This window comes from Geobacillus zalihae NBRC 101842 (assembly GCF_001544135.1).
Lineage (GTDB): Bacteria > Bacillota > Bacilli > Bacillales > Anoxybacillaceae > Geobacillus > Geobacillus zalihae.
In genome coordinates, this window is record NZ_BCPV01000002.1 from 1 (window position 1) to 56,011 (window position 56,011).

Annotated in this window: 58 protein-coding genes, 3 tRNA genes and 4 pseudogenes (1 of these 65 cut by a window edge); 14 read left to right on the top strand and 51 right to left on the bottom strand. The window is 52.2% G+C overall.

What is annotated here, in order from left to right; all coding sequences use genetic code 11:
- Positions 1-140 precede the first annotated feature (140 nt).
- A pseudogene (locus GZ1_RS19485) lies at positions 141-341 on the bottom strand (short chain dehydrogenase); the annotation flags it as partial.
- A 589-nt stretch (positions 342-930) separates the two neighbouring features.
- Between GZ1_RS19485 and GZ1_RS01705 the strand changes: the two are divergent.
- Both GZ1_RS01705 and GZ1_RS01710 read left to right on the top strand, forming a co-directional pair.
- The gene (locus GZ1_RS01705) at positions 931-1,851 is read left to right on the top strand and encodes an ArsB/NhaD family transporter (protein WP_306304589.1); all 921 of its coding nucleotides are present in this window, start codon (positions 931-933) and stop codon (positions 1,849-1,851) included.
- 516 nt (positions 1,852-2,367) lie between these two features.
- Positions 2,368-2,850, top strand: a complete 483-nt coding sequence (locus tag GZ1_RS01710) for a hypothetical protein (protein ID WP_020753963.1) — start codon at positions 2,368-2,370, stop codon at positions 2,848-2,850.
- A gap of 121 nt (positions 2,851-2,971) precedes the next feature.
- On the opposite strand, the gene GZ1_RS01715 is transcribed toward GZ1_RS01710, so the two are convergent.
- Positions 2,972-3,511: a hypothetical protein gene (locus GZ1_RS01715; RefSeq protein WP_255211261.1), complete on the bottom strand. Its 540-nt coding sequence runs from the start codon at positions 3,509-3,511 to the stop codon at positions 2,972-2,974.
- 103 nt (positions 3,512-3,614) lie between these two features.
- Positions 3,615-4,250 (bottom strand): BMQ_0737 family morphogenetic spore coat protein, encoded by a 636-nt coding sequence (locus GZ1_RS01720; RefSeq protein ID WP_033004781.1) that lies wholly within the window; start codon positions 4,248-4,250, stop codon positions 3,615-3,617.
- A gap of 201 nt (positions 4,251-4,451) precedes the next feature.
- Between GZ1_RS01720 and GZ1_RS01725 the strand changes: the two genes are divergently transcribed.
- A complete protein-coding gene (locus tag GZ1_RS01725) occupies positions 4,452-6,113 on the top strand; it encodes a coiled-coil domain-containing protein (protein WP_060787754.1) in 1,662 nt (553 codons plus the stop codon).
- Positions 6,114-6,151: 38 nt separating this feature from the next.
- Here GZ1_RS01725 and GZ1_RS01730 read toward each other — a convergent pair whose 3' ends face one another.
- From GZ1_RS01730 to GZ1_RS01740, 4 genes and pseudogenes are all read right to left on the bottom strand, one after another.
- Positions 6,152-7,381, bottom strand: coding sequence for a DNA polymerase IV (locus GZ1_RS01730; protein WP_060787755.1), 1,230 nt, complete (start codon positions 7,379-7,381; stop codon positions 6,152-6,154).
- Between the two features lie 173 nt (positions 7,382-7,554).
- Positions 7,555-7,626 (bottom strand): annotated as a pseudogene (locus GZ1_RS19495) (LysE/ArgO family amino acid transporter); the annotation flags it as partial.
- Positions 7,626-9,068 (bottom strand): PH domain-containing protein, encoded by a 1,443-nt coding sequence (locus GZ1_RS01735; protein WP_060787756.1) that lies wholly within the window; start codon positions 9,066-9,068, stop codon positions 7,626-7,628. The pseudogene GZ1_RS19495 and the gene GZ1_RS01735, both read right to left, overlap by 1 nt.
- A complete protein-coding gene (locus GZ1_RS01740) occupies positions 9,058-9,540 on the bottom strand; it encodes a PH domain-containing protein (RefSeq protein ID WP_060787757.1) in 483 nt (160 codons plus the stop codon). Before GZ1_RS01740 ends, GZ1_RS01735 begins: the two co-directional genes overlap by 11 nt.
- Before the next feature lie 197 nt (positions 9,541-9,737).
- Here GZ1_RS01740 and GZ1_RS01745 point away from each other — a divergent pair, with 197 nt between their 5' ends.
- Positions 9,738-11,102 carry an amino acid permease gene (locus tag GZ1_RS01745; RefSeq protein WP_015374809.1) on the top strand — a complete coding sequence of 455 codons (1,365 nt, stop codon included), beginning with the start codon at positions 9,738-9,740 and terminating at the stop codon, positions 11,100-11,102.
- 51 nt (positions 11,103-11,153) lie between these two features.
- Here the strand turns inward: GZ1_RS01745 and GZ1_RS01750 are convergent, their stop codons facing one another.
- The 3 genes from GZ1_RS01750 to GZ1_RS01760 all read right to left on the bottom strand — a co-directional run bounded on the left by GZ1_RS01750 (position 11,154) and on the right by GZ1_RS01760 (position 12,880).
- Positions 11,154-11,342: a hypothetical protein gene (locus GZ1_RS01750; RefSeq protein ID WP_255211262.1), complete on the bottom strand. Its 189-nt coding sequence runs from the start codon at positions 11,340-11,342 to the stop codon at positions 11,154-11,156.
- A 225-nt stretch (positions 11,343-11,567) separates the two neighbouring features.
- Positions 11,568-12,053: an SDR family NAD(P)-dependent oxidoreductase gene (locus tag GZ1_RS01755; protein WP_255211263.1), complete on the bottom strand. Its 486-nt coding sequence runs from the start codon at positions 12,051-12,053 to the stop codon at positions 11,568-11,570.
- A 74-nt stretch (positions 12,054-12,127) separates the two neighbouring features.
- A complete protein-coding gene (locus tag GZ1_RS01760) occupies positions 12,128-12,880 on the bottom strand; it encodes an SDR family NAD(P)-dependent oxidoreductase (protein ID WP_020753945.1) in 753 nt (250 codons plus the stop codon).
- Between the two features lie 349 nt (positions 12,881-13,229).
- On the opposite strand from GZ1_RS01760, the gene GZ1_RS01770 reads away from it, so the two are divergent.
- Both GZ1_RS01770 and GZ1_RS01775 read left to right on the top strand, forming a co-directional pair.
- Positions 13,230-13,427 carry a hypothetical protein gene (locus GZ1_RS01770; protein WP_060787759.1) on the top strand — a complete coding sequence of 66 codons (198 nt, stop codon included), beginning with the start codon at positions 13,230-13,232 and terminating at the stop codon, positions 13,425-13,427.
- A 301-nt stretch (positions 13,428-13,728) separates the two neighbouring features.
- On the top strand, positions 13,729-14,880 hold the full coding sequence (locus GZ1_RS01775) for a Ger(x)C family spore germination protein (protein WP_060787760.1): 1,152 nt from the start codon (positions 13,729-13,731) through the stop codon (positions 14,878-14,880).
- A 90-nt stretch (positions 14,881-14,970) separates the two neighbouring features.
- Here GZ1_RS01775 and GZ1_RS01780 read toward each other — a convergent pair whose 3' ends face one another.
- The 8 genes and pseudogenes from GZ1_RS01780 to chrA all read right to left on the bottom strand — a co-directional run bounded on the left by GZ1_RS01780 (position 14,971) and on the right by chrA (position 22,067).
- Positions 14,971-15,753, bottom strand: coding sequence for an ABC transporter ATP-binding protein (locus tag GZ1_RS01780; RefSeq protein ID WP_020753942.1), 783 nt, complete (start codon positions 15,751-15,753; stop codon positions 14,971-14,973).
- Positions 15,750-15,908 (bottom strand): annotated as a pseudogene (locus tag GZ1_RS19925) (nitric oxide synthase oxygenase); the annotation flags it as partial. The gene GZ1_RS01780 and the pseudogene GZ1_RS19925, both read right to left, overlap by 4 nt.
- Before the next feature lie 15 nt (positions 15,909-15,923).
- Positions 15,924-16,376 (bottom strand): annotated as a pseudogene (locus GZ1_RS01785) (nitric oxide synthase oxygenase); the annotation flags it as partial.
- Between the two features lie 119 nt (positions 16,377-16,495).
- Positions 16,496-18,613, bottom strand: a complete 2,118-nt coding sequence (locus GZ1_RS01790) for a YhgE/Pip domain-containing protein (protein ID WP_060787762.1) — start codon at positions 18,611-18,613, stop codon at positions 16,496-16,498.
- Positions 18,614-18,700: 87 nt separating this feature from the next.
- Positions 18,701-19,072, bottom strand: coding sequence for a DMT family transporter (locus GZ1_RS01795; protein ID WP_060787763.1), 372 nt, complete (start codon positions 19,070-19,072; stop codon positions 18,701-18,703).
- Between the two features lie 120 nt (positions 19,073-19,192).
- Positions 19,193-20,371, bottom strand: coding sequence for an RNA-guided endonuclease InsQ/TnpB family protein (locus GZ1_RS01800; protein WP_047818363.1), 1,179 nt, complete (start codon positions 20,369-20,371; stop codon positions 19,193-19,195).
- Positions 20,372-20,486: 115 nt separating this feature from the next.
- Positions 20,487-20,615: a DMT family transporter gene (locus GZ1_RS17920; protein ID WP_083509259.1), complete on the bottom strand. Its 129-nt coding sequence runs from the start codon at positions 20,613-20,615 to the stop codon at positions 20,487-20,489.
- A 246-nt stretch (positions 20,616-20,861) separates the two neighbouring features.
- On the bottom strand, positions 20,862-22,067 hold the full coding sequence (gene chrA / locus GZ1_RS01805; protein ID WP_060787764.1) for a chromate efflux transporter: 1,206 nt from the start codon (positions 22,065-22,067) through the stop codon (positions 20,862-20,864).
- A 72-nt stretch (positions 22,068-22,139) separates the two neighbouring features.
- Between chrA and GZ1_RS01810 the strand changes: the two genes are divergently transcribed.
- A complete protein-coding gene (locus GZ1_RS01810; protein ID WP_014195773.1) occupies positions 22,140-22,643 on the top strand; it encodes a QueT transporter family protein in 504 nt (167 codons plus the stop codon).
- Positions 22,644-22,755: 112 nt separating this feature from the next.
- On the opposite strand, the gene GZ1_RS01815 is transcribed toward GZ1_RS01810, so the two are convergent.
- From GZ1_RS01815 to GZ1_RS01890, 16 genes are all read right to left on the bottom strand, one after another.
- Positions 22,756-23,013 (bottom strand): hypothetical protein, encoded by a 258-nt coding sequence (locus GZ1_RS01815; protein ID WP_014195772.1) that lies wholly within the window; start codon positions 23,011-23,013, stop codon positions 22,756-22,758.
- Positions 23,010-24,011 carry a DMT family transporter gene (locus tag GZ1_RS01820; RefSeq protein WP_060787765.1) on the bottom strand — a complete coding sequence of 334 codons (1,002 nt, stop codon included), beginning with the start codon at positions 24,009-24,011 and terminating at the stop codon, positions 23,010-23,012. The genes GZ1_RS01815 and GZ1_RS01820 overlap by 4 nt, the downstream gene beginning before the upstream one ends.
- A gap of 483 nt (positions 24,012-24,494) precedes the next feature.
- Complete coding sequence (locus GZ1_RS01825) at positions 24,495-25,715, bottom strand: ABC transporter substrate-binding protein (protein ID WP_060787766.1); 1,221 nt, start codon at positions 25,713-25,715, stop codon at positions 24,495-24,497.
- A 126-nt stretch (positions 25,716-25,841) separates the two neighbouring features.
- Positions 25,842-26,549: an ABC transporter ATP-binding protein gene (locus tag GZ1_RS01830; protein ID WP_060787767.1), complete on the bottom strand. Its 708-nt coding sequence runs from the start codon at positions 26,547-26,549 to the stop codon at positions 25,842-25,844.
- The gene (locus tag GZ1_RS01835) at positions 26,542-27,306 is read right to left on the bottom strand and encodes an ABC transporter ATP-binding protein (RefSeq protein ID WP_060787768.1); all 765 of its coding nucleotides are present in this window, start codon (positions 27,304-27,306) and stop codon (positions 26,542-26,544) included. Before GZ1_RS01835 ends, GZ1_RS01830 begins: the two co-directional genes overlap by 8 nt.
- 2 nt (positions 27,307-27,308) lie before the next feature.
- Positions 27,309-28,349, bottom strand: a complete 1,041-nt coding sequence (locus GZ1_RS01840; RefSeq protein WP_015374788.1) for a branched-chain amino acid ABC transporter permease — start codon at positions 28,347-28,349, stop codon at positions 27,309-27,311.
- A complete protein-coding gene (locus GZ1_RS01845) occupies positions 28,349-29,212 on the bottom strand; it encodes a branched-chain amino acid ABC transporter permease (RefSeq protein WP_060787769.1) in 864 nt (287 codons plus the stop codon). The genes GZ1_RS01840 and GZ1_RS01845 overlap by 1 nt, the downstream gene beginning before the upstream one ends.
- A 59-nt stretch (positions 29,213-29,271) precedes the next feature.
- Complete coding sequence (locus tag GZ1_RS01850; protein ID WP_060787770.1) at positions 29,272-29,898, bottom strand: TetR/AcrR family transcriptional regulator; 627 nt, start codon at positions 29,896-29,898, stop codon at positions 29,272-29,274.
- A gap of 20 nt (positions 29,899-29,918) precedes the next feature.
- Positions 29,919-31,088 carry a thiolase family protein gene (locus GZ1_RS01855; protein ID WP_060787771.1) on the bottom strand — a complete coding sequence of 390 codons (1,170 nt, stop codon included), beginning with the start codon at positions 31,086-31,088 and terminating at the stop codon, positions 29,919-29,921.
- A 94-nt stretch (positions 31,089-31,182) separates the two neighbouring features.
- Entirely contained in the window at positions 31,183-31,587 is a 405-nt protein-coding gene (locus tag GZ1_RS01860) for a MaoC family dehydratase (protein WP_060787772.1), read from the bottom strand.
- On the bottom strand, positions 31,584-32,033 hold the full coding sequence (locus GZ1_RS01865; RefSeq protein WP_060787773.1) for a MaoC family dehydratase N-terminal domain-containing protein: 450 nt from the start codon (positions 32,031-32,033) through the stop codon (positions 31,584-31,586). The genes GZ1_RS01860 and GZ1_RS01865 overlap by 4 nt, the downstream gene beginning before the upstream one ends.
- A gap of 18 nt (positions 32,034-32,051) precedes the next feature.
- Complete coding sequence (locus tag GZ1_RS01870; protein WP_013523726.1) at positions 32,052-32,816, bottom strand: beta-ketoacyl-ACP reductase; 765 nt, start codon at positions 32,814-32,816, stop codon at positions 32,052-32,054.
- A gap of 36 nt (positions 32,817-32,852) precedes the next feature.
- Positions 32,853-34,031 (bottom strand): acyl-CoA dehydrogenase family protein, encoded by a 1,179-nt coding sequence (locus GZ1_RS01875; RefSeq protein WP_013145374.1) that lies wholly within the window; start codon positions 34,029-34,031, stop codon positions 32,853-32,855.
- A 179-nt stretch (positions 34,032-34,210) separates the two neighbouring features.
- Positions 34,211-34,954: an NAD-dependent protein deacylase gene (locus GZ1_RS01880; protein WP_060787774.1), complete on the bottom strand. Its 744-nt coding sequence runs from the start codon at positions 34,952-34,954 to the stop codon at positions 34,211-34,213.
- Between the two features lie 73 nt (positions 34,955-35,027).
- Positions 35,028-35,777 (bottom strand): oxygen-insensitive NADPH nitroreductase, encoded by a 750-nt coding sequence (gene nfsA / locus GZ1_RS01885; RefSeq protein WP_015374779.1) that lies wholly within the window; start codon positions 35,775-35,777, stop codon positions 35,028-35,030.
- A gap of 95 nt (positions 35,778-35,872) precedes the next feature.
- The gene (locus tag GZ1_RS01890) at positions 35,873-36,706 is read right to left on the bottom strand and encodes a pirin family protein (protein WP_015374778.1); all 834 of its coding nucleotides are present in this window, start codon (positions 36,704-36,706) and stop codon (positions 35,873-35,875) included.
- Positions 36,707-36,741: 35 nt separating this feature from the next.
- Between GZ1_RS01890 and GZ1_RS19500 the strand changes: the two genes are divergently transcribed.
- A complete protein-coding gene (locus tag GZ1_RS19500; RefSeq protein WP_255211264.1) occupies positions 36,742-37,131 on the top strand; it encodes a hypothetical protein in 390 nt (129 codons plus the stop codon).
- A 31-nt stretch (positions 37,132-37,162) separates the two neighbouring features.
- On the opposite strand, the gene GZ1_RS01895 is transcribed toward GZ1_RS19500, so the two are convergent.
- From GZ1_RS01895 to GZ1_RS01920, 6 genes are all read right to left on the bottom strand, one after another.
- Positions 37,163-37,492: a type II toxin-antitoxin system PemK/MazF family toxin gene (locus tag GZ1_RS01895; protein ID WP_011231143.1), complete on the bottom strand. Its 330-nt coding sequence runs from the start codon at positions 37,490-37,492 to the stop codon at positions 37,163-37,165.
- Complete coding sequence (locus GZ1_RS01900; protein ID WP_011231142.1) at positions 37,492-37,761, bottom strand: AbrB/MazE/SpoVT family DNA-binding domain-containing protein; 270 nt, start codon at positions 37,759-37,761, stop codon at positions 37,492-37,494. The genes GZ1_RS01895 and GZ1_RS01900 overlap by 1 nt, the downstream gene beginning before the upstream one ends.
- A gap of 238 nt (positions 37,762-37,999) precedes the next feature.
- A tRNA-Ser gene (locus GZ1_RS01905) sits at positions 38,000-38,089 on the bottom strand.
- A 9-nt stretch (positions 38,090-38,098) separates the two neighbouring features.
- Positions 38,099-38,171 (bottom strand) — tRNA-Ala (locus GZ1_RS01910).
- Between the two features lie 10 nt (positions 38,172-38,181).
- A tRNA-Pro gene (locus tag GZ1_RS01915) sits at positions 38,182-38,255 on the bottom strand.
- 330 nt (positions 38,256-38,585) lie between these two features.
- Positions 38,586-39,641 carry an RNA-guided endonuclease TnpB family protein gene (locus GZ1_RS01920; RefSeq protein WP_011231141.1) on the bottom strand — a complete coding sequence of 352 codons (1,056 nt, stop codon included), beginning with the start codon at positions 39,639-39,641 and terminating at the stop codon, positions 38,586-38,588.
- Positions 39,642-39,767: 126 nt separating this feature from the next.
- Here GZ1_RS01920 and GZ1_RS01925 point away from each other — a divergent pair, with 126 nt between their 5' ends.
- Entirely contained in the window at positions 39,768-40,277 is a 510-nt protein-coding gene (locus GZ1_RS01925; protein WP_015374777.1) for a hypothetical protein, read from the top strand.
- 68 nt (positions 40,278-40,345) lie between these two features.
- On the opposite strand, the gene GZ1_RS01930 is transcribed toward GZ1_RS01925, so the two are convergent.
- From GZ1_RS01930 to GZ1_RS01970, 9 genes are all read right to left on the bottom strand, one after another.
- The gene (locus GZ1_RS01930; protein WP_060787775.1) at positions 40,346-41,326 is read right to left on the bottom strand and encodes an ABC transporter permease; all 981 of its coding nucleotides are present in this window, start codon (positions 41,324-41,326) and stop codon (positions 40,346-40,348) included.
- Positions 41,319-42,233, bottom strand: a complete 915-nt coding sequence (locus GZ1_RS01935) for an ABC transporter ATP-binding protein (RefSeq protein WP_011231138.1) — start codon at positions 42,231-42,233, stop codon at positions 41,319-41,321. The genes GZ1_RS01930 and GZ1_RS01935 overlap by 8 nt, the downstream gene beginning before the upstream one ends.
- The gene (locus tag GZ1_RS01940; RefSeq protein ID WP_060787776.1) at positions 42,230-43,027 is read right to left on the bottom strand and encodes an SGNH/GDSL hydrolase family protein; all 798 of its coding nucleotides are present in this window, start codon (positions 43,025-43,027) and stop codon (positions 42,230-42,232) included. The genes GZ1_RS01935 and GZ1_RS01940 overlap by 4 nt, the downstream gene beginning before the upstream one ends.
- Before the next feature lie 17 nt (positions 43,028-43,044).
- Positions 43,045-43,353, bottom strand: a complete 309-nt coding sequence (locus GZ1_RS01945) for a transporter suffix domain-containing protein (protein ID WP_060787777.1) — start codon at positions 43,351-43,353, stop codon at positions 43,045-43,047.
- A 203-nt stretch (positions 43,354-43,556) separates the two neighbouring features.
- Positions 43,557-44,513, bottom strand: a complete 957-nt coding sequence (locus GZ1_RS01950; RefSeq protein ID WP_060787778.1) for an MBL fold metallo-hydrolase — start codon at positions 44,511-44,513, stop codon at positions 43,557-43,559.
- A 287-nt stretch (positions 44,514-44,800) separates the two neighbouring features.
- Complete coding sequence (locus GZ1_RS01955) at positions 44,801-45,688, bottom strand: sulfite exporter TauE/SafE family protein (protein ID WP_060787779.1); 888 nt, start codon at positions 45,686-45,688, stop codon at positions 44,801-44,803.
- A 266-nt stretch (positions 45,689-45,954) separates the two neighbouring features.
- Positions 45,955-47,313, bottom strand: coding sequence for a type I glutamate--ammonia ligase (gene glnA / locus GZ1_RS01960; RefSeq protein ID WP_020753910.1), 1,359 nt, complete (start codon positions 47,311-47,313; stop codon positions 45,955-45,957).
- 191 nt (positions 47,314-47,504) lie between these two features.
- Positions 47,505-47,894, bottom strand: a complete 390-nt coding sequence (locus GZ1_RS01965) for a gamma-glutamylcyclotransferase family protein (RefSeq protein WP_015374770.1) — start codon at positions 47,892-47,894, stop codon at positions 47,505-47,507.
- Positions 47,895-48,153: 259 nt separating this feature from the next.
- Positions 48,154-48,717, bottom strand: coding sequence for a thioredoxin family protein (locus GZ1_RS01970; RefSeq protein ID WP_033004757.1), 564 nt, complete (start codon positions 48,715-48,717; stop codon positions 48,154-48,156).
- Positions 48,718-48,853: 136 nt separating this feature from the next.
- On the opposite strand from GZ1_RS01970, the gene GZ1_RS01975 reads away from it, so the two are divergent.
- From GZ1_RS01975 to GZ1_RS01995, 5 genes are all read left to right on the top strand, one after another.
- Positions 48,854-49,828: a coiled-coil domain-containing protein gene (locus GZ1_RS01975; RefSeq protein ID WP_020753905.1), complete on the top strand. Its 975-nt coding sequence runs from the start codon at positions 48,854-48,856 to the stop codon at positions 49,826-49,828.
- Positions 49,829-49,984: 156 nt separating this feature from the next.
- Complete coding sequence (locus tag GZ1_RS01980; RefSeq protein ID WP_060787780.1) at positions 49,985-50,989, top strand: LLM class flavin-dependent oxidoreductase; 1,005 nt, start codon at positions 49,985-49,987, stop codon at positions 50,987-50,989.
- 5 nt (positions 50,990-50,994) lie between these two features.
- Positions 50,995-51,642, top strand: coding sequence for an MOSC domain-containing protein (locus tag GZ1_RS01985; RefSeq protein WP_033004756.1), 648 nt, complete (start codon positions 50,995-50,997; stop codon positions 51,640-51,642).
- A 143-nt stretch (positions 51,643-51,785) separates the two neighbouring features.
- The gene (locus tag GZ1_RS01990; protein WP_060787781.1) at positions 51,786-52,664 is read left to right on the top strand and encodes an IS982-like element ISGsp1 family transposase; all 879 of its coding nucleotides are present in this window, start codon (positions 51,786-51,788) and stop codon (positions 52,662-52,664) included.
- A 205-nt stretch (positions 52,665-52,869) separates the two neighbouring features.
- Entirely contained in the window at positions 52,870-53,988 is a 1,119-nt protein-coding gene (locus GZ1_RS01995) for an RNA-guided endonuclease InsQ/TnpB family protein (RefSeq protein ID WP_060787782.1), read from the top strand.
- A 218-nt stretch (positions 53,989-54,206) separates the two neighbouring features.
- On the opposite strand, the gene GZ1_RS02000 is transcribed toward GZ1_RS01995, so the two are convergent.
- Together GZ1_RS02000 and GZ1_RS02005 are read right to left on the bottom strand one after the other, a co-directional pair.
- Complete coding sequence (locus tag GZ1_RS02000; protein ID WP_060787783.1) at positions 54,207-56,009, bottom strand: ABC transporter ATP-binding protein; 1,803 nt, start codon at positions 56,007-56,009, stop codon at positions 54,207-54,209.
- Positions 55,993-56,011, bottom strand: the final stretch of a protein-coding gene (locus GZ1_RS02005; RefSeq protein WP_060787784.1) for an ABC transporter ATP-binding protein. 1,718 nt of this gene lie beyond the right edge of the window; the window shows 19 of its 1,737 coding nt (coding positions 1,719-1,737); the start codon falls outside the window, past its right edge; its stop codon occupies positions 55,993-55,995. Before GZ1_RS02005 ends, GZ1_RS02000 begins: the two co-directional genes overlap by 17 nt.

Consider the following 56,011-nt stretch of genomic DNA (forward strand, 5'->3'; position numbering starts at 1 on the left):
AGGATATACAACTGCTATGACAGCAACCAGTCCATCCATCCATGGGTTCGCTTTTGCGAAACCGCTTTATTCAAACGATTATGACGGCCGGGTTATTCATTCAAATCGACATTTGGATTCGCAACTTTGCGATTTTATTCATTCGGTCCATAAAAATCAGGAAAATGGCAAATAAGAGTTGGCACTCCTCTCTGATGCGCTTCTATAAGCATCCTATTCAGCTGCAAGCGAATTTTTCCTTTCTTGGTATGGGGGTTTTTCGGCGTATCCTCTGTTACCTTTCTCCCTGGGCTGCGCCCATAAACATAAATGTTGTCGACGAACACAACCTTTGCCCCATTCCCTTCCAAATGCGGCACGAGATCAGCCTGCCGCCTTTTTTTGTTAAAGCGCTCTTTTCAGGTTAGAATCAACGACCATCACTTTTTATTTACATATAACACGGGCTTTGTACTCTAACATCTGACGGAGTTGATGGAAAGATCATGCCACTGTTTCATATCGGTCATGGATGCGCACACGTCCCGTTTTTTCACGCCTTTTTTGGTTCAGACGAAGCTTCGATGCGTCCTTCTTAACGTATGGACAGAAAACATGAACAGGCATATGACCTGCCGAGACATTTGCCTCTCGTTTTACTGTACTTTGCCTTTGTCAGCTTTTATTCACGCAAGCTCTATTGCTTGGCTGAGAAACGTTTGTTCATCCCATGCTTGAAATAATGCTGCTGTCTTTCTCCTGTACGTCCACTTTCCTTGGACTATCAACTTTGGCGAACAAATGCGGATTTTGCAGAAATTGCACGAATAGCACAGGACAAGATGATTTTAGGACACATATATATACAGTACAAACAAGCTATATAGACATATATAGACAATGGAAAGAGATGAACGGAACAAAAGAAATCGGAAAAACGCGAAAGGAGTGATGTCTATTACACCAGCTATGGTCCTCTTTGCCTTTTTCTTTACGATCATGCTCATTTACTGGCGCCCTAAAGGAATGAATGAGGCCATTCCCGCAACCATCGGTGCGCTAATCGTCATCGCCAGCGGAGCGGTGAACGCGTCTCATCTCATGGATATTAGCATCAAAGTAAGCGGGGCGGCCATGACCATCATTTCAACTCTTGTCATGGCACTTGTGCTCGAAAGCATCGGTTTTTTTCATTGGATCGCTTCTCTTCTTGCCCAGCGTTCCAATGGGTCAGGGATCCGGTTATTTTGGTACACCAACGCTCTTTGTTTTCTGATGACGCTTTTTTTTAACAATGACGGCAGCATCATGATCACGACGCCGATTTTACTGTTGCTTTTAAACAGCTTTCAGCTAAAAAAACATCAGAAATTACCGTATCTCATCAGCGGAGCGTTGATTGCCACCGCCTCGAGCGCCCCGATCGGCGTAAGCAACATGGTCAATTTAATTTCATTAAAAATCATCGATATGAACTTATACATGCAGACAGCGATGATGTTTGTTCCCTCAGTGCTTGGGCTGTTGTTTTTGCTGGGGTTGTTGTTTCTCGTTTTTTATCACGATATCCCGAAAACATTGCCACCAATGGCGGTTCCTATTACTCCCCTCTCGTTTTTTCATCATCCTTTGCAGAACCGTTCCGCCTACGATGAGATGAAAGTATCGGAAAACAAAATGAAGATGATTCTTCTGTTCGTGCTAACCATCCGGTTGAGCCTGTTTGCCGCTTCATACATGCATATTCCCATTGAAGTGGTCGCGCTCACAGGATCATGGGTTGGCCAAATCGGAAACAGAAGGGATCGAATTCTGTTTGGCGTTTTCGGTGATGCTTTGAACATGGTGCAGTGCATAATAAATGACGGATGACCTGTCCATAAGAGAAAGATAGTCGGATTGGACATCAAGCAATTTACCGGTTTTGGATTCCGGACCTCCACGATAAATAGTGACGGTCTTCCCAATTAACGGCGCCAATTCATCGTTGGAGCGCGAAGGGATGGAATGGTCATTCATGCCATATAACGTCATATCTCAATAACGCCTCCCTGTTTTTTTATCCATAAGGGGTGTTCATACTGTATATATACGTATCCTGTAAACATTATGCATAGGTCCATCGCCTAATATGAAAAAATAAGAACCTAACATCACTCTCCGGAAATCGGTCTTGATCATGCATCCAAGCTAAAAGTAATTAACCTGATTTCTTTTAAAGCGTGGTGCCAAAAGGCTGACGTCCCGTTGCTCGTCATACCCACCCTCTTACATCATGGATGATTACACCATTTTATAGAAAAATAGTTATTAATCTTAATCATTTTTTTAAACATTATCATTTAATACAGTAGTACCAAATCTAAACTAGGAAAGGATGATAGACGAATGGTTTGTGTGTGCAATGGTGGATTGTTTCCCCAATTGTTCTTTACGCAGTCTTCAACGGATTTGCCCATTACCATTCCTCTGACCGGAACTGCCGTCACGGAAGTGCTTCGTTTGCAGCCGATTACGACCCTCAGCGGCGACCGCGTCAAGCTCGATTCGATGGTTGAGTTGGAACTGGCTGTTTTAGCCCTTCTATCCGGCGCTACTTTGACAGGGATCACCTATAGGCTGGAACGGTCAACAAACGGAGGAGCTTTTGTCCCAATTGCGTCACTTGATGTCGAATCCCTTCTACCCGTACTCTCACTCGCTGCGAATACAACACTTTTCCCGAACTTGACATGGGTCGACGCACCGGGCGTAGGGACGCATGTCTATCGCATTGTCATTGAAACGAACGGTGGGATTTTATCCACCTTGCTAAGCGGCATCACAGCAGAAACTCGCGCCTTGAACGCTCTTGTTGTTCGCAGCGTATAACCCAGCAAAACCGGCTCAGCGAAAGGCGATTGCCCTCTGAGCCGGTTGTTTTTGCTTTATGGCGCGTAGGTCTTCAGGCTGTCAAGCATGGACGACAATATGGTTCAATGCTCGCACTCCATTAGGCAGCTGTTGGCAGAAAAAAAAATCCGTCCGCTTTGTAAGTGGTCGAGATTTCACGCTTACCGACTTGAAATTGGAAATTAGAAAAAGAGAGCGTTTGCCCTGGCTCAATGCGTGACACATGAACCGGCTTTAGCCAAAATTCTCCCTTCTCTTCCGCGATGTTCTCTGCCTCCTCATTCATATATTGCCAAGCTTCCATGACAAGCGGATTGAGACGGCGATCGTATTGAATGCCGCCTCCTAACTTTGCCGATAACGCCACGTGTTCTTTTGGGGAAACCCGCAGGCAAATGTAAGGATGCTCTAAAGGAGAAGATCCCAGATTGCGAATCACGAAGTTCCCCGCAACCATCCCGTTCTGCCCCTCTGCCTTTGGAAGCAATAAGGAATACGTGAAATAGCAAACGACACAAATTTCATCAGACAACACCTGTTGAGGCAAACGCTTGATTTCCGCAACAGCTTGCTTCACCATGCGAAGCTCTTTCTCAATCGATTGTATTTTCTGTTCCAACTCGAGAATCGAATCCATCATCTTTCCCCCTCTTATGACGTCACTTTTCCATTTCTTAAATGTATATGTATGAAAAAAAGAGGAGAACATCTCCTCTTTTTTTCCGCAACTAGAGACGTGTTTTTTACATTGCAGGAAACACAGCGGGGCATTGCGGCGGAAAGACATCCACCGGGCATTCTTCTTCGCAGATGATTTCCGGGCGGGGTTGGCAGAACCGTGCAGCGACTTCCAAAATAACTTCAAAGGTCACGACAATGCTTTGGCAAATGCGGATCGAAATATTCGCCGTAATGCTGTTTCCGCTTTGCGTAAACGCCCCGACCCGGCAACTATTAAAGGTGTTTTGTACAGCGTTGCAGCACACCGTTGTGCCTTCTGGAGCGCAAAGGATGACTTCCTCGCTGGTTGTGATTAACGCGGGGTTGCTGACGACGGTCACTTGAGCGCCCGTTGCGTTCGTTCCCGTTACCTCCAACACGACTTGAATCGTTTTGCTTAAGGTGACGGCTTGCAGCGTCACAATTTGATTGCCGACCGTGCACTCAATATCCCGGCGAGGGGCGTCTTCCCCACACTCCAACAATGTGACCGAACAGCTGACTTGGGAAACCGTGACTCCATCCAACGAACCGCTTGGGAATGTGAATGTGATGTCTTGCGCCAGCTGTACAACGTGTGTCGTCCAGTCATAGACTTTGCACACTTGAATGCACTCTGGATCAAATTGCTGAGCAAATTGCTCTAAATTGATAGGCATAGAACCAATCCTTTCTTTCATGAATTTTTGTCAGGCTACTCTATAGTATGATGGGGAGAAATACAAGTTATAGTAAAAACAACTATTTTTATTCATTTTTGAAAACAAAAATGATATGGTTCATGCATGAGCAAGCAGGGCACCCGTTTTTCAATATCTGCATATAATGGCTACCATGACATGCGGAAAAAGGTGATGGACATGAGCAAGGAGCAAAAAACCACCCAATTGCAGCAAAAAATCATCCACCTGAAATCAGAATTGGACAAATACAAAGCACTGCTCGCTTCATTAGGCTCTCAAGAAGAATGGGAGCGTCTTCACATGGAAAAGGATGAACTCCAGGCGAAGCATGATGAACTCATCGGACAATGCCGCCGTTATGAAGAGCTGCTGTCCGAGCAAAAGAATGAGATCGAGCGCTTATCGGAAGCATTGAAAACAATGGAGGAAGAAAAAGAATGGCTGCGGCAGGAGATGGAGCAATGGAAAACAACATGCGCCTACTGGCAAGAACAAGCGGAAGCCAATCAAAAACACATCCAGTCTTTAGAAGCGACACTGAAGGCGTTTCAACAAAAGGAAATGGAATGGAATGAAGAACGAACAAAAACAAAAGAAAAAAATCGACTGCGAAAGGACGGGACTCTTTCTTTTATGAACGAATCAATCGACTCATGGACATCTTGGTCAGAGAGAATGGAAAACGATTATAAGGTGATGAAGGAACAAATAGAGAAAATCGCAAAGGAGTTTCCAAAACTGCAAAACGCTTTAAGCAACAGTGCCAAAACACACGAACTAGAAAAAGATGTAGACGTTTTAACCAAGAAAATTCAAGAAACAGAAGAAAAACTGTCAAAAATGGATTTAGAAAGACAAAAAGACTCATTGATGCTGCAAAAACATATGTTCACCCAACAAATGGAGTTGGAGTTGATGATGGAAAAGGTCACAAGTCTTGCCAGTGAAATCAAGCATCTCTCGAACCAAATCGCCGATTTAACCCGATCGCGGAATGACCCACCCAAGGATTCGCCAAATGACGATACAATGGAATTGAAGGAGATGCTGTCCCGACTCATGGAGCGGTTAACGGCATCCTCTGATGAGAAATCGAAAGAACCGGCAACATCACCGATCCAATCAGCTAATCCCTTTTCAACAAACATGCAAACGGAAAAGGCGCCGCCACCCCCTAACAGTTTTTTAAAATTACAGGAGTTTATGGATGGAACCAACCAACCCATTGTTGTCTCACCTGTGAAACGCAAAGAAACTCATGCATCCCATCTATATTCACAAAAATCGATCCCAATCAAACGCGTCCGAATGGAACATCCGTCTTCCCATCAACGCCTCCCATTTCAGCATTCATCACCACCTGCAGAGGATGAGGACAATCGATTGAATATCAGCGTTCAGAACGATCATACTGATCCAAATCCAGGAAAACGCTCAGACGCTTCAAGGCTGGAACAGAAAAAGGACCACCAATTGTTTACACAGACAGATGAAGTAAGGTTTGAAAGCACTCATAAAGCAGCGGACCCGTTAAAAAACGAGGATGAACGACCTAACAAAACAGACCCAAACATGGAAATCAAAGAGAAGCAGGAATCTCTAGTTTCTCCCGGCAGCCAAGAGGCGGTGACGCAAGATCCAACATCGGCATCCGACATTTCAGCCGACGGGCAGCAATCAGATTCCGAAACCTATGAAGCGACGGCATTCCTTCCTTCCGCCTCCGTTTTGATCCAAGATGACGCCATCATTCATGGAGAAGACTCTTTTATGGGGGAAGGGAAACCGTCAAAATGGGGATTATGGTCTCTATTCAAAAAGACGAAAACCTCTCAATAGCGAAGAGGCGGGAACACTCCCGCCTCTTCGCTTTGGATTCAAACATCACTGTTTTCCCGCACGGAATGGACACTGCTCATCAGCTCAGCGCCTGTTCGAAGGACGCGATCGCCGAATTTGGTCCGCAGCTGTTCGATGGTCTTCCAAAGTTCTTCCATTTTCGCTTCCTCTTCATAATGAAACAAATCGAGCTGTTTTCCTTCTTCCCGTTCGTCAAACACATGAAGTGCGGCAACGCCAAGAAGCCGCACTGGGCGTCCGTCCCAATGCTTTTTCAACAGCCGCGCCGCCGTCAAAAAGAGGTCGTCCGCCGTTTGCAACGGCGCCGCCTCGGTTTGGCTGCGGGTGATTGTATGAAAATCGTGGTAGCGGATCGTCAACTGGACAGTCCGCGAGACAACCCGCTTTTGTTTCATCCGCGCGCTGACAGATTCGGCCAGCTTGCGCAAAACGGCCCGTAGTTCTTGTTCGTCGTCTACATCGCGCGGCAGCGTCGTTGAGTTCCCGACTGATTTCCATTTCTCCGCCGCTGCTGGATCAACCGGGCGCGGGTCGATGCCATTCGCCCGCTCGTAAAGACGCAGGCCATAGACGCCAAACGCCTGCTCAAGAAGCGCCCGGTCGGCGTTCGCGATATCGCCGATCGTACGCATGCCTAGAGCCTGCAGTTTCTTGGCGGTTTTGTCACCAACACCATGCATCTGTTCAACCGGAAGCGGCCAAAGGACGTGCGGAGCGTCGCGTTTGCGCAGCACAGTGATGCCGAGCGGCTTTTTCATCTCGCTTGCCATTTTGGCCAAAAACTTATTCGGGGCGATTCCGATGCTCACCGGAATGGACAGCTGCCTCAACAGCCCATGCTGGATCTGACGGGCCACAACCAGCGGATGAGCGGTTGACGCCCAGCCCGTCATGTCCAAATAGCCTTCATCGATCGAGGCGCGCTCCAATACAGGAGAGAAACGCTTGAGCCATTGGAATAAGCGGTGGCTCATCTCGCGATAAAAGGCAAAATCCGGCGGGCGCACAACGAGCGACGGACAGCGCTTCTTCGCTTCCGTAAGCGGCATCGTCGTATAGATGCCAAACTGTTGTTTCGCCGCATAACTGGCCGCCAGCACGATCCCCCTCCGCTCTTTTGGATCCCCCGCCACAACGACCGGCCTTCCCCGAAGCGACGGAGCGCGGGCAATCTCGCAGCTGGCGAAAAACGAGTTGCAGTCGATATGAAAAATGATCCGTCCGCGGGATTCACGCCCTGTTGACATGCCCTTTCCCTTTCTTTTCTCTATTTTCTTCTTCATTGTACCAGATCATTCGTTCGTGAAAAACAGCCCATTCTCCTACATTCAGAAAGTCTTTTGATGTCTCACGGGGTCGGTTTAGAGAGCTTTAACGAGAATACTGCGGCATCACGGAATGTTCGCAGATTTCATCTGTCGAACACGTTTTGCACCCCCAGCGGCAAAATGAGCCCAAACGCAAGGATGATCCCATGAAAAGAGGCTCTCATCATGTTTGCTTCCTCCTTTCCCCTTGCAGCCAGCGGTAGACCGAAGCCGCATCCGCTTCATCCACATCGACGACGCGGACGCGGGTGCCAAGCGGCATGACGGCAACGGAAATGGTCGCCAGCCGTTTTCGCTTTTGCCACCACGTCGCTGATGTTTCAAGCGATTGAACGTGACGTTTCAAGATATACGTCGTCGTTTGCCGAAACCATCCGCTTCGAAGCGCCAGCTGCTTCGACGAAAGCGACCATCCCGCGATTTGAAAGCGACGGATGCCGATCCATGCCCCGAGCGGCAACACCACCAACACAGCCGCCCCCCATGGGCGTTCTATATATGCCGCCAAGATGGCGGGAATCACGAGCCAAACAAGCGGACGAAGCATGTAACGGCGTTTCGCGCGCTTGGGCAATGGAGAAAAGGAAACGCCGAGGTCGTACTCGGGCAAACAAGCTTGCATGATCGACGCAACTCTCCTCTTTTCCACAAGCGGACAAAGAACAACATCCCCTGCTCCGCCGCCATCGAGCCTCCCCCCAGCATGAATCAAGGACACAGAGGCGTAGCCAAACAAACGGCGCAGCCAATTCTCATGAATCACGACACCTTGGACGCGGGCAACTGGGACGGACACCGCTTTTCGTTCCAGCCATCCGCGGGCAATGACAATCGTGTCTTCTTGTTTCCGCACGACAAACGAAGCGTACCGGATCATGTTTTGTACGATAGCTACTCCATAAGCGGCCAAGAGAAGCGACAGGATGAATAGGGCAATAAGCAATCGTCCATGTCCGTTCCATGTCGACTGAAGATCGCGGATGAGCGACTCATATGGAATGAAGTCGCCTAATTGCGACAAAAACCCACACAAAGCGGCAACCACGCCAAGCGCTCCACCGCTTGTCAACGAAGCCATCCATACTTCTTTCATCGATAAGGTAAACAGAGCAGGATGTGGGCGGTTCGCGGATGGTTCTGGATGGGCGGCGGCTCCCACCTTGTGTTTCGCCTGTTCCACGCATCGTTGCAGGCAGCGGGCTTCTTCCTTTGATATGGCCCGAAGCGTCACTTCTGCTTCACCGAGGGCATCACCCGCCGCCTCAACATGTACTTGAACCACTCCCGCCATCCGTTGCCATATCCCCTCTGTCACTGAAATCCCATGGATGCGCTCGAACGGAATCGAACGTCTTTTGCGGACAAACACGCCTTCCTCCACGAGCAAGCGGTCTTCATCCCAAGCGTAGGTAAAGCGGAGCCAAGACAGAACCCCCATCACCACCGTGTATACGACAGCCGCCAGCGGCACGATGAAATCCCGCCAAGAGAAGCGGTTCAGACTGCCCGCCACCATGATCACAAGGAGCGGAACGACCATATTTTTCAGTTCTTTTCCGACTCCCGCCATAATCGCAACGGGATGAAGGCGGCGTCTAGGCGTCATCTTCATCCACCACCTTCGCCCACTCGGCAATCAAGCGGCAAAGCTGCTCCGCTTCTTCCATCGGAAGAGCGGGAATTTCATGAGCGGCCGCCGCTGTGAACACCGCAATGGAAGCCAACCCGTACCGCTTGAGAAGCGGACCTTGCCGCACATCGACGTACTGAACGCGAGCCATCGGGATCAAAGTCCGTCTCGTGGACCAGACTCCTCGCTGAATATCAATCTCTTCTTCGCGAATGCCATAGCGCCAACGTCTTTGGCGCAACGGCGGGAGCCAGACGACCCATACAATGGCTTGCACCACCCAAACGCCGACCAACACTATCAATAGCCAAGGAGGAGCATGGAACTGCGAGAGCAGCCATATGATTCCCCCGATCGCCACACCGGAAGCCAATGCCACAAGCGCCCCCGTGAGACGCCACACGGTGACCGCTTTTGATGAAATGGGTTTGCCTCTATGAGGAAGCATTCTCTTAATCTCCTTTTTGCACATCATTTCTGTTTCCAGTATAACAAAACATTTCCATGTTGGCGATGCCTTTTTTCGACAATCGTTGACAGAACGACCAAACTATTATATTCTGAAACTATCTTTTTTGCTTAACCGCATAAAAGCAAAAAAGCACATCTATGAATCAACATCAGAACAGAAAGGTTGTTGTCAACATGGAACAATCCCGTCCCCAGCTGCAAAAAGGACTATTGCCCCGCCACGTTCAGCTGATCGCGTTAGGGGGGATGATCGGCACCGGCATTTTTAAAGGAAGCGCCGAGGCCATTCATATCGCTGGACCAAGCGTCGTGCTCACGTACTTGATCGGCGGCGTGCTGTTGTTTTGGATTATGGCTGCACTGGCCGAGATGGCGATCGCGTATCCGGGTTCGAACGTTCAACATTTGATCCGCCGGGCGTTTGGCTTTCGCCTGTCATGGATCGTCGGCTGGCTGTATTGGATCAATTGGACGTTGGTCACTGTTGTCGAACTGCTGGCTGCCGGCAGTTTCCTGAGCTATTGGTTTCCGTCTGCGCCGTTATGGCTGCTTGCCCTCCTGTGCGCGTGTCTGATCATGGGGTTGAATCTTTTCCCTGTGAAGTATTACGGGGAAGCGGAATTTTGGCTGGCCGGCCTGAAAGTGGCGGCGCTAGTGGTGTTTATCGTGCTCGGGGCGGGCGTATGGGCTGGCGTGATCCCAAGCGGCATAAGCGGCTCGTTTCCGTCTGCCGGCGACGGCGGATGGTTTCCGCACGGGTTTGCCGGAACGCTCAGCGCCTTGCTTATCGTGATGTTTTCCTATGGCGGAGCGGAGCTGATCGGGGTGGCGGTGACGGAGATGAAAGACGCCGAGCAGGTGCTGCCGCGCGTCATTCGCACCACAATCTGGCGGGTTGTCGGCTTTTATCTTTTGCCAATGGCCATCATTTGCGGCATTATGCCATGGAACACCGTTTCGGAAACGAACAGCCCCTTTGTCCAAGTGTTGGAAGCGATCGGGTTGCCCGGCGCGGCCCATGTCATGAACGCGGTGTTGCTCATTGCCGTCTTATCGGCGGCCAATACAGGCGTCTATGCGACTTCTCGGTTGCTGTACACCATGGCTGAACAAGGAGAAGCAAGCCGCCGCTTGCAGCGGACGACGAAACACGGGGTTCCGCTGTACGGGATGGGCATGGTCGCCATCTGCATCGCCGCTGGCGTGATCGGCGCCTACTTGGCGCCCGGGCGGATCATCGGGGAATTGATGACGATTCCTGGGTTTACGGTGCTCATCGTTTGGATGATGATCGGCGCCGCTCAGCTGAAGCTGCGGCCGCACTACAAAACGAAGCCGTTTTTCCGAACGAAAGGGTTTCCGTACACAACGATGGCGGCGGTCGGGGCGCTCGGGGCGATTTGGCTTGGCTTTTTGCTTCAAAGAGAGCATCGAATCGGTTCGCTTCTCTGCGTGGCCGTCTTGGTTCTCTTATTCATCTATTCCACTGTCAAAGAAAAGCAGCATCAAGCAACAAAAGCGCCCGGGCGAACGGCGTAACCAAACCGCCTCTTTTCGCTCGGGCGACAGCTAGAGACGGGCGTCCTTTCATCATAGACGGCGCCCGTCTTCCTTTTTTCGTGTCCAACCGTTCCCACGATATTCGTCCCATGCCCGCCAGGCCATGATCGCCATGCCGAGCGCGAGAATCAACGCCTGTCCGTCCATCCGGTGTTCCGTCCATAACTGATACCCTGCCGCTCCGATGCCGTAAAGCACCCAAACCACTGAAAACCACATAACTCCCAACCAAAATCTCCGCATCGTTTCTCCCTTTCTTTCTCCCGTTTTCCCGATCGATCCGTAAGACAGCAGACGAAGCCGCCTGTATCTATTTTTGAAAAAATAGGGTATTTTTGTATAATTATACCACAATTTTCACAAATGAGCCAAAAAAAACAAGCCATTCCCCTATGCTCCAAGGGAAATGGCTGCGCGTTTTGCGGAAACACCGATGATGATTCGTTAGTTGGCCGGCGACAGCTCGTCTTCGGTCACCCATTTGTGGTTGGCTACGTTCACAATCGCCCGATTGGCGCGCTCGCGTTTTGCCCCTTCGATCATCAGCGAAGCGAACGCCTGCGACACAAGAAACACACTTTTGATGTTGATGCGTTGGACGTCATCCCACTCTTGTTCCGTCAACTCCAGCCATCTCGCATGAGTGGAGATGCCGGCGTTATTGACAAGCACATGCAAGTCGCCGTACCGCTGTCGGACATACTCGGCCAATGCTTGCACTTGTTCGCGGTCGGTGACATCCGCCGCAAACCGGTCAACGCCCCCCGGCGTCCCGAGACGTGCGATTTCTTCTGCAGCCTCCTCCAGTTTCGCTGCTGTACGGCCGACAAGCACGACTGTGGCGCCTTCTTTCGCCAAACGGAGAGCCGCCGCCTTGCCGATTCCGCTGCCTCCTCCGGTGACCACGGCCACGGTATTCAAAAAACGCATCGTTTTCCTCTCCCCTCATTTCTGTTGCTAGCCTAGCGGTTAGGGCGTGCCCTTCTCTTTTCAAACTTCGGCCGCTAAAACGTCAGCCCGCCGCCGTCGACCGACAATATCGCGCCGGTGATAAAGGACGCTTCATCGGACGCCAAAAACATCACCGCGTTCGCCACTTCCTCTGGCGTCCCGATGCGGCCGAGGGCGTTCGCCTTCGAGATGATCGGCCATTTGCGCTCATCTTGTTTCCACGGAGTAATGATGTTCGTATCAATGACCCCCGGCGCAATGGCGTTGACGCGAATATTGAACTTGCCGTATTCAAGCGCTGCGTTTTTCGTTAATAAAATGACCCCGGCTTTGGAAGCGTTGTAAGCCGATTCGTATTTTTTTCCTTTAATCCCCAGCAAACTCGATGTATTGACAATCGCCCCACCCCCGGATGCTTTCAGTGCCGGCACCGCGTATTTGATGCCAAGAAACACGCCCTTTAAGTTGACATTAATGACCCGGTCCCACTCCTCCTCGGACAAGTCGGTGCTCCGCACTTCCGAATGGCCGATGCCGGCATTGTTAAAGAGAATATGTAGGCCGCCAAAGGCATCAACCGCCGTTTGGACAAGGCGGCTCACTTGCTTGGAATCGGCGACATCCGTCTGGACAAAAATCGCCTCCCCTCCTTTTTCCCGAATCAGGCGGACCGTTTCTTCCCCTCCTTCCTCATTAATGTCGCTCACCGCCACTTTGGCGCCTTCTTCCGCAAAGCGGATCGCCGTCGCCCGGCCGATGCCGCTCGCGCCGCCGGTGACAATCGCCGCTTTTCCTTGTAGCCTCATGATTTTCCCTCCTTTCGATCGGATTCTGAATCCGTTTTCAAAAGATGATATACCAACCGGTTAGTATGTTGTTTCTTTTATTATACATCACATTTAGAATATTTTAAACATTTTTATTATCTCTCGCCGAGAAGACCCTGACATCCACGCGTGAACGTAAGTGGAGGATGAGTGGCCAAGCTTTATGAGAAAATCACGAACTGTCGGAACGATTTCCTGCACAAACGGTCCGCCCGTCTCATCCGCGAAAACCAAGTGGTGTGCGTGAAGAAGTGGACAGAAAAGGATGTAATTTCCATTTATACAGTCTCCATCAATGGCCATACTAAAAACATGGAGGTGTTGACCCATGAGAGAGCCTTGGGAAGAACCCGGCGCCTCTTCCAGTGTGCCGCGCTATACCCCAGGGATTGGCGTTCCCGATGAAATGAGCCCGATTCGCGACATCGCCCGCGGTTTTGAAAACGGTCGGCCGCCGGTTATCGAAGTGACGCCAGCTGACAGCCGCCAAGAGGCGGATGGCATCCATCTTCCGCCTGTTAACTGAGCCTTTTGAGCCGCTAGGAAATGAAACGCTCTCCCATCTAATACAAAGGCGTAAAGGTGGAAGAGTGTTGGATACACTTGCCCCACGACTATTTGCCAGCCTAGCCATCCCCATGCGTTCTACGGTTAGGCTGTTTTACTCTCAAAGACAGCAAATCCAGCCTTTCCTAACAGGATATTCTAGGCGGGGGCTCATCCCGATCATCTTTCTCCCACTTACGCTCATTCATGGAAGTTGGGGACCTTCTTGGTTCAAAATGATAAAATGGATCAATGTGAAAATGGGAGGAGGACCATTTCCTATGTACCTCCGTCTTGTTGCCGTGGGGCTGATGACATTGCTGCTCAGCGGCTGTTGGGGAAACCGGAATATTGATCAAATCGTCTATATTCACTCAATCGGCATTGACTATGATCATCGCCAATTCGTCTTGTACGTACAGCTCATCAACTTCAGCGGATTGGCAAAAGCAGAGTATGGCGGAGGAAGGCAGACCGAAGCCGTGGCCATTGGCCGGTCGGCAGGAGAAACACCCGAAATCGCCGCGCATGAACTTTACACGTCCATCCAGCAAATGGTCTCGTGGGGACACGTTAAGAGTATTGTGTTTACGAAACGGGCGCTGAAAAAGGAAGTGGTGCGAGGAGTCATCGATTTATTAACGAGGTATCATGAGATCCGCCACACCATTTGGGTTTACGCGACCGACGCTCCTTTGAGCGATTTGCTTAAAGCGACTCCATTATTGCATGCTTCTTCGTATTTGTCTATGCTAACGAATCCGGAAGAAATTTTCAAGCAAAGCTCCTTTATTCGCCCGCTTCGATTTAACCGTCTGATTGCGATCAGTGATGAACGTAGCGCAACGCTTCGAATTCCGTATATGACTCTTGACCCTGCTAGTTGGACAGAAGATACGAAAAAAAAGAAAATGCTGTCCCTTAGCGGTGTGTGCTTTTTGCATGATTACGAACTACAACAATGCACGGACCGTGAGAAGCTGTTAGGCGTTCGTTGGACAGAACGGGATGTGATCCGAACGCCCATTTACGTGAAAGAAGGACGGCAAACGGTTGCCTCTCTTGTCGTTCGTCATCCAAAAGCGAAATGGTCGGTCCTTTCGACCAAAGATGGTCCTGCGTTTCAGTTGACCATCCAAGCTCAAGGAAGTCTGATCGAGCTGCGCCGGCCGCTGTCAAGAGAACAGCTGGCTAAGCTGACGGCGCAAACGGTGAAACAGGAAATCCAACAAGCCTATGAATGGGGAGTCAATCGAAACATTGACGTGCTGAATGTATCAGACCAATTATACCGCAGCAACGTTCATAAATGGAGACAATGGGAACAAAACGGCATCATCCCATTGAAAACGAATACCATTCGAAACATTTCCGTCCATCTTTCCATCGGCTCTTCTGGCAAGGAAAAACTGGATTATCGTGCAGGCGGCTAGATGGTTGTGACATGCTTTTGCGCATTTTTACGGTTGGAAGGGCTCCCGGTATGGTTTTCGCACCTTAGGGAGCCGGTAGTCCATCCGTCTTCAACGTCCAATCGACACCCACGGCCGGCCGTCTTCCCAATGAACGCGGATCGGAAGGCGAAACGCTTCTGAAAGCCGCTCGTCGGTTAACACTTCCTCTTTTTGGCCAGCCGCAAGGATGCGCCCGTCTTGCAAAAGCAAGACATGGGTAATGGAGTCGACGATTTCTTCGATATAATGGGTGACGTATAAGAGATGGCACGGCTGAGTGACGATCTGTCCGATCAATGCTAAAATTTCTTCGCGGGCCAATAAGTCAAGGCCGACCGTCGGCTCGTCCAAAATGAGCAGCTTCGGATTCGCCATCAGCGCCCGGGCGATCAACGTTTTCCGTTTTTCCCCCTGCGACAGCGTCGCGTATCGCTTCCCTTTCACCGCTTGCAGGCGGAACGATTCCATCAATGCCTCCGCTTGATCCCGGTCCTCGCGGGTTACCGCATCATACAGGCCAATCGTCGCAAACTTGCCGCTTACGATCACATCTTCAACCGTCTCGGTTTGCAGCGTGTCGTGAAACTGATCGAGCGCGTTGCTGACAAATCCGATGTGCCGGCGCATCTCCGGCAAACTCGCTTGCCCAAACCGATACCCCAACACCTCGACCTCGCCGCGCGTCGGGTACTGATAGCCGGTGACGATATTGAGAAGCGATGTTTTCCCGGAGCCGTTTAGGCCAAGAATCGCCCATTGCTCGCCTTCTTTCACCTCCCAGTTGATATCACGCAAAATCATGCGCCCTCCTCTTGCCCATGACACATCGCGCATGCGGATGATGACGGTCATTGTTCCTCTCCCCTTTGTCGTTCGTATGGACGGTCCTGATAGAAAAAGTTGGGCAGCATCATCGCGTTGTCATACGACCGATGAAAAATGTGGGTTGTCGCCGGAGAAAGAGGCGGAATCAGCCATGTCCAATCGCCGGTGACATGGCGGCCGGCTACGGTAACCGCCTCTCTCGCATCAATGGCATAGAGCGATTGCCAAAACAAGCGGCCGATGCAACGGTTGCTGTGGCGCCAAGCCATCTTCGCCCCATAGCTTAACTCTTCGTACGTATGGCGGTACGTGCCGGTTTGTTCCACTTCCCAACGGATTTCGTTCAACCGCCGCCTCATTTCTTGCTCACTTTTTCCAAGCTCCCGATAGCTGGCCATGATAAACTGTTTCGCTTTTGTCATCAACTGCTCATCTTGCTGTCTGAGCTTATCGCTCTCGATCGTTACCATATATGCTTCTTTTTCCTCCACTTCGCCGTCATTCCAATTCCAATCAAGAGGCAAATGCCCCCGACCCACCACATTTGCTCGATAAACATCGAAATCGCCAAAAAAATGAGCGCAAAACCAAGCAGTCGACGGATCGACATGATTCTCTCCCCTTTTCCCCGCCATCGAGCGCTCTCCCATCGCGCAAAAGCAGCAGTGAACAATGCTTGGGAGACGTCTATCCTACGGGGCAATTGAGAATGAAGCAACGCTCTCGTCCCTATTGTAACAGATGCTTCCATAAAGAGAACAGACAATTTTCAATGAAACAAACCACTTTGAACAGCTTTTTCCTTCAGCACGCGCATCCACGTGCTTAACGGGCCTTTCAACACAAGCCCAGCCAAAAGGGCGGCAACGGCAAACAAGAGAAGCCGCTTGACGTCATGCTCAACATTTTCCCATACGATCCCGCCGACTGCCTCGCGCATGACATCAATGGCGTAGGTGAACGGCAGCCAAGGGTTTAATTGCTGAAAGAACGGAGGGATCAGCTCAATCGGATACGTGCCTCCCGCTCCGGCAATTTGCAAGACAAGCAGCACAATCGCCATCGCTTTTCCGACATTGCCGAACAAAGAAACAAGCGAAAAAACCACTGCCATAAAGACAAAGCTGCACAAAAGGCCGAACGTCATGAACCATCCCGGCTCACGGACGAAAATATTCGGCAAGATGAAAGCCGCTCCAGCCGTCACGACCATCGCCTGCAAAGCATTCAGCGTCCAAAAGGTCAACAACCGTCCGACATATTGTTCCCGCTCATTCGCTTCCGAAAACGAAGAAGGATCGGTCGACAAGACGGAAACAAGCAACAAACATCCTACCCATATGGCCAGCACCGTGTAAAATGGATTCATGCCCGAACCATAGTTCGGCAGCGGGAAAAGGCGGAACGTTTTGACGTCAACCGGGTGAGCTAAAAACGCCCCTTTCGCCTGTGGATCTTGTTTCAACAAGCGAATCAGTTCGTCGATGTCGGTTTCTCTTTTGATTTTCGATAGGAAGGCGGCCAGCTCGCGAACCTGGCGGGCAAGAAAGGGATATTGCGCCAGCGCGGTCTTTAGCGATTGTTGCGCAGCCGCTAAATCACGGTCTGTGTTTGACAACCATTGCTCTGCCTCATTTAACGCTTGATCCATGCGAAGAAGCGTTTGTTTCGCTTGTCGCACCTGTTCCCCTGTTTGATTCCATTTTGCCCGCAGCATAGGCAGCAGCCGTTGGCGATATGCTTGATCAAGTTGCTTCGCCTGTGCGTCCAATAAGGCCATTTGTTCACGCAGGTGAGTGATCTTCCCTTCGACGCCTGTTGGATGTTGTTTCACTAGCGCCGCTGTTTCTTGAATAGACGCTAGCGTCTGCTCGATACGGCTGATGGTGCGCTGCACAGCTTGAAGCGAAGAGGAATCAATCGTCCCCTCCCATGTTCTCAACGTTCGGCGCAATTGCTGAACCAATGGGCTCGCGTCTGTTGCAGCCTGTTGGATGAGAGTCGCCCAACGCGCTTGCTTTTCCGGTGTATCGAGAGACTCTGGCGTCTGCTCTGCAAAGGAATAGAGCGCATGAACCACCATTTCCACCGGCTTTTCCCATAAGTGCGATGAAGCATTGACTTGCATGAACAACTTCTCAACGCGGCCTGTCCATTCTAAACCGCGCCGCACCGTTGCTCTGGCAGCCGGCAGAAGCTCGCGGCCTGTACGAACTAGTGATCTTGCCTCTCCCACATCGCGATCTAGGGCTTTCAATTGTCGTTGAATCGTTGGCAATTCGTTTTCCAAACGAAACACGAACGCTTCAACGCGGCGAATGGTGGGAAGCTGCTGTTCGAGCGTCACTCCCGCTTGGTGGAACAAGGAAAACAATGCGGTATTGACCACCCTCACAAACTCATCGCTGACTCGCGCTGACAATGTACTTGCTCCGCGCTCCGTGATTTTGGGAGCGATGGCGTTCCGTTTGTCGTTTTCATAATAGTAAATAACCGCCCTTTTCGGACGTTTCTGCACTACAGTGGCTAATTTAGCCGAGAAATCAGCCGGAATGACGATCGTCGCAAAGTAGTCTCCCCTCCGAACGCCTTCCATTCCTTTTTTCCGCGTGACAAATCGCCATCCCAACTGGTGGTTGTTTTTTAAGGTCTTGACGATCTCATCGCCGGCGCGAAACCGGTGACCGGCGAGCTCCGCCCCTCGGTCTTCGTTCACGACGCCGACCGGTAAATCCTCTGTATGGGCATAAGGGTCAATCGAAGCCTCTACATTGATCCAAGCGTAAAGCGATGGAAGAACGATCAGACCGAGAGCCAATATGGATGCGGCCCAGTTGGTCGTGAGATGTTTCAAATCGCTCATATAAATGCGCCATGCCTGTTTCACTTTGATCCGCTTCCTTTCAAGTCGATCATGCTGTTGTTAGTATGAGCGGTTCACGGAAAACTAAACCAACTTGGCCGGTCCTGTAGTTCATTTGCGAAAAAAAAGCCAAAGCGCCAAAAACAAACAGGCTATAGCAGCGAGGCGCGTCATGTCAAACGGAATGCGCTGTCCCCCAAATAATCCGAAGTGATCAATGATCGAGCTCATGACGAGCTGGCCGGCGATCACCGCCGCCAATGAATTGGCAACGCCGACTTTCAGAACGATCAGCACCATGACAAACACATAAAAAGCGCCGAGAATGCCGCCCGTCAGCTGCCATTTCGGCACAGAAAACATGGCCAGCAATTCTCCTTTTCCGAAAAACAACTGCACTAAAAATAAGACGATCGTTCCGAATGAACCTCCCCCACTTATCGAAGTGGGGGTTTCCTGTTTCCCCTTCGGAGGTGGATGCATGATAGGCTGGTTGGCAGCCTATCTGCAGGCAACACCTGGCACCCGTCCCGTTGGGAGCCACAGGCAACATGAGTATCCATGATACTCAAGGGCGGGAACTCGCCATCTACGACTTCATACCTAAGCAATCCGTCGATACGTAAACGGTTTGACCGTAAATTCCAACGGGCGAATTTCGCCATAATATACTTTGGCAAATAAATTCATTGCCCCATGGATATCACGGTGTTGTTTGTATCCGCATTGACATGTATAATTTCTAGAAGAAGATGTATTCTTCTTCCCGCAAACAGGGCATGTTTGCGATGTGTAACTTTCATCTTTTTTCTCTATTTCAATGCCTTCGGCATTCAATTTGTATTTGAGATAATCAAATAGTTTTCCAAACGACCAATTGGATAATTTCTGATTGGTCTTTTTGTTTCGTTTCTTTTTCGTGTTCCGTTGCACTCCTTCGACATCCCCAATGACCACTTCTTTCACTTGGTTTTCCAAACACCAACGAACAAATTGTCTCGTGGTTTTATGCAACGCATCTTTGAGTTGCACTTCACTCTTACTTAATACGTATTGTTTCGCCCGATTGTACTTTTTCCATTGTTTGGAGCCTTTTTTGCAACGGGACATCAACTTTTGAAGTTCTTTTAATTTTTTGTTTCTCAACCGATGAATGCTTCTTATTTTTCGTCCTGTGATAATGAGGCTTTCCCCATTTTCACAAACGGCTGCGATGGTGTGAATTTCCCCTGAGTCAATAGCGACACGGTTTTGATTTTTATTCTCTTTTGGTTCTTTTCCATCTTCATACGATAAACAAAGCCACAAACCACGGTCATAGACCAACTCGATTTCTTTCACTTGACCCTTTGGAATTTGTTCTTTATCCATTTTCACCACCAAAGGAGATTGTCTTTTTCGATTCCAAATTCCTAGCGACAGTTCCAACGTTCCGTCTTCACGCAAAACAAATCCATCTTTTGCCCATTTCGTGTTGAAGTGTTTTTTCTTTTTGTATGGATATTTGATTTTTTCCCCTTTTTTCCGTGCTTCTTTTGCCCCATCACGGGCAAAGATATATTTATGCACAACGGCTTGGATGCTTTGGCTGTGGATAGGAAAACGACCTTTTGTTGCTTTTTGCAGTTCCGTTTTGGTTATCCATTTTCCTGTTTTCAAATGATGTTCTTTTGCCAAACGAATGCATTCGTTCCAAACTTCTGCGGAGATGCGATTGCATTCAAATAGTTTTTGGATAACTTCTTTCTTTGCCCGAAAACGGGTTTTCAGCGTTCGATACATGGTTTCACCTCCTATGTTTATTGTATTCTATTGCCATCCAAAGAAGAAAGAGAAAAACAGAAAAACCGAACGCCATTCATCCCCCACCTGTAGAGGTGGGGGACTTCTGGCTGATTTATGTTAAAAACGACACGAACGCCCCTTCCAACATACCAATCCGCTTGCTAAGGCCGCCGTTCACTCCTGCCTGTACGGAGACAGCCATCCCGGCCGTTAGAGCGAGCAGCATCCATACCCACTTCATCGGCTCCCCCTCCTTTTGCCTATATACGCCTGCGGATCAGGCGGCGAGCTTTCCTTTCAGCGCACAGCCCTACGCCCTGCCGGCGCTCTTTTGTTTCTGCCGCCTCGGTATCGCTTTCACGCAAACGAAAACCATTTGATCAAGCCATCTATTTGCATCTGCCGGCTATTGCAACGGCAAAGCCAAACACGGCGTTGTCCATTTTCGGACGATCATGAAAAGCCGCCATCATGGTGCTTAGGGCGATCAGCCGAGCCAAGCGCGCAGCCATCCGCCGACGAAAGAAACAAGAACAACCGCCCACGCCGGCCACTTCCAAACGGCAAGCAAAAGAAAGGCGACGAGGACAAACGCGAAATCGGCCAGCTCGTTCACCGCTTTTGTCCAAATCGGATCATACAGCGCCGCGAGCAAAATCCCGACGACAGCGGCGTTAATGCCGGCAAGCGCCGCTTGGAAGCGTGGATGACGGCGAAGCCAGTGCCAAAACGGAAACGCGCCAAGAACGAGCAAAAAGGATGGAAGAAAAATGGCTGTGGTAGCCACTAGCGCTCCCTTCCAGCCCAACGCCGCCATTCCAATATACGAGGCAAACGTAAACAGCGGCCCAGGGACGGCTTGGGCGGCGCTGTAGCCGGCTAAAAACTGATTGGCGGTGACCCACCCTTGCGGCACCACTTCCGCCTCCAAGAGCGGCAGCACGACATGCCCGCCGCCAAACACGAGCGCCCCGGCGCGGTAAAAGCTGTCAAACAGCGCCCAAAGTGGTGAATGGATCCAAGTGCGAATGAGCGGCAGCGCAACAAGCAACACGGCAAACAATGAAAGCAACGCCAAACCGGTGGAACGACGAATGGAAGGCGGGATGCCTGCCGCAGACGAAGAAGGTGCGACGTTTTTTCGCAATCCAACAGCGCCAATGCCCCCCGCTGCGGCGATGACGGCGACTTGGCTCCACGCGCCCGGCGCAAGAAGCACGGCGGCCGCCGCTATGATGGCGACCGTTGCCTCGAGGCGGCTAGAGGCGAATTTGCGCGCCATCTCCCATACGGCTTGTGCCACGACCGCCACGGCCGCCAACAGCAAGCCGTGCATCCAGCCGGCGTCACCCCAAGAATGGTGTTGCAGCCAAACAGCAACCAGGCTGAGGGCGACCGCCGACGGCAACGTAAACCCAAGCCACGCTGCCAACGCCCCCCAGACGCCGGCGCGCATCAGTCCGATGCCGATGCCGACCTGGCTGCTTGCCGGACCAGGGAGAAATTGGCATAAAGCGACCAAATCGGCATACGTTTTCTCGTCAATCCATTTCTTTCGTTTGACGTATTCTTCGTAAAAATAGCCAAGATGGGCCACCGGTCCGCCAAATGACGTCAAGCCGAGGCGAAGCGCCGTAATTGCGACCTCCCAGACGGAACCATATCGGTCTGCTGCTTGTTTCTTTGCAGCCATGGATCCCGCTCCTTTCGTTCACGAGAGTGTCATGCTACAATCATATCATCATGCACGAGAGGAGAGAATACCATGAACGTTCGAACGATGGCGACAAACGGTTTGATCGCCGCCGTGTATATCGCCGTGACGGCGTTCATCCAGCCGTTTGGCTTTACGAACATTCAGTTTCGCGTCTCAGAAATGTTAAACCACCTAGTCGTATTCCGCCGAACATACGCCGTGGGCATCGTGCTCGGCGTCTTTTTGGCCAATTTGTTTTTCTCGCCGATTGTCGCGTATGATCTTGTATTCGGCGTCGGCCAGTCGGTGCTGGCGCTTCTCATCACGATTGTTTCCATGCGTTATGTCGAGAACATTTGGGCGCGTATGGCGATCAATACGTTGTCGTTTACCGTGACCATGGCCATCATCGCCTTTGAACTAAAGCTCGCGCTCGGCTTTCCGTTTTGGCTCACATGGCTGACGACGGCCATTGGCGAGTTTGTTGTCATGGCGATCGGCGCACCGATCATGTATGCGGTTGGCCGCCGCTTGGCGCCGAAGATGTTCGATTCCGCCCATCGAAGCCGTTAGCAGCCCTCTTTCGCCTTAGGCAAGGGGTTCGCTTCATTCTAAAGGCGCATTCCCCGTACGCCCACACGGGAAGTTCTTGATCAATCGTACGGGTTTTCAACATCTATTTTGACTACGGCATCGAACAAACCGCCCATTCAATGATCAGCGACATCACAGCAAGCAAGATGACTCCCGCCGTCGTCATCTTCAGCGCCCTCCGCCATCTTGGCGATAGGTACCGCCCCGTCCGAAGAACAACAAGGCCGACTGCGATTCCGCCCACCCACATGCAAAGACCCACCGGGGTGACAAGCTGACGCCAATCGCTGATCCAATAGTAGATGACGAACGTCTGGCAGGCAAGCAGGATGCACACGATGATTCTCATCGTTCCCCCCCTATGCGTTTGAGGCGCCGATCTGTGGAAATGGGCAGCGATGAGTGTTTCACTGTTCTTGTCGATTCGAAGCTATGCCAGCAAATCCCGATGATGATGACGGCCAAGCCAACGAATGCCCATCCGTTCGGAAGCGGAGCGGACAAGAACAGCACTTCGCCGATAACGGCAAAAATCACTTCCCCGGATTGCGTCGCTTCCACAGCGGCGAGTTTCCGTTCGTTCCCTTTTGCCCGATCGGTCGCGATAAAAAACAACGTCGTTGCGATGACCCCGGAACTAATGGCCACGATGAACGACTGCATCATTTGCCCCGCGGACGGCGCACCTGCTGTCAGCCAGCCAATCAACGCGACAATCAGCCAAAACGGCAGGCTGGCCATCGTCATTCCCCATACGCGTTGAAACGCATCAAGGCGCCCGGCGCAATGTTCGATCATTTTCCGGTTGCCAAGCGGGTACGCAAACGCGGCCATCAGCACGGGAAAGATCCCCAACCCGATTTCTTTCCAAGTGAGGTGGCTTGCTTGCTGGAACTGGATAAGCACGACGCCGGACAAAATCAACATGGAAATCAAGAGCGCCCGCTTTTCAATCGGACGACGCACCAATACCGTTCCGTTTTTCGTTTCTCTTCGTTCTGTAAAGAGCGGGCTAAGCAGAACGCCGGCCACAATCGTGCACTGCCATGTCCCGGCCACCAGCCATCCGGGTCCGTAGGCGGCCGCGTAGGTGAGCGGCGCGTAAAACAAGCCGAACCCGACCGTCCCCCAGGTGATCCATGTCCACGGATGGCATTTCATGTCATGCCAAACCGGACCGAGGCTGCGGCGTGCCAAAAGAATGGCAAACAACAGCGGAACCATAAAGAAAAAACGAAGCGACGAACTCCACGCCCAGCTTCCACCCGCCAGCTCCATTGAGCGGTTCAATATGAATGTAACAGCAAAGAAGAATGAGGCGGCAAGGCCGAGGGCCATCTCGCGCATTTTTCCTTCTCCCTTCTCAATGATGTAGAGCAGTTTTATTTTATCTCATTATTTAAAATTTTTCTATTTGTTCCTTTGATTATTTAGAACATAGTTTTATAAAAATATGTATACACCGAAACAGCAGCGCCAAAGAGGCGATCTTATCACGATGTAAGCCTCTTTTGCCTATCATTGTTCACTTGCCAAATGCCAGCGATCGGCCTGGATCTTTGAACATTCACGGCGATATGGACTTCCCTTCTGATCCCCATCCGGAATGAACATGTCGAACGCCCACTCTTGATAAAAGGCACCCTAACAGGCGCAGCTGTCATCCGTATAATCAAAAAATATCAGAATGTGAAAAGGCTGTCTGGAAAAAGTCGAGCGATGACTTTTTCCGACAGCCTGTCGAGGGTGTTGTCTCCTTCGAGACGCTATGCATGGCAAACGTGCTGATGAAAGGGCTTCTTCGTTTGTCGGTCTTGCATGGCGGACGGATTATTTGTCAATTAACTCAATCGGCACAACTTTTCCATTTTCCACCGCGGCCACAACGATTTCTGATTCAAAGCCGCCATCATCGCCGACGCTTGGAACGACGTATACTTGCTTTTCTTTCGGAATGTTTTTCAGCCCTTCGTTCAAATGCTCGCGGATGGCCATCGGATCATCAACCGTCCCAGCGGCTTTCATAGCCTCAACAAACGCGTAAAGAGCCAAGTAGTTATACCCGGATTCCGAACTCGCCTCGGCATTGAATTTCGTCCGATATTTTTCCGCAAACTCCGGAGCCCCTGGTTGGTCGGAGTGAATAAGCGGCATGACGCCGATTGAGCCTTCCAGTATCTCATAAGAACCGATCGTCCGTTGCATTTCATCAAGCTTCGCCTGATCCATAATGATAAAACCGCCTTTAAAGCCAAGTTCACGCGCTTGTTTCGCCACTTTCGCCGTCGGTTCCGACGGTCCGCCGATAAACAGCACGTCCGGTTTTTCTTTCAATGCGTTCGTCACGATGGTAAAGAAGTCAGTGTCTTTCGTAAAATCAATCGACGATTTGTAGACGACTTCCCCGCCTTGCTTTTCCCAGTACGGCAACAATTTTTCCGTCCAGTCTTTCCCGTATTGCGTCGCCGTCGGCAGAGCGGCCAGTTTCTTGCCGAAACGCTTCATGGCATAATCAGTAAAGGTCGGGATGTAGCCGTCATAGCGCGGCGGAATGCGCACGGTCAGCTTGTTGCCGGTCTGCGTAATTTTCGGTTCGCTTGTGTATGCCGCGATGATGAAATTGTCCGTTTGATTGAACACTTGCAGCGCCATCACACCGCCGCTGTGTGGAGTAAAAATAATAGGCGTCTGATGCTCCTGAACGAGACGTTTGGCGTTCGCCGCTGTTTCGTTCGGCAAATATTTGTCATCCAATGACACGATATTGAGCTTGTATGTTTTGCCGTTCACTTCAAATCCACCGCTGTTATTGATTTCTTCCGCCGCCATTTTTACGCCGTTTAACGTCCGCTCCCCGTAATAGGCGGCCGGACCGCTTAACGGACCGCTGTATCCGATGTTGACTGTGCCCGTTTCACCGCCGCCTCCGCCTCCATTATTGTTGTTTCCGGTGCTTGCGTTGTTGTTAGTTGTTGAGCTGTTGCAGGCAGCCAGCATCAACATCATGATCGCTGCCATCATCGCCAAGATGGACCATTTTCTTTTTTTCATTACTACTCCCCCCTATTGATGATTTATTATTTAGAATATTTAGATAATATTCAGCGCGCCCGTTATTCATCTCCTTTCAGTGCCATCTCTTCTCCTTGCTTTCGTTGCTGAAGAAGATGGAGTCGATTATCCGCCAATGTACGCCTTGCGGACATCGTCGTTGGCGAGCAGCTCCTCCGCTGTTCCTGAAGCAACGATCGTTCCATTTTCAAACACATAGCCGTGATGAGCGATGGACAACGCCGCATGGGCGTTTTGTTCGGCGAGCAAAATCGTCGTCCCTTCCTGATTGATTTGTTTAATCGTCGCAAACATTTGCTCGACAATGAGCGGAGCGAGTCCAACCGACGGTTCATCAAGCAAGAGCACCGCAGGACGCGACATTAAGGCACGGCCGATGGCAAGCATTTGCTGCTGGCCGCCGCTTAACGACCCGGCCGGCTCATTGCGCTTTTCCCGCAAGATGGGAAATAATTCATATACGTATTCCAACGACCGGCGGATGCCATCTTTATCCTTTCGATGAACGTAAGCGCCCATCAGCAAGTTTTCGTATACGCTCATGCGAGAAAACAGTTTGCGCCCTTCTGCGCATTGCACGACGCCGCGCCCGACGATGCGATCAGGCGGAAGCGAGTCGATGCGCTCACCGTTGAGGCGGATTTCCCCTTGCACAGGTTTGTGCAGTCCGCTGATCGTGCGGAACAATGTACTTTTTCCTGCTCCATTGGCACCGAGCAAAACCGCAATCTCTCCTCGCTTGACGGAAAACGTCACATCGCGAATGGCGGCAAAACTCCCATAGCGGACCGATACGTTCGCAACTTCAAGCAATGGCGCTCCCTCCTAAGTACGCTTGAATGACCGCCTCGTTGTTTTTCACTTCCTCCGGCGTTCCTTCTGCAATTTTCTCTCCATAGTTCAACACCATAATGCGGTCGGCGATTTTCATAATCATCGACATTTTGTGCTCAATCAAGCAAACAGTCAGGCCCCTTTGCACCATATTGACGATCAATTCCTCAAGCCCTTCCGTTTCATCCGGGTTGATGCCGGCTGCTGGTTCATCAAGCAAAACGAGCTCCGGATCGGTCGCCAAGGCCAGCGCAAACGCCGCCCGCTTTTTCTGTTCCTGCGACAAATTGGCCACCATCCGATCCGCCACATGGGTTAGACCGACAAAGTCAAGCACTTCCATCGCCTTTTCTTTGCATGCCTGTTCCTCGCGGCGGTGCCGTTTCGTGCGCAAAATGGCATCAAATAAGTTGGATGACGTGCGGAGGCGATGACCGATGATAACGTTGTCCATCACCGTCGCCTGTTCAAACAAGTGAGTCGTTTGAAACGTGCGGGCGATGCCGAGCTTCGCCCGTTCGTTTGCCGGCAGGCGGGTAATATCGCGCCCTTTGAACGTAATCGTCCCCGACGTCGGCCGATGCAAGCCGCTGATGAGATTGAAAAACGTCGACTTGCCGGCGCCGTTCGGGCCAATGATTGCGTTGATCTTCCCTTGTTCAACAGAAAACGTGACATCGTTGACCGCCAGAAGCCCGCCAAATCGTTTCGTCAATCGCTCGACATGCAAAAACATGTTCAGCCCTCCTTGGCATATCGTTCGCTCCGCTCTTGGCGCGAGGCAGCGGCCAGTTCCGCGGACGCTTGTGTTGCTTCCAGCTGAAGGCGGCGCGCTTCGCTCCGCTTCGCTTTCAAACGGATGATCCCCCCAGCAATGCCATGAGGGTAAAAAATGATGAGCAGCGTCAAGACAGGTCCGAAAATCAACATCCGATAATCTTGCAAAAACTGCAGCTGCTGGGACAAAAATGTAACCAAGAGCGTGCCGACGACCGGTCCGGCGAGCGTGCCGATCCCGCCGACAAGCAAATACGTTAAAAAGTCAAACATGACGCTGACGTACGCAATGTCTGGGCCGAGAAAACGGATGAACGACGCATACAGCGCCCCGGCCAGCGATGTAAAAAAGACCGAGAGAACAAATGAGGCGAGCTTGTTTTTCATCGTCGAAATGCCAAGCGTCAAGGCGAGCTCCTCGCTGTTGCGAATGGCAATGTACGTCCTCCCCGTCAGCGAATAAACAAGGCGATGCATGATCCAAACAACGACAAGCAAGAAAAACAACACCAAATAATATTGGGCAACAGGTGTTTGAAACGAGAGCGGGCCGATGTCAGCCGGCGCCGGAATGCCGATAAACCCGCGCACTCCGCCGGTTAAACTGTCCCATTTGTCAATGATCAAATAGATGATGTAGCCGACGCAAAGTGTATAAATGGCGAAAAAGTGTTCTTTCGTTCGCAAGGCGACAAGTCCGACGAAAACGCCGATCAACGTCGTCAGCAAACACGCTGCGGCAAAAGCAAGCCAAAACGGCCAGCCGGCTTTTACCGTCAAAATGCCGAGCGTATACGCGCCGATCGCAAAAAATCCAGCGTGGGCAAGCGACAAATACCCCGTATAGCCGGCAAACAAGTTCAATCCGTACACCGCAATCATCCAAATAAAGGAAATGGTCATCATATGCACGTAATAGCCGTTGGCGACGAAAAGCGGAAAGAGAATCGCCGCAGCGATGAGGGCAGCGAGCCATAGGCGTCGTTTTTCCAAAATGGCCATCAACGTCCCTCCTTGGCAAACAGTCCGTTCGGTTTGACTGTTAAAATGATGACGAGAATGGCGAAGGCGATAATGTCCTTGTAGTCATTCGACACATATGTCGCCCCCAAGCTCTCGCTGAATCCTAAAATATAGCCGCCGACAATGGCGCCGGGAATGCTTCCCATGCCGCCGAGAATGATGATGACAAACGCTTTCAAGATGACAAGATGGCCCATGCCGGGAAACACGAGGTTGATCGGCGAAGCGAGCGACGCGGCGAGCGCTGCCAAACTGCCGGAAAGGAAAAACGTCAGCATGGCGACTTTATTCGTGTTAATGCCGACCAAATTCGCCCCTTCGCGGTTTTGCGCCATCGCGATGATGGAAGCCCCGATGAACGTCTTTTTCAAGAAGAGGTAAAGCAAGATCATGATGATGACAGCGGATGCGATGATGAGGATGCGTTGAACCGTCAAGGTCAAGCCGAAAATGCTGACAACGTCGCCGTATGGGGTCGGCATCGTCTGGTAGTCCGCCCCCCAGACGAACTGGGCGAATGCCTCCAAAAACAACAAAATGCCAATCGCCGCAATTTTGTCATGGAGCGGCGGTGCGTCGCGAAGCGGATAAAACACAAGCCGTTCCATCAATACACCGAGCATCCCGACCGCGGCCATCGACACGACAACGGCCAACCCGTACGGCAGCCCGGCTTTCGTCATCGCAGTGAGCGTGACATAACCACCCATCATATATAACGCGCCGTGGGCAAAGTTTGGAATGTGCAAAATGCCGTAAACAAGCGTCAAACCTAACGCGACAAGACTGTAAACGCTTCCAACTGTCAGCCCGTTTAACAGCTGCTGGATGAATAGCTCCATCCCGATCCCCCTTTTTGTGTGCCGTTTAGCCAGACCATCAAAGCGGCGCGGCCGATCTTTCATTCGGTCTGACCGCCCGAATTGCCTGGCTCCGCCTCATTTCGACCGCTTTCTCCAGCTCTTGGCGCCTTTATGCCGTGCAAAATGAAATCAACGAAAATGTCCGTCAGTTCTTCTTCAGAGATGCCTTCGTCAGGCCGGAACCAATAATAGCTCCAGTTGGTGATGCCAAGCAGGCCAAACGTAATCATTTCTGCATGAAGCGATGGCTTGAATTCCCCGCGAGCGATCCCTTCTCGAACCAGCTGTTCATACCGCTTGCGAAACAACCGCCGCTTGGCGCGGATTTCCGCCAAATGGTCATCAGCCAAATGCCGCATTTCGCGGAAGAAAATGCGGGCGCTTTTCTTCCGTGTGCGGATATTGCAGATGACCATATGGACGATGGCCCGCAATTTCTCCGTGCAGCTTTTCTCGGGCTCTTGGACAATGCAGGCTTGCTGCCGAAGCAAATCGTCCAGATAGGAAACACAAATATCACATAGCAACTCCTCTTTGCTTTTGTAATAGTAGTAAAAGGCCCCCTTCGTTGCCCCGATCGCTTCGACGATTTCCTGCACCGACGTTTCTTTGAATCCTTTGCGTTCGAACAACTCAATGGCGGCTTCTCTTAGCTTGTCTTTCATTCCCTATAGTCTCCGTTGCCTCATTCTCGTTCAATAATCGTCGCAATGCCTTGGCCGCCGCCGATGCACGCGGTAATGAGCGCGTATTTCCCTCCACGGCGCTTCAGTTCATACACCGCTTTTGTGATCAAAATCGCTCCCGTCGCGCCAAGCGGATGGCCGTGGGCAATGGCGCCGCCGTTTATGTTCACTTTTTCGGGATCCATCTCAAGCTCACGGTCGCAGGCGATCACCTGGGCGGCGAAAGCTTCATTGATTTCGATGATGTCCATATCATCGAGCGTAAGCCCGACTTTTTCGAGCACTTTTCTTGTCGCCGGCACCGGGCCGATGCCCATGATGTTCGGGTCGACCCCGGCAACCGCATGGGCGCGGATGACGGCAAGCGGCTTTACGCCAAGCTCCTCTGCTTTTTCCCGCGACATGATGACGAGCGCGGAGGCGGCATCGTTCAGCCCTGAGCTGTTTCCGGCCGTCACCGTTCCCCCTTCCAAAAATGCCGGCGGCAGCTTCGACAGCGCTTCCATCGTCGTGTTCGGGCGCGGATGTTCATCCGTATCGAAGACGAACGGCTCGCCTTTTTTCACCGGAACGGTGATCGGCACGATTTGTTCGTCAAACCGCCCTTCCTGCATGGCGCGCGCCATGCGCTGCTGGCTGCGCAAGGCAAACGCGTCTTGTTCTTCACGGCTGATGCCGTACTTTTTCGCCAAATTCTCCGCCGTAATGCCCATCGGCGGGTCGCCAATCTCTTTTGGCGACAGCTGCGACTTGCGGAAGCTGGGAGGTGTTGAGCTGTACGGTTTTTCCGGGCGGTCCATCAAATACGGTGCGCGGCTCATGCTTTCCACACCGCCGGCGATATAGACGTCCCCGTCGCCGGCCCAAATGGCCTGCGCCGCCAACGCCACAGCGTTAATGCCCGAACCGCATTGGCGGTCAACGGTCAAACCTGTCAACTCTAGAGATAAGCCGGTTTGCAGCGCCGTCAGTCGGGCGATGTTGCCGCCGCCGCTTAGGACGTTGCCCATAATGACATCATCGACATGCTCCGGGCCGATATTCGCCCGCCGCATCGCTTCTTTGATCACTTCCGCACCGTAAATATGCGCCGGCAACGTCGCCAAAGCGCCTCCTTGGCGGGCAATGGCCGTCCGTACGGCCGACACAATGACGGCATCCCGTTTCATCGTCATTCCCCCTTGTTCGTTGTGAACACATCCCCGCAAACGGGCTGGCCCCTCGCCCCGCTTACGGCTTCAGCTTTGGGGCCGCCCGTCTTTTTCACTCGTAAAGCGCAAAGACCGCTTCACCTTTGACGACTTCTTTTCCATGCTGGTTGACGGCGGCGACGGCAAAGCGGATCGCTTTCTCGTCTTTTTCCTTCACCGTTGCTTTTAAGGTGATGACATCGTTCAAAAACACCATCGACTGGAAGCGGACGAAATAGTCTTGGACAAATCCTTCTTCATAGTACGGCGTAAACAGCTTTGCGAGATTGCCCATCGTCCACATGCCGTGGGCGATAATGCCCGGCAGGCCGGCTTTTTTCGCCTCTTCATCGATCGTATGAATCGGGTTGTAGTCGCCTGATGCGCCGGCGTATTTGATTAAATCGAGCCGGGACACCGGTGCGAGCGTTACTTCGGGAAGCGACTCTCCGACTTGCCATTTGCGGATGCTCGTCATACGCTCATCGCCTTTCTAACCGCCTCGTTGATAATGATCGTCGAGGTCGAAGTAAAAACGAGATTCCCATCAGGGTCTTCGCCGTTGTTGGCGATTACTAAAAAACCGAGCAGGCCCATGCTGCTTTGCTTTTCAAAGTAATCTTTTACTTCCGCATAGCAGTACAGCTCTTCGCCGACAAACAACGGGCGCTCATAATGGAAGTGCTGTTCGCCATGGATGAGCCCTTTGGACGGCAATTTCAGCCCTTCAATGACGCCGTAGTCAAACACGCGCGGAAACGTCGGCGGCGCAATGTTGCGCCCGTAGCGCGACCGTTTCCCCGTCTCTTCGTCCCAATAAATCGGGTTCCGATCGCCGATCGCCTCAGCAAACTTTTTCACCGCTCCGCGCTCAACGACATTTTTCACTTTCGCTGACCGTTTCCCGATGTCATGTTGGTACATGCCCCGTCCTCCTCGTTTTCAGCATTTCGGACCGCCGGCGACATACAGCACTTGGCCGTTGACAAACGATGACCGTTCGTCGGCGAAAAAGGCGACCGCATGAGCAATGTCTTCCGGACGGCCGCTGCGCCCGACCGGGATGTTGGCGACGCTCGCTTGGATGAGCTGCTCAAACGAAATGCCAAGCCGCTCGGCGGTCGCTTTCGTCATATCGGTTTCAATAAACCCAGGGGCGACGGCATTCGTCGTGATGCCGAATTTGCCAAGCTCAATCGCCAGCGTTTTCGTAAATCCTTGGATGCCGGCTTTCGCCGCCGAATAGTTCGCCTGGCCGCGGTTGCCGAGCGCGGATGTCGACGAAATGTTGATGATGCGCCCGTACCCTTTTTCGACCATATATTTTTGCGCGGCGCGGGCGCAATAAAACGCGCCTTTTAAATGGACGTCCATCACCGTTTGCCAGTCGTCATCGGTCATTTTAAACAGCAAGTTGTCGCGGATGACGCCGGCGTTGTTGACGAGAATATCGAGCGAGCCGAACCGATCGACCACTTCTTGGATCGTCGCTTCTACTTGTTCGCGGTCGGTGACGCTCGCCACCTTGGCGTAAACGTCATACCCTTTTTCCCGCAGCTCGGCAGCCGTCGCTTCAAGGGCTTCTGCGTTTAAATCAATGAACGCCACTTTCGCTCCTTCTTCCGCGAAGCGGGTGACAATCGCCTTGCCAATGCCGCGGCTTCCTCCGGTCACAAACGCCACTCTTCCTGCAAACCGTTGGCTCATCGTGTTCTCCTCCCTTTCGATAACGCTTTCATTTTTTTAGATGAACTGTCCAAGCTTGACGTGCCCTTTGATCAAATTGCGGGCGATAATGAGGCGCTGAATTTCATCCGTGCCGTCGTAAATGCGCCACAATCTCGCTTCACGATACCAGCGCTCGATCGGCATTTCTTTCGTGTAGCCCATGCCGCCGTGGATTTGCATGACGCGGTCGACGACGCGGTTGCCCATGTTCGCGCCAAACAGCTTCGCCATCGAGGCTAAATGGCGGTTGTCCTCCCCTTGGTCAAGCGTAAAGGCCGCGTTTAACACAAGCCATTTCGCCGCTTCGATTTCTACCGCCGAATCGGCAATCATCCATTGGATCGCCTGCCGCTCGGCGATCGGTTTGCCGAATGTGACACGCTCCTTCGCGTAGTCAATGGCCATTTGCAAAAGCCGCTCGGCCGCTCCGACCGCACGAGCGCCTACGACCCAGCGGGCGTAGCCGATCCACTCAAGCCCAAGCTTATAGCCGTGATGCAGCTCGCCTAAAATGTTTTCTTCCGGCACGCGCACGTTTTCGAAAATCAAGCTGGCTGGAGTGGAAGGTCCCATCGTATGTATCGGTTCCGAACGCCAGCCCATCTCGCGGTCGACGATAAAACACGTCACCCCTTCACGCCCGTTCGAAGCTTGGTGACGCTCTTTGTCGGTGATGGCGATGACCATGACGAAATCGGCTTCATTGCCGCCGGTAATGAATGTCTTCTCCCCGTTTAACACCCACTCGTCGCCGTCTTTCACCGCCGTCATTTTAATGTTGCGCGTATCTGATCCTGCTCCCGGCTCGGTCATGGCAAAGCACGATTTTTTCTCGCCGTTGATCGTCGGGATCAAATATTTTTTCTTTTGTTCTTCATTCGCGTAATACAAAATGTTGTCCGCCGATCCGCCAAACTGGAACGGAACGAGCGTTTTCGACACTTCCATTAGGACGATCGCCTGCATGACGTGGCCCAAATTCGCGCCGCCGTATTCCTCCGGCGTGTTGATCCCCCAAAAACCCGCTTCTTTCGCTTTTAATTGCAATTCTTTCAATTTCTCCGGCGCAAGCCCGGGCTTTCCTTCCCGCTCATTGCGCAACACTTCGTTTTCAAGCGGCATTAACTCTTTTTCCACAAACTTGCGGATCGCTTTTTGCACCATGCGCTGCTCGTCCGTTAAGCGCAAATACATGATGGTCCCCTCCCTTTTCCGTTACGCCTTTATGCTCGGCTCCACTCATCAAAATACCAACCGGTTGGTATGTTATCTTTATTATATTCGAATGTTCTGAAAAGTACAATACCTTTTTTGATTTTCGTCCAACGGGAAAACGCCATATGCGTTCTCCCGTTGGCATGGAATCTATCGATCTATTCCGCCTGTATTTGCTTGCGCACGCTAGCGACCGTTTTCCCGATTCCGCCATAAATGACAAGGTCAAACATCCCGTCCATTCTTGTCGCTGTTTTGTTGATCAATACTTTCCTTGTTGCCGGCGATTCGGCGGCGACATAAAACGGGATTTGATTCACGGGCGCCACTTCCAAACTTGTTCCCATCGCCAGAAGCAAGTCGCTGGCGGCCGCCGCAGCAAACGCTTCTTCCATGCGCGGCACGAGCCCGCCAAACAAAACGACATCCGGTTTGACAATCGTCTGGCACTTTTCACAGCGCGGCACCTCGTGACGGTTGATAAACGACAGATCATACTTGTTGCCGCATGACGGGCATGTCGCCGTCTGCAACGTGCCGTGCAGCTCAATGACATTCGTGCTCCCTGCTTTTGTATGCAGCCCGTCAATATTTTGCGTCAAAATCGTCACCGTCTTGCCCATCTCCTCAAGCCAACGGAGAAACCGATGCCCATCATTCGGGGCAAAGCCGCCCATCATTTTTAATGAAAACATCCGCTTGAATCGACGCCAAAAATCAGCCGGATCTTTTTTGTAATAATGCTCTGACAAATAATATTCGACATGGTCCTCTTGGGCGTAAAGGCCGTTTTCGCTGCGAAAATCAGGAATGCCGGACTCCGTGCTCATCCCGGCCCCGGTCAGGACGGCGATTGTATTCGCCTCTTTGATCCATTGCGCCAGTTGCCGGATTTTGTCCACTCTCGTTCTCTCCTTTCTTACGAACCTCTTGGACTTCGGGAATGGGAGCTGGGGGCTCCCGCCTGCAGCGAGGCTACCGTAAATTGAACCCTTTCCCTTCCACAAACTCCTTCATGTACATCCGGACTTGGCGGCTGAGCATATCGGCCATCTGCCCGGTCCATGTGTCGCGGCGGCGGCCGTTTGTCCGTTGTTCATAATAGGTAGAAACGGTTTCATTGTAGCGCTGCAGCTGCGCGATGAATCGCGCCCGGTCTTGGTCGTATTCGTCCTCGTGATAAACGTGTTCAAACGGCAACCGCGGCTTTTGATCCGGCGTTTGTGCAGGATAGCCGACGGCAAGCCCAAACAGCGGAATGACCCGCTTCGGCACATTTAGCAGCGCACATACTTCCGGCAAGTTGTTGCGCAGCCCGCCGATATAGCAAATGCCAAGCCCCATCGACTCCGCGGCAATGGCGGCATTTTGCGCCGCAAGCGCCGTGTCAATCAGCGCAACCATAAACTTTTCCGTGCTCTCAAGCGATGGAAGCACGTCTTTTCCTTCTAGCTCGCCAATGAGCTCATGGCGGTGAAAATCAGCGCAAAAGACAAAGAAATGGCCGTTATGCTCGACGTACGATTGATTCCCGGCCAGTTCAGCGAGCTTCCGTTTTTTCTCCGGATCTTTCACGCCGATGATGGAGTACGCTTGAACGTAGCTTGATGTCGACGCCGCTTGGGCGCATTCAACGATCGTGCGGATTTGTTCGTCCGTGAGCGGCTGGTCTTCAAAACGGCGGATCGAACGGTGCTGGAGAATCGTTTCGATGACTTGGTTCATGACTATGTCCTCCTTGAACAGCCCAACGGCTTCTTTTTGTGAACATGATAACAAAAAAGAAAGAGCCATACAACGAATCGGCTCTTTCCCTTCCGTTATCGCCCAAACCGCCCTTCCTGGTAATCGCGAATCGCTTCGCGGATTTGTTCCGGCGTGTTCATGACGAACGGCCCGTAGGCGACGACCGGTTCGTTCACCGGCTCACCGGCGTAAAGAAGAAGGCGGAGTTTTTCGCGGGCGGTCGCGTTTAGCTCCGTTTCCTCGCCGCGGTTGTGGCGGCTGAAAAACAGCGCTTGCCCGGCCTTTCCTTCCGTATGGTCAGCTCCGAACGTGCCGCTCCCTTCTAAAATGTACAAAAAGCCGTTGTAATGCCCCGGCAAATCTTGCACGACCGTTGTTCCCGGTTCGACAATCATTTCCACCATCGTGACAGGAACGATGTTCTTCGTCGGGGCTTGCACCCCTTTGGATGACCCGGAAAAGACGCGGATCACCGCTCCTTCCTCTTTTCGCACCGGCATCTCTTCGGCGCGCAAGTTTTGGTAGCGCGGCTCGGTCATTTTATGCGTGCTCGGCAAGTTGACCCAAAGTTGCAAGCTGTGCACCGTTGAACCGGGCGCCGGATCTTCCTTATGGACGACGCCGCGGCCGGCCGTCATCCATTGCACATCCCCGGGGCCGAGCGTGCTGTGGCCGGCTTTGCTGTCGAAATGTTCAAGCTCGCCGCTGATCACATACGTGACCGTCTCAATGCCGCGGTGCGGATGGACGTCAAACGTTCCTCGCTCAAAAATGTCTTCCATCAGCAACAAAAACGGATCATACTCTTGCCAGTTCCCGGGCTCAAGCACCGAACCGCTCTGATGAATCGGGCTGTTGGTCGTCATTTGCACGGTTTTCACGCGACGAATGCGGCGTTGAATCGCCATAACCTCTCCTCCCTTATGTTGCGCAATCCCGGCCGTTGCCGGAAGGAGTGCAGCTCAATCGGCAAACCGCTCCCCCCCTTCATCGTACCGGATTCAACGAAAAACAGGCAAGCCATCCGCCTGAAAAATGGCGGCCATACCGCTCGCAAAAAACAAAAAACCTGCCGGCACTCGGCAGGTGGACGTTGGAAGAGGGATTCCAATCCCACCATAAAACGATTGATATTTCAAGGATGAATGGACATGCTCGTTCATCACGTGCAAAATTTGTGCAAAATAATCTCCAGTGTGTCAATCCATGCAAAAAGGCGGGACAATCCGCCTTCTTTTCGTTGCTCGATTCTGCCTTTTTCACAAAATATCCGAAGGAAGTCTCCCGCCTCAAGGAGCGTGAAGGGCAAAAATGTACGCAAAAAGTATGCTAAAAGTGAACAAAAGGCCAATATAAATGGCCTTTCACGAAAGAAAAGTATGAATCAGATCCAAGCAATCCGAAACAACTTCATTGGGCGCCCGTCCTACTATTTGAAGCTGTCGGGCGCGCCAATCTAAACTTTTGACCTGATCGGTTAAAATCACGCCTTCAACGGCCAAGCCTGATGGCAATTCCACTTCAAATGGATATCCTTTTTGTTGCCGGGTGATCGGGCAAAGCACCGCAAACCCTGTCAATTGATTGAACCGCTTTGGTGATAGAACGATGCCGGGCCTTTTTCCTGCCTGCTCATGCCCTGCTTGTGGATTGAAATTGACGTAAACAAGATCCCCGCGATCCGGCGCTTGCATCAGAACAATTCATTCCCTTCTGTTCCAAAATCAATTTCAGCATGGCGATTTTCCGGCGTGATTTTAGCCAAAAGTTCCTCCAATGTCGGCTTTTTCTTTTTCGGGATCAACTTGATCGCTTGGTTCTCAACGATCATCTCCACTTCTGATCCTTGATGAAGCGCTAAACGTTCAGCAATCACGCTTGGGATACGAACCGCAAGGCTGTTTCCCCATTTTTGAACGGTTATTGTCATGATTGACACTCCTTTCTGTTTGTTTAATTCCATTATACCTCTCTCCTTTCATTTCGTATATACATAGTATATACATAAATTCAAAAAAAAGATGCCATCGAGACGGTGTTTTCGATTCGAAACGAACGATTACGATTGATGATAAGACGCTGAACATGTTAAAGGATTTGAAGAAAAGTCAAAAGGATTCCCAAAAAATGAAAAACGACTGCCAACGCAGTCGTATCAAGGGTTTCATGATTTACAATTTGACAGGATCGGATATTAGAAATGGAGGAAGAGGGATTCGAACCCCCGCGGGCTGTGACACCCCTAGCGGTTTTCGAAACCGCCCCCTTCAGCCAGACTTGGGTATTCCTCCGTATGAAAATGGAGCCTATCGGATTCGAACCGATGACCTCCTGCGTGCGGGGCAGGCGCTCTCCCAGCTGAGCTAAGGCCCCAAATTAATGATCGGGAAGACAGGATTTGAACCTGCGACCTCACGGACCCGAACCGTGTGCTCTACCAAGCTGAGCTACTTCCCGACATAAGCTGGTTTACCTTGCGACAATTTATATTCTATATGAACCTCAAAGGAAAGTCAATAGTTTTTTTATCTTTTTTCGCCATAACGGACGAAAATTTATCTTTTTTCTGAAACGACCTGCGTAGCTGCCGCTCCTTTTTTCCTATACTAAAAACACAGCAACCGTTTGACACTCCACACGCCTAAAGGGCGTGGGATTCTTGGGTCGTTTGCGTCCTCATCCATTTCTGGTTCAGACAACGCCCAAGTTCAGGGGTGTGTCATCACCCCGTCCCATCGGGTTAGGATGTACCCCCATGGGCGGCGCACCTGTGACCAGTGCGCTAGGTTAGGCGACAAAGCCCGAAATCGCTTTGGCGATGTTGATGGCGCCATTCAAGTCGGCGTGGAGGGTGTATCCACACCTTTGGCATCGGAAGTGGATGCCGTTTCGGTTCGCTTTCTCTCGATAACCACATTTACACGTTTGGCTCGTGTAGGTTGGATCCACCCACTCCACCCGAATGCCCGCCATTTCCGCTTTATAGGCGATCATCGTTTGCAGTTGATGAAACGCCCATGAATGAAGGCTTCGCCCCGCTTCTTTGGCCAATTTGGCCCGTTTCCGAATCCCCGTCAACGCTTCCATCCGAATCACGCCAACACCGTTGGCGAGCGCAACATTCACGATTTGACGGCTGATTTTGTGATTTTGGTCCTTCATCCAGCGGGATTCTTTACGGCCGATTTTGCGAATCATATGAAGCTTCTTCTCTTTGCCCAACGTTCGCCGCAAAGCCGCATAGCGTCGGCGCACAAAAGCGCATTGGTTCCCTTTGAAAAACAACGATTTCGTTCCCACGCTGGCCACGGCGAGATAGCGAAGCCCAAGGTCAACCCCCATCACCTTTGTTTCGTGCCGCGGCTTGACTTCAAAGGTGATCGCGATCGCCAAATACCATTTCGTTCGCTTTTTGTAGAGTTTGGCGGCCCCTTGTTTGACGGTTCCATCGAGCAGCCGCTTCAGCCACGCTTCTTGGTAGGGGCGCGCAACCACTGGCACGCCAATTCGCTTCTCCAGTGTGGGGAAGGAAACCGTGTAGAACGCTCCTTTCTTTTCCACCTTCACGTTTTGATTGTTAAAGCAGCACCAGAATGTTCGAAACTTCTTTGCCTTTTGGCTTTTCTTTTGAGACTTCACTTCTCGAATCGTCTGATTCACGACGGCGGAAGGAAACCGCTGCGACGAAAACTCTTTAAATAATTTGCTCGTCGCTTGATTCAGCTTGGGATGATTCAACAGCCAATTGGCAAACGAGGTATTCACTTCTGTCATCCGTTCGTACATGTCCTGTTTGACTTTCGTTGGGTTGTGCAGCTCCAGCTTTAGTGTGATGGTCGGCATGGATTCACCTCCTTGCAACAATGACAGGATGCCATTTCCATATGAAGAAAACGACTCACTTTCATCCCACGCCTAAAGAGCGTGGGCTTTCTCGTTCGCGAATCTGTAAAGGAAAGGGGGCGCTTTGTGAAACTCATTCCGCCGGCGCGGCGCAAACGGGCGCATTTGTCGCAATTGACAACCACCCATTTCCATTTGCGTCATCCGCTTGTCGTCGCCTTTTTTTCCTTTTCGTTTCCGGGTTTCGGCAATTTGATGCAGCAACGCTACGCCACGGCCTTTATGTTAATCCTCTGGGAGCTGTTTATCAACACAAAAGCCCATATCAATACAGGTATATTATACTCGCTGCTTGGCGATTTTGAAAAGGCAAAAGCCGTTCTTGACGAACGATGGCTCATGTTTTATGTGGCCATCTACATGTACAGCATTTGGGACAGCTACCTCGGCTCAGTCGACATGAACAAGCTGTATTTGCTCGCCGACCGCGAAGATGCGCCGATCTCTTCCATACCGAATGGGATCGTGCTTCTCATCCGTTGCGATGAACAGCAATGGCCGGCCGTGGAGCAGTTGCTGCGGGGCCATCACGCGCTTGGACTCGCCGGCGTTCACGACAAGCAGCCGAATAGATAGGCATTTCATCCCCTTTCACTGAAAAACCCGAGGGAACACCCCCTCGGGTTTTCGCCGCTCTGCCGTTTTCAATAGACATCTCGCTGCATAAAGACAAAAAAAGCGACAAGAAGCCCTGCAAGCCCCCAGACAGCCAGCACGGCCATCGAAAAGCCAAGCGTCATCCCCTCAATCGGCGGAGCCGCTCCTTTGATGTAATCCGTCAGCCGCAAATTGACCATAAACAAATATTTTGCCGAATGCCACGACGACACCATGTTCGACAAAATCGCGCCAGAAATCAATGCTGCCAGCATGATGCCCATCACCGCCGCCGTGCTCCTAAGCAGCACGGAAAACATAAACGTCAGTGTGCCGACGACAACGCTCACAAACGCTGCCAGCCCGAGCTCGATCAAAATGTATTTCCATTGCGGAATCATGTGGACATTCGCTGTATTGAGATCCTCTCCTTGCTGGACAAATCCGGTCAATAGCGGCAGACGGAAGCCGCCATATCCAAACACGAGTCCGGAGATGGCATACGACAGCACCGCCGCCATCAGCATAATGAGCGACACCGACAGGAGCAACGCGATATATTTGCTCAACAAAATTTTCCACCGCTTCACCGGCCGAACGAGAAGCAGCTTGATCGTTCCAGCGCTTGCCTCGGACGACACTAAATCGGCCGCAACCACCATCACTAAAAGCGGCAAAAACAAGTCGATGGCGTTTTCGATAAACGTGCGCATAAACGTCGGCGCTCCAGGGGCGGACGGATTAATGTTGTGCTCTAAGTAGTACTGCTGCTGCTTGAGGCGGATTTGCAAGTATTTCCGCCATTCCTCCGACATGCTCGGCGACTGCAAGCGGTTTTGCAAATCGACGATTTGCTGCTGCAGCTGCGTCCGCCAGTCGGTCGTGCCAAGCCGTTTTCTCAACTCTTCCGTCTCGCGGTATTGGGCGTATGTAAACAAGGCGACGAGCACCGCAATGATGGCGGCGATCACCCATAGCCGCTTTTTGCGGACGATTTTCAACATTTCATTATACACGAGCTTACTCAATCGTTTCGCCCCCTGTCAGCTCGATAAACAAGTCCTCGAGCGTCGGCAGCCGCGGTTCAATTTCCGAAACCGAGACGCCGGCTTGGACAAGCTTGGCGTTCCAAGCGGCTAGTCTCGACGGCTCATATGGCGTGACGATCGTCTCTTCATCGGCGCGCAACACCTCGGTTTCCGCCGCTAACAGCGCCCGCGCCCGATCCGTTGGAGCGGCTTTCCAGACGACGCGCGCCTGTTGGTTTAACAGCCGCTCAACCGTGTCCACGGCCAAGAGCCGTCCTTTCGCCATAATGGCGACGCGGTCGCACATTAATTGAATTTCACTTAACAAATGCGATGAAACAAGGACGCTCAACCCTTCCGTTTCCGCCAAAAAGCGGATGAAGGCGCGCATTTCGCGAATGCCGGCCGGGTCAAGGCCGTTGGTCGGCTCGTCCAAAATGAGCACCTTCGGCTTTCCAAGCAGCGCCTGAGCGATGCCGAGCCGCTGCCGCATGCCGAGCGAATACGTGCCCACTCGGTCATGGATGCGCTGTTCAAGGCCGACGAGCTTCGCCACTTCCATGATCCGATCTGCACCAATTCCCGGCATCATGCGGGCGAAATGTTCAAGGTTTTCCCAGCCTGTTAAATACGGATACATTTCTGGGTTTTCGACGATGCAACCGATCTGGCGGATCGCGTCGGTAAACTGGCGGTGAAGATCATACCCGCAAATCGCCACCGTCCCCGACGTCGGCCGAATGAGCCCGACGAGCATGCGGATCGTCGTCGTTTTTCCCGCGCCGTTCGGCCCTAAAAAACCGAATACTTCCCCCTCATGCAACTCAAACGAAATGCCTTTAATAATTTCCTTGCCACGAATCGTTTTCCGCAGCTCTTTGACCGCTAACGTCACCTGTTTGGTCATTGCTCACCCTCCTCCGTCAACGTGATGAGCGAGGCGACGCGCTCTCCAATCCGCTTGTAGCCTGCCGCGTTTGGATGAAAATGGTCGCTGTACAAATAGTCGTTGACATGGAGGGCAAACAAATCAAACGTCGGCACCGCGACGATGTTCGGATAGCGGGCCGCCACTTCCGCTGATGCAAAATTCCAATCGCGCACAACCGCCGACGTCCATTTAGCATCGTCTAAATCGCCAAACGGGTTGTACAAACCGATCGCAAAAATGACCGCTTCGCTGTTGAAGCGGCGCAGCGCGGCGAAAATGCGGTCTAGGTTGGCTACATATCGCCGTTTCGCCTCATTCAGCTGCTTTCGATCCAGTTTCAACGCTTCCCCGCCTTGAAACAAGTCGTTGCCGCCGATGGTCATCACAATAAGATCCGCCATGGCGACTTGCCGCTGAATCTCAGGCTGGCCAAGCTGGCGAAGCAGTCCGTCAGAGCGAAGGCCGCGGATGGCCAAGTTCGTCACACGGATCGGTTTGTCCGTTTGCCGGCGAAGCTCATCGACCATATAGCCGACATACCCTTTTCCGCTTTCATCGCCCGTTCCTCTCGTCAACGAGTCGCCAAGAGCAACAATATCCATTTTCTCATCATGTTGCCTTGTTTCAGCCGTTGACGGCCGTTGTTCTTTCGTCGGCGGCTTGGCGGTTGCAAAAAACTGATCTTGCACCGCCAATGCCAGGCCGCCAAGCCAAAGCGCTCCGGACAGAGCGGCAACAACGATGAGAAACGAAACAGCTCTCCGTCTCATGCCACCACCTCATCTCTTTATTGGCTTTCTTCCAACCGTTCCTCTTTTTGCTTAACATCATTGGTTTGATCCAACCGTTGCCGATTTATGCGCCAATGCTTCGGATTCCAATACGCTTTCAGCTTCCTCGCTGCTTCTTTTCCAGCCAGCAGCACCCCAAGCCAAAACATGACTTCCGCCGCCGCAATGACCGTGGCGACAATCGTTGCCTTGACAGCGGCTGAAAACGGCAGAAACGGCGCGATCGGCACCGCCACCCAAACGACGAACGATGCGATGATGAGCCCGACGCCGATGTGATGCGTGACGGACCGCCTCTGTTTCACTCTTCCGTTCCCCCTTGCTCATGGACGCTCTTTCCAACAGGAATCATGATCGCTTATTTCCACTCTAACATATACACCGCGATTTCACGAAATGATCCGCCTAAAAACCGAACACACACAAAAACAGTTTTTCCCGTTTTTCCAATTTTCGCTTTCCCGTCAAAAAAAGAAACCCAGCCGAATCGGCCAGGCCAATCGAATGATCACCGTTGTTTCTGCCAATAATCGATCAACCCCATCGCGCACACTTGCAAATCAAGCTCGATCGCCGCATGCGCCGACGACGAAGATGGAGCGCCATGATCATCAAGAAACGCCATCACTTCGCCGCGCAACCGGTGCGCTGCCATTTTCGCCTGCTCGGCAGCCGGCGCTTCCGGATGACGGTCGACCGCTTCTTTTCCCGCCGCCACGAACTTCGGCAGCCAAACGCGAAGCTGGCGGAACGCCTCCTGCGGGTCATCCAGCATGCCAAAATGGCCAAAATAAATGCGTTCCGGTCTCAGCTCCTCAAGTCTTGCCGCCGACTGCTTCATGGCCTCGGGATCAAATTGGTTCGGAGATGTTGAAGGCAGGCAAAACGTAAGCCCCGCTTCTTGCAGCTGCGGATAAAAAACGCCGATCGTATCGCCGGTGAACACGCCGCGGCTGTACGAATCATAAATCGAAACGTGATGGTTCGCATGCCCCGGCGTATCATAAAACACAAGCGTCCGCTCCGCACTCAACTTCAACGTTTCCCCGTCCTCTTTCACGATCAATCGCTCTTCTGGCACCGGAAGAATCGGATCAAAGAGCGACTCAAACTGCGCGCCGTACACCGCCTTCGCTCCAGCGATGAGGCGCGATGGATCAGCCAAATGCCGCTTCCCTTTCGGATGGACGACAACCATCGCATTCGGGCAATGCTGAAGAAGCAACCCCACGCCGCCCGCATGATCCAAATGAATATGGGTGACGATGATATAGCGAATATCAGACGGATCAATATGAAGCGCTTTCAACCCAGCAAGCAAATGCGGCACCGACGGGCTTGGCCCTGTTTCCACGATCGCCAAGTTCTCTTCGTGAAGCACGTATGTACCGGTGCGCTGCGGCATGCGCAAATCATACAAATCGATGAGTGAAATGCGGCGGCCGAGATCAAGCGGCTGTGCCATGTTCCCTCTCCCCCTTTGGTTGATGATGCAGAATATTTTAACATAGAAACCGGCTTCCCGCTACAGGGGTTGATAAAAAAGCAGCCCCTGCCCAGAGGGCAAGAGCCGCCTTCTCGTTTCAACTGTCGTCAAACGGGGCAACAACTGCTCCGCGCGCTATTTTTGAGGGCAGGCGCTGTCGACCGTTGCCCTCCGCAGCACGAACAAGCTCCCTGATGCTCAACCCGACCGCATCCAACGCTGCCGCCAACAGAAAGACACTGTCGTTTGCCAAGCGCGCCCAATGCTTACGACGCCAACTCCCTGCTAGTCGCCTTTCCTTTCCGTCCGTTTCTGATCGCCAGCCATACCGCCGCCGCCCAGCCGATGACGATGAGGCCATAAACGGTCGGATACACCGGCGCAGGCGCCTCCCAAGCGTGCAGGAGCGTGCGGACGTTCGTCAAAATAATCAACCCGCCGACCAACACTCCAAGCAAATGGGACGGCAGTTTGCGCACAAGCCAAGCGGCGATCGGCGCAGCAACGACCCCGCCCGCCATGAGCGTCAGCACCCAGTACCAGTTCACTTGCTCCCAACCAAGCGAAATGACGAATCCGAGCGTTGCCGACAGCGCGACGGCAAATTCGGACGTATCGACCGTGCCAACCACCTTGCGCGCCTCCATGTTTTTATTGGCCAACAACACCGGCGTCGCAATCGGCCCCCATCCTCCACCGCCGGTCGCATCAAGGAAGCCAGCCACCAATCCGAGAGGGACGAGCTGCTTATTGGACCACTGTTTTCCGGGCGTCGACGGCGCGCGGCCGTTCAACACTAAAAATCGATAAATAATGTAAAAGCCAAGCGCCAACAAAAACAAGGATACATATGGTTTAATCAAATCTCCCGGCAAGTTGCTTAAAAAGCATGCTCCGACAAACGCGCCGACCGACCCGGGAATGATGAGCCTAAAGGCCATGCGGCGGTCGACGTTGCCGAACTTCCAATGGGAAGCGCCAGATGCCGCCGTCGTCACCACTTCCGCCAAATGAACGGACGCCGAGGCGACGGCCGGAGCGATGCCGAACGTCAACAGCAGCGTCGACGACGTGACGCCATACGCCATCCCAAGCGAGCCGTCAATCAGCTGGGCGATAAATCCTACAAACACAAAAACGATCAGTTTTTTCATTGGTTTCCCTCCGTTTGCAATGGTTGAGCGCGTTACTTATAATTTAAATCTCATTATTCATAGATGTCAACTATGAATTTTAAAAAAATAAAAAATGCGATCATTTATTTTAGTCCCCGCTCGCAAGATGACGTTGCGAACACCGACGGCTTGGCGGCCGACGGACGGAAGGCGCCGCGCGGCCGTCCATCAAGACAAACAGCCGCCTGCAGAAAAAAGGCGCCCCGAATATGGCGACGGGACACCTTTTGGATGCTGGCTTTCGATCAGAACTTCCCTTGATACCGCTCGACTTCCCAAGCGTGGACCGCCGTGCGGTAGCTGTTCCATTCGTCTTTTTTCATCGCGACGTATTCGTTGAATACGTGCTCGCCAAGCGTCGCGCGGCCGATGTCTCCGCTTTCTAGCGCTGCGATGGCCTCGCCCAAGTTTTCCGGCAAGTTGTCAATGCCAAGCTCCGCACGTCGTTCTTCCGACATATGGAAGATGTCTTCATCAATCGGCGCCGGAGCGGTTAAACCTTTTTCGACACCGTCAAGGCCAGCGGCAGCGATGATGGCATACGCCAAATACGGATTGGCCGACGGATCCGGGCAACGGAGCTCAACGCGCGTCGCGACGCCGCGTTTGGCCGGAATGCGGATGAGCGCCGAACGGTTGGAAGCGGACCAAGCGATGTAGCAAGGCGCTTCATACCCTGGCACAAGCCGTTTGTACGAGTTGACAAGCGGGTTCGTAACCGCCGCGAAGTGTTTTACGTTTTTCAGCAAGCCCGCGATGAATTGGTACGCTGTTTCTGACAACTGATTCGCATCGTTCGGATCAAAGAACGCATTTTCGCCATCTTTGAAGAGGGAAATGTTGACATGCATGCCTGAACCGTTGATGCCAAACACCGGTTTTGGCATAAACGTCGCATGAAGACCGAACTTGCTGGCAATCGTTTTGACAACCCATTTGTACGTCGTCGCATTGTCAGCCGCACCGAGCGCATCGGCATATTTGAAGTTGATCTCATGCTGGCCTTCCGCCACTTCATGGTGCGACGCTTCAATCGTAAAGCCCATCGCTTTTAAGGCGCGGTAAATTTCAAGGCGAACGCGTTCGCCCAAGTCTTTCGGAGACGGTTCGAAATAACCGCCGCCATCATGGAGCTCAAGCGTCGGATTGCCGTTTTCATCGGCTTTGAACAGGAAAAACTCCAGCTCTGGGCCGACCGAGATCGCATACCCTTTTTCCGCCGCCCGCTCCACCGTTTTTTTCAACACGTTGCGCGGGTCGCCCTCAAACAGCGTGCCGTCCGGATTGGTCACCGAGCAGAGAAAGCGCGCTTCCGCATAGCCTTCCTCGACCGTCCACGGCAAAACAGCAAACGTATTCAAATCCGGAAGAAGATACAAGTCGGAACGGTTGATCGGCGAGAAGCCTTTGATCGACGAACCATCAAACATGATTTTCCCTTCGACAACATCATCAAGCTGTTCAGCCGTCACGGTCACGTGCTTTAAGATCCCTTCAATGTCGACAAACTGCAAATGAAGAAGTTCAACGTTCTTTTGTTGGATCGTTTCTTTAATTTGTTCAAGCAATCCCGTTTGGGTGGAGGAAACGAACGTTTTTGACATGTCACATTACCTCACATTCTTACGTTTATTTTTCTAACATGCTTTTATTATAGAAAAAGAGTGGCCGTTTGGCAACACTTTTTTAGCAATTTTTCTGTATTTTTATAACGATTTTTTGCAATCGTTTTCATATTCATGTAAAAAATAAACAGCCCAGAGGATGACCGTTCCTCATAGGCTGTTTCTAGATGTTACATTTTCTCCTCACGCCGCCGCCATGATCCGGACGGAATAAGCGGCAAGCCGGCCGCTTTTTCCGGCGGATAGACGTACACATATCCTTCGATCGGTTTACGCGCGTCGCGAACCCACACCCGTTCGTATTCGTTATCGCGCCGCCCTTCAACGTAATCCTCGAGCTCATCCATTGCCTTGAGCCCTTCTTCCGTCACCGTCAGCCACTCCCCTTCCACTTCCCCCTCTTCTCCAAGCACAAGCGCAGGGTATGGGCCAACGTTGTATAAGCGGCCGTTTACTTTCCCTGAGCATACAGCGCGAACGTACGGAGCGACCACTTCATGGTTTTCTTCGCCAGTCAGCAGCGTGCCATACACAAACACCCGATATCGCCCTTCCGCCATCTCCTCGTTCTCCTTTTGTTTACATAACATAGATTATGAAAACTCAAGGAAAGGAAACAAAAACAATGGAAGCCCTTCCTCTCATCCATCCTTGCCGCTCCGAGGCGGCGCCAGTGTGAATTTGTTCAGTAGATCGCGGCCACAAAAACGCCGTGCCGGCTGCACTCGCAAGCCAACGGCACGGCGATGGCGATTCCGCAACGAACGAATGATGCTTTCTCCATCATACCCGCTTCACAATGAAAAGTCAAGCAAATTGTTACAGTGCTTGTTTCCATTTAATGCTGCAGCCGATGCTCGGCTTTTGCTTTTCTGGGACCGGCCGGCCCTCGAGCAAAGCGTCAAGCGCGGCGCGGATCGACTCCCCAGTGACCGGGATGCCGTTATTCGGGCGCGAGTCGTCCAACTGGCCGCGGTAGACGCATTTCAGATCCCGGTCGAAAATGTAAAAGTCCGGGGTGCAAGCGGCGTCGTACGCTTTCGCCACCTCTTGCGTCTCATCGTACAAATACGGAAACGGATAGCCGAGCTCTTCCGCCACCTTTTTCATGTTTTCCGGCGAATCGTCCGGATATTGTTCAACGTCGTTCGAATTGATGGCGACAAACGACACCCCTTTGGGCATGTAATCGTTCGCCAAGCGGACGAGCTCGTGCTGGACATGTTTCACAAACGGACAATGGTTGCAAATAAACATCACGACCGTCGCGACGTCCGATTTTACATCGTCAAGGCGAACGAGCCGGCCATCGACGGCGTTCGGGAGAGCAAACGGCGGCGCCTGTTTGCCAAGCGGAAACATGTTCGATTCAACAGCTGGCATCAACAACACCCTTTCTCCGCTATTTTCTTTCATTATAGCAAAAGACAGCCAGATGCCACAAATGCGGCGCCCAAACCGAACCGCACAGCTCGGCATATGATGCCACATAGACGAACGGAAAGGAGGCTTTTGCGCGTTGATTTATATGAATAAACACATGACCCCGCGCGTGTACGGGCCGGCTGCCGCGCCGCCCGCATCCCACCCGGTGTTTTATTACCGCCGCACGGACGCTCAACAAATGCTCGAACAGCAAAAACAACAGTTCGATCAGCTGGCGGAACGGCTCGCCCAGCTTGAGGCCGCCATCGAAGAAGGGCAAAAGAAACAGGAGGAACAGCGCGAACAAATGGCCGACGTGTTCGCCCGCCTCGAACAGTCGCTTGCTGCCGGCTGGGCGCGGCAAAGCGGGCAGCTTGCCGAGGCGCTGGCTGAGCTCGAACAAACAGTGACCGCTGGTCAAGCAGCACAAACCAACTATTACGAAGAAATGGCCGCCATGGTTGCCTCGCTTCAGCAAGCGGCCGAAACCGGGCAAAAGCAACAGGAAGCGCAAAGCGGGCAGTGGGCGGAAGCGCTCGCCCGCATCGAGCGGCTGCTTATGGAAGCACAGGCGGGGCAAGCCGCCTTGGCCGGAACGCTCGAACGCCTCGAGCAGTCAGTCATCGCCCAGCAGGAGCGGGAGGAAAGGCGGCAATCGCGGTGGGAAGAGCAGCTGGCCAAAGAAGAAGCGGCGCAGCAGGCCGTCATCGAAGCGCTCACCGTGCAAAGCGACACGATGCGCCGGCTCGAACAGCGGACGGCCGAACGCGAGCAGCTCGCCGAAGGAATGGCCGCCCGCCTCGAAGGGCAAGAAAAACTGTACCAAAAGTTGATCGAACAGCTCGAGCTGCAGCACGTGTTCCACGAGACGGTCATCGAACGGCTTGAAGCGCAAGAGGCAGCGCAATACAAAGTCACCCGCCAGCTTGACAGTTTAAAAGAAGCGCTGTATGAGCGATGTTCATTTATCATTGACAGCATGAAACAGCTGTTTCATTCCTTCTTCCCTAAGCGCGGCCCCAAACCCGACCGCCAGGCGGCCGAACAAAAGCAGTCCGTCAGCTTGTGAACTGCCGTGCATCTTGACGGGATTGACCGATCCGCCGGCGGCGGATCGGTTTTTGCCGGACGGGCGGGCAAATGAATGGACAAATCGAAACAAAACAGCGCATAATAGAAACTAATCATTTTTCCCGCCGCTGCGGCGGAAGAAGGAGGAATCGCAATGGCGCTGCAACTGAGCGTCCTCGATCAGTCGCCGATCGCGGAAGGCATGACAGCGGAAGAAGCGCTCGAGAACACCGTCAAGCTCGCCCGGCATGTTGAGCAGCTCGGCTATAAGCGGTTTTGGGTGTCAGAACACCACGATACGAACAGCCTTGCCGGTTCGTCGCCGGAAGTGCTGCTCGGACACATCGGAGCGAAAACGTCGCGCATCCGCATCGGCTCGGGCGGCGTGATGCTGCCGCATTACAGCCCGTACAAGGTAGCGGAAAATTTCCACGTACTTGCCGGACTCCACCCCGGCCGCGTCGACCTCGGCGTCGGGCGGGCGCCCGGGGGGATGCCGCGAGCGACGATCGCGCTGCAAGGCGACAGACGACGGTCCGTCGACCGCTACCCGGAGCAAATTGACGACTTGCTCGGCTATTTGTATGACGCCTTGCCGCCGGTTCACCCGCTGTATGGCGTCAAGGCGACGCCGATCGTGCAGTCCCCGCCGGAACTATGGCTGCTCGGCTCCAGTTCGGAAACGGCGAAGCTGGCAGCCGATAAAGGGCTGCCGTACGTGTTCGCCCAGTTTATCAACGGGGAAGGCGGCGAACATTATATGCGGCTGTACCGCGACCGGTTTGTTCCATCGCCGTATTTGGCCGAGCCGCGCGGAATGGTCGCGGTGTTTGCAATTTGCGCCGAAACGGATGAAAAAGCGGAATGGATCGCGGGAAGCCTTGACTTGACGCTGCTCATGATCGAGCAAGGGATGGCGCTGAACGGCACGCCAAGCCCGGAAAAAGCGGCTGCGTATCCGTACAGCCCGTATGAGCGCAAACGGGTGGAAGACAACCGGCGGCGGATGATCGTCGGCAGTCCGGCGCGCGTCAAAGACGAGCTGTATCGGCTGAGCGAAAAGTATGAAACAGAGGAAATCATGCTCGTGACGATTACATACGACTTCGAGGATAAACTCGCGAGTTTCCGGCTCATCGCCGACGCTGTATGGGGGTGAATGCGATGCAGATTCTCTCCATTAATGTCGGGAAGCCGAAAACGCTCCACATCGGCGGCCAGCGGATCACAACCGGCATTGACAAAACGCCGGTCGCTCATCCCGTTGCAGTCGGCAAACAAAACTTGGCTGGAGATGGACAAGCCGACCTCGTCCATCACGGAGGAGAAGATAAAGCGATTTGCGCCTATCCGTCCGAGCATTTCGTCTATTGGGAAGAGCGATACGGCCGCCCATTTACGGCGGGGGCGTTTGGCGAAAACTGGACGCTTCTCGGGTTGACGGAAGACGATGTATGTCTTGGCGACATTTATGCCGCCGGCACAGCGCTCGTACAAGTGTCACAGCCGCGCCAGCCGTGCTCCAAATTGGCGTTCAAACATCAGCTGCCCGATTTGCCGAAAGCCGTCTGCCAGACAGGAAAAAGTGGGTTTTATTTCCGCGTCTTGCAAGAAGGCGTCGTAGAGCCGGGCGCGCCGCTCGTTCTCGTCGAACGGGGCGTGGGGGCGCTGTCCATCGCGTATATCAATCACATTTACTATCATGAGCGCGACAATGCTGCTGCCATGAAGCAAATCGCCAGCCATCCGGCCTTATCCGCAAGCTGGCGCGAAACGTTTCAAAAGCGTCTCGCCGCTCGGCCCCGGCCGTAAAGCACAAAGCGGCGGAAATGACTAACAAAATATCTTTATACCCGTGGTGCTAGATAAACTTGATCAAGCATAAAAATAGCCCTTGCTGGCGGATCTCCAGTAGAATGAAAGTGTCACCCAACATTCGAAAGGAGAGATCCCCCATGCAAGAGCACTTTCATTTTACTACAGATCCAGCCAAACTTCAAAAACAATATGCCGCTATTTTCTGTTTTGTTTCTGCCCAACTGTCGTTGATTCAAATGTATCTTCATCGCCGCAACCGTCACTTGGTCAAGCAAGAAGACGAAGTGGTCATGGCGGTTCACCTTTTGGGGAAGCTGCTGGGCTTTTCTTCCGAACGAGCCTGGCATCGTTTTGTCACGGGAAATTTGTTCACAAACGGCTCGTTTCTTGAACGCTCCCGATACAACCGCCGCTGCCGGGCGCTTGGTTTCGCCATCAAATGGATCCGTCATGAGCTGGCGAAACGTGGCCAACACCATGCTTATGCGGTCGTCGACAGCTTGCCTCTTCCGTTGTGCCATCCCGCAAGAATGCAGCGCGTCAAGCGGTTTCGAGAGATCGCGGATATGGGGTATTGTGCTTCCAAAAAGCAATGGTACTACGGTTTCAAGCTGCATCTTCAAGTGACCAACCAAGGGCTGGCCATGGGCTATGTCGTGACGGAAGCGTCCTGCCACGACGTCAAAGCCGCTGAAACGGTGATGACTCAAATCCCTCATCCCTACAACTTTGGGGACAAAGGGTACATCAGCCACGCTCTTCGAGAAAAGCTGTACGAAGAACACCAAGCCGCGTTCTGGACACCGTCTCGACACAATCAAAAGCACGGCCCATCCAAGGCATGGGAAGAATGGATCAGGAAAAAACGCAAAGTCATCGAGACGGTGTTTTCGATTCTCGTAGACCAATACCGGATCACCGACATTCGAGCGAATTCCATGGCCGGGTTTGAAGTGGCACTCGATGGCATCTTGTTGGCTTATTCCTTGGTCACACTAGGGCTGGTTGAGCGCTGACACTCAACTAGCACCACGGGTATCTTTATATTTTTGTTTAATTGTTTTTTCATCGTCTTTGGCGAGGAGACCCCCACTTCAACGACCAAAGGGAGTAAGTGGGGGAGGAATCGCTTTTTTGTTTTTGTATCACTACTAAAAAATATGATATAATATATGATATAATATATTATATAATATATTTAGTGAAAGAGAGGTGAGACAAATGGACATGACGTTAACAGCCAAAATCAAAATTTACCCAACAGCGGAACAAGCAGAAGTATTGAAAGCCACCCTTTCCGCTTATCGACAAGCGTGCAACGCTGTATCTGTTGTGATTTTTGACACAAAAGTGCTTGTACAAGCCAAGTTACACGACATGACCTATCGTCTACTTCGATCAAACTACGCTTTGCGTTCGCAAATGGCGCAATCTGTGATTAAAACGGTGATCGCTAGATACCGTTCCCTAAAAAGCAATGGTCACGAATGGACATTGGTTCGCTTTAAAAAGCCTGAATATGATCTCGTTTGGAATCGAGATTATTCGCTTGTTCAAGGCGTATTTTCTGTCAATACGCTAGAAGGACGAATCAAAGTACCGTTCGAACCAAAAGGCATGGAACAATATTTTGATGGCTCATGGACGTTTGGCACAGCCAAACTCGTCTATAAGCATAACAAATTCTTTTTGCACATTCCCATGACTAAAACAATTCCGACCGTAGATGAACACAACATTCGCCAAGTGGTCGGTGTCGATGTAGGGGTTAACTTTCTTGCAGCAGCTTATGATTCGCAAGGGAAAACTACCTTTTTTAACGGACGAAAAATCAAGCATATGCGGGCGAAGTACAAACGAATGCGAAAAACCCTCCAGCAAAAAGGGACGGCTTCTGCGCGTCGGAAGTTGAAAACAATCGGACAACGAGAAAACCGTTGGATGACGGATGTGAACCATGCTGTCACGAAGGCACTCGTTCGTCAATATGGAGAACGTACCCTTTTTGTATTAGAAGATTTAACAGGCATTCGTGAAAAAACAGAACGTGTACGTATCCATGACCGATATGAAACCGTATCGTGGGCGTTCTATCAGTTCCGTCAAATGTTAGAGTATAAGGCACGTTTGCATGGGTCAAAAGTGATGGTGGTTGCTCCGCATTACACCTCTTTGACATGTCCAAAGTGTGGTCATACGGAAAAAGCCAATCGAAACAAGCGTACACACACCTTTTGTTGTCGAACATGCGGATATACCTCAAACGATGACCGCATTGGTGCTATGAACCTTCAACGAAAAGGAATAGAGTACATCGTTGAAGGAACGACACAGGCATGACCTGCGTCGTTGGGCAGCTGTCAACCTGCCCCTGATGCAACCCCAAGTCAAGGAAGGAGGACGAAGTCCGCTCGCACTTCTGGGGAGTTGCAAGCCCCCACTTCAAGCGTTAGCGAAGTGGGGGTAGTTGACCCACTCTTCCTTTCCTGAGCACTCGAGTTCGCATGGAGGAGACACGCATTCATCTGAAGTCCTCTGCAAACGTGAACACCATACAGTTATGCCTGCTGCACATTGCGCAACCAATAGCGCTGATACAATTGGAAGTAAAATCCTTTTGCAGCCAACAGCTCTTCATGCGTCCCTTGCTCGATCACTTTGCCTTCGTTGAGCACAAGGATGCGGTCGGCATGTTGAATCGTGTTCAACCGATGGGCGATGACAAAACATGTCCGCCCGTTCATGAGCCGGGCGAGCGCTTCTTGAATGCGCACTTCGGTCACTGTATCGATGTTGCTCGTCGCTTCGTCCAAAATCAAAATGGCCGGGTCGGCGATCATCGCCCGGGCGATCGCCAACAGCTGCCGCTGCCCTTGGCTGATCCCGCCTCCTCCCGAGGTCAAAACGGTGTCATAGCCGTTCGGCAGCTTCATAATAAACGAGTGGGCGTTCGCCTGGCGCGCCGCCTCCTCGACTTCTTCATCGGTCGCCTCAAGCCGGCCGTAGCGAATGTTGTCGCGGATCGTTCCGGCGAACAAAAACGCATCTTGAAGCACAAACGCCATGTGGCGGCGCAAACTTGCTCGCTTGATCGTCCGGCTGTCGCGTCCATCGATCAAAATGACGCCTTCGTCCGGATCGTAAAAGCGGGTCAACAGCTGCAATACGGTCGTTTTGCCGGCTCCAGTTGGACCGACAAGCGCGACCGTCTCCCCGGGTGAGACGGAAAACGTGACATCACGAAGCGCCGGACGCTGTTTGTCGTAAGAAAAGACGACTTGACGAAACTCAATGCGTCCATCAAGCCGGTCCAAGACCACCGCTTCCCGCTCGTCTTCCTCTTCCTCCGGCAAATCCAAAATTTCCAACACCCGCTCGGCGCCGGCCAACGCCGACAGCAGTGTGTTCCATTGATTGGCCAGGTCATTAAGCGGTCTGGTAAACTGGCGGGCGTATTCGACAAACACGACGATCGTCCCGACCGATATCGTCCCTTTCGCCGCCAGCCATCCGCCGACAACGGCAATCAAGCCGAAGCTCAAGTTGTTTAAAAAGTTCATCAGCTTCGGAATAAAGCCGGAATACGTTTGCGCCCAAAACCCGGCTTGTTTCAGCTCGGCATTTTTGCGCGCCAATTCCTCCTCCATCCGCTCTTCTTGGGAAAACAGCTTCACCACTTTCTGTCCGGAAATGACCTCTTCGATAAAGCCGTTCATCTCTCCGAGCGCCCGTTGCTGCTCACGGAAACGCACCCGCGTCCGGTTGGTGATCCAGCGCATGCCCACATACATGAGCGGCACGACAACAAGCGTTACGATTGTCAACACAACGCTTTGTGAAAGCATAACCACCATAGCGCCCATCAACGTCAACGTGCTCGAGACGACCTGGACAACCGTGCTGTTAAATGTCTGGCTCATATTGTCGATGTCGTTTGTAATCCGGCTCATGAGTTCGCCTTGCTGGCGTCGGTCAAAAAACGAAATCGGCAGCTCATGAAAATGATGAAACAACCGCTCGCGAATGCTGCGCACCGTCCGCTGGCCGACATCGATCATCCAATAGTTTTGCCAAAACGTCGCCGCCCCAAGGGCCAAATAAATGGCCAGAAGCAAAATGAGCGTTGCGAAAAATCCATCCGTTTTTCGTTCCACAATGTACGAATCAACCGCCCGGCCAACGACATACGGCCCAGCAAGCGCCAACGCCGAGCTGGCCATCACCATAGCCACGGCCGCAAACAGCTTTCGCTTTTGCGGAGCGATAAAGGCCCATAGCCGACGCAACGTGCCAACGCTGTTTTTCGCCCGCTGCGGACTTGCGCCAACACGCGCTCCGTGCGGACTATGCCGTAGTGACATCC

Excerpts from the sequence above, each read along its gene's own strand:
- GZ1_RS01705 (WP_306304589.1), top strand. The coding sequence starts at position 931 with ATGTCTATTACACCAGCTATGGTCCTCTTTGCCTTTTTCTTTACGATC.
- GZ1_RS01710 (WP_020753963.1), top strand. The coding sequence starts at position 2,368 with ATGGTTTGTGTGTGCAATGGTGGATTGTTTCCCCAATTGTTCTTTACG.
- GZ1_RS01715 (WP_255211261.1), bottom strand. The coding sequence starts at position 3,511 with ATGATGGATTCGATTCTCGAGTTGGAACAGAAAATACAATCGATTGAG.
- GZ1_RS01720 (WP_033004781.1), bottom strand. The coding sequence starts at position 4,250 with ATGCCTATCAATTTAGAGCAATTTGCTCAGCAATTTGATCCAGAGTGC.
- GZ1_RS01725 (WP_060787754.1), top strand. The coding sequence starts at position 4,452 with ATGAGCAAGGAGCAAAAAACCACCCAATTGCAGCAAAAAATCATCCAC.
- GZ1_RS01730 (WP_060787755.1), bottom strand. The coding sequence starts at position 7,381 with ATGTCAACAGGGCGTGAATCCCGCGGACGGATCATTTTTCATATCGAC.
- GZ1_RS01735 (WP_060787756.1), bottom strand. The coding sequence starts at position 9,068 with ATGACGCCTAGACGCCGCCTTCATCCCGTTGCGATTATGGCGGGAGTC.
- GZ1_RS01740 (WP_060787757.1), bottom strand. The coding sequence starts at position 9,540 with ATGCTTCCTCATAGAGGCAAACCCATTTCATCAAAAGCGGTCACCGTG.
- GZ1_RS01745 (WP_015374809.1), top strand. The coding sequence starts at position 9,738 with ATGGAACAATCCCGTCCCCAGCTGCAAAAAGGACTATTGCCCCGCCAC.
- GZ1_RS01750 (WP_255211262.1), bottom strand. The coding sequence starts at position 11,342 with ATGTGGTTTTCAGTGGTTTGGGTGCTTTACGGCATCGGAGCGGCAGGG.
- GZ1_RS01755 (WP_255211263.1), bottom strand. The coding sequence starts at position 12,053 with ATGCGTTTTTTGAATACCGTGGCCGTGGTCACCGGAGGAGGCAGCGGA.
- GZ1_RS01760 (WP_020753945.1), bottom strand. The coding sequence starts at position 12,880 with ATGAGGCTACAAGGAAAAGCGGCGATTGTCACCGGCGGCGCGAGCGGC.
- GZ1_RS01770 (WP_060787759.1), top strand. The coding sequence starts at position 13,230 with ATGAGAGAGCCTTGGGAAGAACCCGGCGCCTCTTCCAGTGTGCCGCGC.
- GZ1_RS01775 (WP_060787760.1), top strand. The coding sequence starts at position 13,729 with ATGTACCTCCGTCTTGTTGCCGTGGGGCTGATGACATTGCTGCTCAGC.
- GZ1_RS01780 (WP_020753942.1), bottom strand. The coding sequence starts at position 15,753 with ATGACCGTCATCATCCGCATGCGCGATGTGTCATGGGCAAGAGGAGGG.
- GZ1_RS01795 (WP_060787763.1), bottom strand. The coding sequence starts at position 19,072 with ATGCATCCACCTCCGAAGGGGAAACAGGAAACCCCCACTTCGATAAGT.
- GZ1_RS01800 (WP_047818363.1), bottom strand. The coding sequence starts at position 20,371 with ATGTATCGAACGCTGAAAACCCGTTTTCGGGCAAAGAAAGAAGTTATC.
- GZ1_RS17920 (WP_083509259.1), bottom strand. The coding sequence starts at position 20,615 with ATGAAGTGGGTATGGATGCTGCTCGCTCTAACGGCCGGGATGGCTGTC.
- chrA (WP_060787764.1), bottom strand. The coding sequence starts at position 22,067 with ATGGCTGCAAAGAAACAAGCAGCAGACCGATATGGTTCCGTCTGGGAG.
- GZ1_RS01810 (WP_014195773.1), top strand. The coding sequence starts at position 22,140 with ATGAACGTTCGAACGATGGCGACAAACGGTTTGATCGCCGCCGTGTAT.
- GZ1_RS01815 (WP_014195772.1), bottom strand. The coding sequence starts at position 23,013 with ATGAGAATCATCGTGTGCATCCTGCTTGCCTGCCAGACGTTCGTCATC.
- GZ1_RS01820 (WP_060787765.1), bottom strand. The coding sequence starts at position 24,011 with ATGCGCGAGATGGCCCTCGGCCTTGCCGCCTCATTCTTCTTTGCTGTT.
- GZ1_RS01825 (WP_060787766.1), bottom strand. The coding sequence starts at position 25,715 with ATGAAAAAAAGAAAATGGTCCATCTTGGCGATGATGGCAGCGATCATG.
- GZ1_RS01835 (WP_060787768.1), bottom strand. The coding sequence starts at position 27,306 with ATGTTTTTGCATGTCGAGCGATTGACGAAACGATTTGGCGGGCTTCTG.
- GZ1_RS01840 (WP_015374788.1), bottom strand. The coding sequence starts at position 28,349 with ATGGCCATTTTGGAAAAACGACGCCTATGGCTCGCTGCCCTCATCGCT.
- GZ1_RS01845 (WP_060787769.1), bottom strand. The coding sequence starts at position 29,212 with ATGGAGCTATTCATCCAGCAGCTGTTAAACGGGCTGACAGTTGGAAGC.
- GZ1_RS01850 (WP_060787770.1), bottom strand. The coding sequence starts at position 29,898 with ATGAAAGACAAGCTAAGAGAAGCCGCCATTGAGTTGTTCGAACGCAAA.
- GZ1_RS01855 (WP_060787771.1), bottom strand. The coding sequence starts at position 31,088 with ATGAAACGGGATGCCGTCATTGTGTCGGCCGTACGGACGGCCATTGCC.
- GZ1_RS01860 (WP_060787772.1), bottom strand. The coding sequence starts at position 31,587 with ATGACGAGCATCCGCAAATGGCAAGTCGGAGAGTCGCTTCCCGAAGTA.
- GZ1_RS01865 (WP_060787773.1), bottom strand. The coding sequence starts at position 32,033 with ATGTACCAACATGACATCGGGAAACGGTCAGCGAAAGTGAAAAATGTC.
- GZ1_RS01870 (WP_013523726.1), bottom strand. The coding sequence starts at position 32,816 with ATGAGCCAACGGTTTGCAGGAAGAGTGGCGTTTGTGACCGGAGGAAGC.
- GZ1_RS01875 (WP_013145374.1), bottom strand. The coding sequence starts at position 34,031 with ATGTATTTGCGCTTAACGGACGAGCAGCGCATGGTGCAAAAAGCGATC.
- nfsA (WP_015374779.1), bottom strand. The coding sequence starts at position 35,777 with ATGAACCAAGTCATCGAAACGATTCTCCAGCACCGTTCGATCCGCCGT.
- GZ1_RS01890 (WP_015374778.1), bottom strand. The coding sequence starts at position 36,706 with ATGGCGATTCAACGCCGCATTCGTCGCGTGAAAACCGTGCAAATGACG.
- GZ1_RS01895 (WP_011231143.1), bottom strand. The coding sequence starts at position 37,492 with ATGCAAGCGCCGGATCGCGGGGATCTTGTTTACGTCAATTTCAATCCA.
- GZ1_RS01900 (WP_011231142.1), bottom strand. The coding sequence starts at position 37,761 with ATGGAATTAAACAAACAGAAAGGAGTGTCAATCATGACAATAACCGTT.
- GZ1_RS01920 (WP_011231141.1), bottom strand. The coding sequence starts at position 39,641 with ATGCCGACCATCACACTAAAGCTGGAGCTGCACAACCCAACGAAAGTC.
- GZ1_RS01935 (WP_011231138.1), bottom strand. The coding sequence starts at position 42,233 with ATGACCAAACAGGTGACGTTAGCGGTCAAAGAGCTGCGGAAAACGATT.
- GZ1_RS01940 (WP_060787776.1), bottom strand. The coding sequence starts at position 43,027 with ATGAGACGGAGAGCTGTTTCGTTTCTCATCGTTGTTGCCGCTCTGTCC.
- GZ1_RS01950 (WP_060787778.1), bottom strand. The coding sequence starts at position 44,513 with ATGGCACAGCCGCTTGATCTCGGCCGCCGCATTTCACTCATCGATTTG.
- GZ1_RS01955 (WP_060787779.1), bottom strand. The coding sequence starts at position 45,688 with ATGAAAAAACTGATCGTTTTTGTGTTTGTAGGATTTATCGCCCAGCTG.
- glnA (WP_020753910.1), bottom strand. The coding sequence starts at position 47,313 with ATGTCAAAAACGTTCGTTTCCTCCACCCAAACGGGATTGCTTGAACAA.
- GZ1_RS01965 (WP_015374770.1), bottom strand. The coding sequence starts at position 47,894 with ATGGCGGAAGGGCGATATCGGGTGTTTGTGTATGGCACGCTGCTGACT.
- GZ1_RS01970 (WP_033004757.1), bottom strand. The coding sequence starts at position 48,717 with ATGCCAGCTGTTGAATCGAACATGTTTCCGCTTGGCAAACAGGCGCCG.
- GZ1_RS01980 (WP_060787780.1), top strand. The coding sequence starts at position 49,985 with ATGGCGCTGCAACTGAGCGTCCTCGATCAGTCGCCGATCGCGGAAGGC.
- GZ1_RS01985 (WP_033004756.1), top strand. The coding sequence starts at position 50,995 with ATGCAGATTCTCTCCATTAATGTCGGGAAGCCGAAAACGCTCCACATC.
- GZ1_RS01990 (WP_060787781.1), top strand. The coding sequence starts at position 51,786 with ATGCAAGAGCACTTTCATTTTACTACAGATCCAGCCAAACTTCAAAAA.
- GZ1_RS01995 (WP_060787782.1), top strand. The coding sequence starts at position 52,870 with ATGGACATGACGTTAACAGCCAAAATCAAAATTTACCCAACAGCGGAA.
- GZ1_RS02000 (WP_060787783.1), bottom strand. The coding sequence starts at position 56,009 with ATGTCACTACGGCATAGTCCGCACGGAGCGCGTGTTGGCGCAAGTCCG.